Annotated in this window: 47 protein-coding genes and 1 pseudogene (2 of these 48 cut by a window edge); 29 read left to right on the top strand and 19 right to left on the bottom strand. The window is 43.6% G+C overall.

The window, feature by feature from the left end:
• Positions 1 to 2,693: the 3' portion of a VCBS domain-containing protein gene (locus NP165_RS06800; RefSeq protein WP_306439746.1), read on the top strand. Its footprint begins 367 nt before the window's first position; the window shows 2,693 of its 3,060 coding nt (coding positions 368-3,060); the start codon falls outside the window, past its left edge; the stop codon is at positions 2,691 to 2,693.
• 92 nt (positions 2,694 to 2,785) lie between these two features.
• Here NP165_RS06800 and NP165_RS06790 read toward each other — a convergent pair whose 3' ends face one another.
• Positions 2,786 to 3,979, bottom strand: a complete 1,194-nt coding sequence (locus tag NP165_RS06790; RefSeq protein WP_257083231.1) for a class I SAM-dependent methyltransferase — start codon at positions 3,977 to 3,979, stop codon at positions 2,786 to 2,788.
• A 117-nt stretch (positions 3,980 to 4,096) separates the two neighbouring features.
• The gene (locus tag NP165_RS06785; protein WP_257083230.1) at positions 4,097 to 5,500 is read right to left on the bottom strand and encodes a methyl-accepting chemotaxis protein; all 1,404 of its coding nucleotides are present in this window, start codon (positions 5,498 to 5,500) and stop codon (positions 4,097 to 4,099) included.
• An 84-nt stretch (positions 5,501 to 5,584) separates the two neighbouring features.
• On the opposite strand from NP165_RS06785, the gene yccX reads away from it, so the two are divergent.
• Positions 5,585 to 5,857, top strand: coding sequence for an acylphosphatase (yccX, locus tag NP165_RS06780; RefSeq protein ID WP_257083229.1), 273 nt, complete (start codon positions 5,585 to 5,587; stop codon positions 5,855 to 5,857).
• 8 nt (positions 5,858 to 5,865) lie between these two features.
• Here the strand turns inward: yccX and NP165_RS06775 are convergent, their stop codons facing one another.
• The 6 genes from NP165_RS06775 to NP165_RS06750 form a co-directional block, all read right to left on the bottom strand.
• Positions 5,866 to 6,195: a TusE/DsrC/DsvC family sulfur relay protein gene (locus NP165_RS06775; RefSeq protein WP_257083228.1), complete on the bottom strand. Its 330-nt coding sequence runs from the start codon at positions 6,193 to 6,195 to the stop codon at positions 5,866 to 5,868.
• A 128-nt stretch (positions 6,196 to 6,323) separates the two neighbouring features.
• The gene (locus tag NP165_RS06770; RefSeq protein WP_257083227.1) at positions 6,324 to 6,992 is read right to left on the bottom strand and encodes a Bax inhibitor-1/YccA family protein; all 669 of its coding nucleotides are present in this window, start codon (positions 6,990 to 6,992) and stop codon (positions 6,324 to 6,326) included.
• 197 nt (positions 6,993 to 7,189) lie between these two features.
• A complete protein-coding gene (locus tag NP165_RS06765) occupies positions 7,190 to 7,939 on the bottom strand; it encodes an amino acid ABC transporter ATP-binding protein (RefSeq protein WP_257083226.1) in 750 nt (249 codons plus the stop codon).
• A gap of 23 nt (positions 7,940 to 7,962) precedes the next feature.
• Positions 7,963 to 9,060, bottom strand: coding sequence for an amino acid ABC transporter permease (locus NP165_RS06760; protein WP_257083225.1), 1,098 nt, complete (start codon positions 9,058 to 9,060; stop codon positions 7,963 to 7,965).
• Positions 9,061 to 9,062: 2 nt separating this feature from the next.
• Complete coding sequence (locus NP165_RS06755; protein ID WP_257083224.1) at positions 9,063 to 10,268, bottom strand: amino acid ABC transporter permease; 1,206 nt, start codon at positions 10,266 to 10,268, stop codon at positions 9,063 to 9,065.
• 75 nt (positions 10,269 to 10,343) lie between these two features.
• Positions 10,344 to 11,372, bottom strand: a complete 1,029-nt coding sequence (locus NP165_RS06750) for an amino acid ABC transporter substrate-binding protein (RefSeq protein WP_257083223.1) — start codon at positions 11,370 to 11,372, stop codon at positions 10,344 to 10,346.
• A gap of 458 nt (positions 11,373 to 11,830) precedes the next feature.
• On the opposite strand from NP165_RS06750, the gene NP165_RS06745 reads away from it, so the two are divergent.
• Positions 11,831 to 12,766 carry a siroheme synthase gene (locus NP165_RS06745; protein ID WP_257083222.1) on the top strand — a complete coding sequence of 312 codons (936 nt, stop codon included), beginning with the start codon at positions 11,831 to 11,833 and terminating at the stop codon, positions 12,764 to 12,766.
• Between the two features lie 98 nt (positions 12,767 to 12,864).
• Here NP165_RS06745 and NP165_RS06740 read toward each other — a convergent pair whose 3' ends face one another.
• Together NP165_RS06740 and NP165_RS06735 are read right to left on the bottom strand one after the other, a co-directional pair.
• Positions 12,865 to 13,350: a YajQ family cyclic di-GMP-binding protein gene (locus NP165_RS06740; RefSeq protein ID WP_257083221.1), complete on the bottom strand. Its 486-nt coding sequence runs from the start codon at positions 13,348 to 13,350 to the stop codon at positions 12,865 to 12,867.
• A gap of 21 nt (positions 13,351 to 13,371) precedes the next feature.
• Positions 13,372 to 14,421, bottom strand: a complete 1,050-nt coding sequence (locus tag NP165_RS06735) for a 3-deoxy-7-phosphoheptulonate synthase (RefSeq protein WP_257083220.1) — start codon at positions 14,419 to 14,421, stop codon at positions 13,372 to 13,374.
• A gap of 209 nt (positions 14,422 to 14,630) precedes the next feature.
• Between NP165_RS06735 and NP165_RS06730 the strand changes: the two genes are divergently transcribed.
• Both NP165_RS06730 and NP165_RS06725 read left to right on the top strand, forming a co-directional pair.
• Positions 14,631 to 15,515, top strand: a complete 885-nt coding sequence (locus NP165_RS06730; RefSeq protein WP_257083219.1) for a putative PEP-binding protein — start codon at positions 14,631 to 14,633, stop codon at positions 15,513 to 15,515.
• Positions 15,516 to 15,627: 112 nt separating this feature from the next.
• The gene (locus NP165_RS06725; protein ID WP_257083218.1) at positions 15,628 to 16,107 is read left to right on the top strand and encodes a DUF4442 domain-containing protein; all 480 of its coding nucleotides are present in this window, start codon (positions 15,628 to 15,630) and stop codon (positions 16,105 to 16,107) included.
• On the opposite strand, the gene NP165_RS06720 is transcribed toward NP165_RS06725, so the two are convergent.
• Positions 16,076 to 17,461, bottom strand: a complete 1,386-nt coding sequence (locus NP165_RS06720) for a hypothetical protein (RefSeq protein WP_257083217.1) — start codon at positions 17,459 to 17,461, stop codon at positions 16,076 to 16,078. The genes NP165_RS06725 and NP165_RS06720 overlap by 32 nt on opposite strands.
• Before the next feature lie 90 nt (positions 17,462 to 17,551).
• Between NP165_RS06720 and NP165_RS06715 the strand changes: the two genes are divergently transcribed.
• Positions 17,552 to 18,385 carry a CvfB family protein gene (locus NP165_RS06715; RefSeq protein WP_257083216.1) on the top strand — a complete coding sequence of 278 codons (834 nt, stop codon included), beginning with the start codon at positions 17,552 to 17,554 and terminating at the stop codon, positions 18,383 to 18,385.
• 251 nt (positions 18,386 to 18,636) lie between these two features.
• Here the strand turns inward: NP165_RS06715 and rsmF are convergent, their stop codons facing one another.
• From rsmF to NP165_RS06695, 4 genes are all read right to left on the bottom strand, one after another.
• Entirely contained in the window at positions 18,637 to 20,061 is a 1,425-nt protein-coding gene (rsmF, locus tag NP165_RS06710) for a 16S rRNA (cytosine(1407)-C(5))-methyltransferase RsmF (protein ID WP_257083215.1), read from the bottom strand.
• A 109-nt stretch (positions 20,062 to 20,170) separates the two neighbouring features.
• Positions 20,171 to 22,807 (bottom strand): MlaD family protein, encoded by a 2,637-nt coding sequence (locus NP165_RS06705; RefSeq protein ID WP_257083214.1) that lies wholly within the window; start codon positions 22,805 to 22,807, stop codon positions 20,171 to 20,173.
• Positions 22,800 to 24,065: a paraquat-inducible protein A gene (locus NP165_RS06700; RefSeq protein ID WP_257083213.1), complete on the bottom strand. Its 1,266-nt coding sequence runs from the start codon at positions 24,063 to 24,065 to the stop codon at positions 22,800 to 22,802. Before NP165_RS06700 ends, NP165_RS06705 begins: the two co-directional genes overlap by 8 nt.
• A gap of 32 nt (positions 24,066 to 24,097) precedes the next feature.
• Positions 24,098 to 25,894 carry an ABC transporter ATP-binding protein gene (locus tag NP165_RS06695; RefSeq protein WP_257085555.1) on the bottom strand — a complete coding sequence of 599 codons (1,797 nt, stop codon included), beginning with the start codon at positions 25,892 to 25,894 and terminating at the stop codon, positions 24,098 to 24,100.
• 93 nt (positions 25,895 to 25,987) lie between these two features.
• Between NP165_RS06695 and msrC the strand changes: the two genes are divergently transcribed.
• The 14 genes from msrC (at position 25,988) to rmf (ending at position 46,841) form a co-directional block, all read left to right on the top strand.
• The gene (gene msrC / locus NP165_RS06690) at positions 25,988 to 26,461 is read left to right on the top strand and encodes a free L-methionine (R)-S-oxide reductase MsrC (RefSeq protein WP_257083212.1); all 474 of its coding nucleotides are present in this window, start codon (positions 25,988 to 25,990) and stop codon (positions 26,459 to 26,461) included.
• Positions 26,462 to 26,559: 98 nt separating this feature from the next.
• Positions 26,560 to 27,189, top strand: a complete 630-nt coding sequence (proQ, locus tag NP165_RS06685; protein WP_257083211.1) for an RNA chaperone ProQ — start codon at positions 26,560 to 26,562, stop codon at positions 27,187 to 27,189.
• Between the two features lie 17 nt (positions 27,190 to 27,206).
• Positions 27,207 to 29,201, top strand: coding sequence for a carboxy terminal-processing peptidase (prc, locus tag NP165_RS06680; RefSeq protein ID WP_257083210.1), 1,995 nt, complete (start codon positions 27,207 to 27,209; stop codon positions 29,199 to 29,201).
• A 135-nt stretch (positions 29,202 to 29,336) separates the two neighbouring features.
• Positions 29,337 to 29,999, top strand: a complete 663-nt coding sequence (locus tag NP165_RS06675; protein ID WP_257083209.1) for a hypothetical protein — start codon at positions 29,337 to 29,339, stop codon at positions 29,997 to 29,999.
• Positions 30,000 to 30,288: 289 nt separating this feature from the next.
• Positions 30,289 to 32,895 (top strand): aminopeptidase N, encoded by a 2,607-nt coding sequence (gene pepN, locus NP165_RS06670; RefSeq protein ID WP_257083208.1) that lies wholly within the window; start codon positions 30,289 to 30,291, stop codon positions 32,893 to 32,895.
• A 181-nt stretch (positions 32,896 to 33,076) separates the two neighbouring features.
• Positions 33,077 to 33,295: a DUF2835 domain-containing protein gene (locus NP165_RS06665; protein ID WP_257083207.1), complete on the top strand. Its 219-nt coding sequence runs from the start codon at positions 33,077 to 33,079 to the stop codon at positions 33,293 to 33,295.
• 187 nt (positions 33,296 to 33,482) lie between these two features.
• Positions 33,483 to 38,324, top strand: a complete 4,842-nt coding sequence (locus NP165_RS06660; protein ID WP_257083206.1) for an NAD-glutamate dehydrogenase — start codon at positions 33,483 to 33,485, stop codon at positions 38,322 to 38,324.
• 87 nt (positions 38,325 to 38,411) lie between these two features.
• Positions 38,412 to 39,422, top strand: coding sequence for a quinone-dependent dihydroorotate dehydrogenase (gene pyrD / locus NP165_RS06655; RefSeq protein ID WP_257083205.1), 1,011 nt, complete (start codon positions 38,412 to 38,414; stop codon positions 39,420 to 39,422).
• 195 nt (positions 39,423 to 39,617) lie between these two features.
• A complete protein-coding gene (locus tag NP165_RS06650) occupies positions 39,618 to 40,163 on the top strand; it encodes a cell division protein ZapC (protein ID WP_257083204.1) in 546 nt (181 codons plus the stop codon).
• 471 nt (positions 40,164 to 40,634) lie between these two features.
• Positions 40,635 to 42,758 carry a bifunctional 23S rRNA (guanine(2069)-N(7))-methyltransferase RlmK/23S rRNA (guanine(2445)-N(2))-methyltransferase RlmL gene (gene rlmKL / locus NP165_RS06645; protein WP_257083203.1) on the top strand — a complete coding sequence of 708 codons (2,124 nt, stop codon included), beginning with the start codon at positions 40,635 to 40,637 and terminating at the stop codon, positions 42,756 to 42,758.
• Between the two features lie 10 nt (positions 42,759 to 42,768).
• Positions 42,769 to 43,011: a glutaredoxin family protein gene (locus tag NP165_RS06640; RefSeq protein WP_257083202.1), complete on the top strand. Its 243-nt coding sequence runs from the start codon at positions 42,769 to 42,771 to the stop codon at positions 43,009 to 43,011.
• On the top strand, positions 42,989 to 44,905 hold the full coding sequence (locus tag NP165_RS06635) for an ABC transporter ATP-binding protein (RefSeq protein WP_257083201.1): 1,917 nt from the start codon (positions 42,989 to 42,991) through the stop codon (positions 44,903 to 44,905). Before NP165_RS06640 ends, NP165_RS06635 begins: the two co-directional genes overlap by 23 nt.
• 6 nt (positions 44,906 to 44,911) lie before the next feature.
• Positions 44,912 to 46,501 (top strand): DUF3466 family protein, encoded by a 1,590-nt coding sequence (locus NP165_RS06630; RefSeq protein ID WP_257083200.1) that lies wholly within the window; start codon positions 44,912 to 44,914, stop codon positions 46,499 to 46,501.
• Positions 46,502 to 46,667: 166 nt separating this feature from the next.
• The gene (gene rmf / locus NP165_RS06625) at positions 46,668 to 46,841 is read left to right on the top strand and encodes a ribosome modulation factor (RefSeq protein WP_257083199.1); all 174 of its coding nucleotides are present in this window, start codon (positions 46,668 to 46,670) and stop codon (positions 46,839 to 46,841) included.
• A 129-nt stretch (positions 46,842 to 46,970) separates the two neighbouring features.
• Here rmf and fabA read toward each other — a convergent pair whose 3' ends face one another.
• Both fabA and NP165_RS06615 read right to left on the bottom strand, forming a co-directional pair.
• Positions 46,971 to 47,489, bottom strand: coding sequence for a bifunctional 3-hydroxydecanoyl-ACP dehydratase/trans-2-decenoyl-ACP isomerase (gene fabA, locus NP165_RS06620; protein WP_257083198.1), 519 nt, complete (start codon positions 47,487 to 47,489; stop codon positions 46,971 to 46,973).
• A gap of 92 nt (positions 47,490 to 47,581) precedes the next feature.
• Complete coding sequence (locus NP165_RS06615) at positions 47,582 to 49,228, bottom strand: AAA family ATPase (protein WP_257083197.1); 1,647 nt, start codon at positions 49,226 to 49,228, stop codon at positions 47,582 to 47,584.
• A gap of 172 nt (positions 49,229 to 49,400) precedes the next feature.
• Here NP165_RS06615 and matP point away from each other — a divergent pair, with 172 nt between their 5' ends.
• From matP to NP165_RS06580, 7 genes are all read left to right on the top strand, one after another.
• The gene (gene matP, locus NP165_RS06610; protein ID WP_257083196.1) at positions 49,401 to 49,847 is read left to right on the top strand and encodes a macrodomain Ter protein MatP; all 447 of its coding nucleotides are present in this window, start codon (positions 49,401 to 49,403) and stop codon (positions 49,845 to 49,847) included.
• 10 nt (positions 49,848 to 49,857) lie between these two features.
• Entirely contained in the window at positions 49,858 to 50,169 is a 312-nt protein-coding gene (locus NP165_RS06605) for a DUF3634 family protein (protein WP_257085523.1), read from the top strand.
• Between the two features lie 102 nt (positions 50,170 to 50,271).
• On the top strand, positions 50,272 to 50,583 hold the full coding sequence (locus NP165_RS06600) for a hypothetical protein (protein WP_257085522.1): 312 nt from the start codon (positions 50,272 to 50,274) through the stop codon (positions 50,581 to 50,583).
• Between the two features lie 193 nt (positions 50,584 to 50,776).
• Positions 50,777 to 51,250, top strand: a complete 474-nt coding sequence (locus NP165_RS06595) for a GNAT family N-acetyltransferase (RefSeq protein WP_257085521.1) — start codon at positions 50,777 to 50,779, stop codon at positions 51,248 to 51,250.
• Positions 51,251 to 51,273: 23 nt separating this feature from the next.
• The gene (locus NP165_RS06590; RefSeq protein WP_257085520.1) at positions 51,274 to 51,675 is read left to right on the top strand and encodes a GFA family protein; all 402 of its coding nucleotides are present in this window, start codon (positions 51,274 to 51,276) and stop codon (positions 51,673 to 51,675) included.
• Positions 51,676 to 51,898: 223 nt separating this feature from the next.
• Positions 51,899 to 52,594 (top strand): hypothetical protein, encoded by a 696-nt coding sequence (locus NP165_RS06585; RefSeq protein WP_257085519.1) that lies wholly within the window; start codon positions 51,899 to 51,901, stop codon positions 52,592 to 52,594.
• 463 nt (positions 52,595 to 53,057) lie between these two features.
• The gene (locus NP165_RS06580; RefSeq protein WP_257085518.1) at positions 53,058 to 53,969 is read left to right on the top strand and encodes a hypothetical protein; all 912 of its coding nucleotides are present in this window, start codon (positions 53,058 to 53,060) and stop codon (positions 53,967 to 53,969) included.
• Here the strand turns inward: NP165_RS06580 and NP165_RS06575 are convergent.
• Both NP165_RS06575 and NP165_RS06570 read right to left on the bottom strand, forming a co-directional pair.
• Positions 53,961 to 54,215 (bottom strand): annotated as a pseudogene (locus tag NP165_RS06575) (phage protein); the annotation flags it as partial. The gene NP165_RS06580 and the pseudogene NP165_RS06575 sit on opposite strands and share 9 nt — an antisense overlap.
• A 494-nt stretch (positions 54,216 to 54,709) precedes the next feature.
• On the bottom strand, positions 54,710 to 55,570 hold the full coding sequence (locus tag NP165_RS06570) for a LysR family transcriptional regulator (protein ID WP_257085517.1): 861 nt from the start codon (positions 55,568 to 55,570) through the stop codon (positions 54,710 to 54,712).
• Between the two features lie 99 nt (positions 55,571 to 55,669).
• Here NP165_RS06570 and NP165_RS06565 point away from each other — a divergent pair, with 99 nt between their 5' ends.
• A complete protein-coding gene (locus tag NP165_RS06565; RefSeq protein ID WP_257085516.1) occupies positions 55,670 to 56,734 on the top strand; it encodes an HlyD family secretion protein in 1,065 nt (354 codons plus the stop codon).
• 14 nt (positions 56,735 to 56,748) lie between these two features.
• Positions 56,749 to 57,671, top strand: the 5' portion of a protein-coding gene (locus tag NP165_RS06560; protein WP_257085515.1) for a DUF2955 domain-containing protein. Its footprint extends 88 nt past the window's final position; only the first 923 of its 1,011 coding nucleotides appear in the window; the start codon lies at positions 56,749 to 56,751; its stop codon lies beyond the right edge, outside the window.

The raw sequence follows: 57,671 nt of genomic DNA, 5'->3' as shown, positions 1-57,671 counted from the left end.
ATAAATCACAGTTTGATTCTTGTCAGGTCCGTTTCACTCCTGATGAAGATGAGTCAGGCTATGATGGCCATTTGACTGAAGGTACTGGTGATCAGAAACAAGATTATGCCGAAATCGGTTTTAAACCAACTGATGGTATAAATGAAGGTAAAGAATCGACTGTTGCGATAAATGTCAATCCAGTGGCAGATAAGCCGTCAGTATCAATTACGTTGACCGGAAATGGCCAGCCTGTCTACTCAGACAAATTTTTGACTTGGGGGATAACTACAGAGCAGTTCCAATCGGGTGATTTCAATAAGCTACGGTTTAAAATAGGAAATGAACAAATAGATCAGAGCGCTAACGGTGATAACTTATACGGAATCTCTACTAGCAATAACTATCTGGTCAGCCAACATGGTGGTCAAGATGGCCTGTACTCTCAGGTTCACTATGACTTACACGAAACCGATGATGTTTTGGTTGGTGCAGATGGTGTCCAAGGGCAGTCTCTGTATGCTGGTGCTGGTGATGATGTACTTGTTTCTGGTACAGGAAACGATGGGGTATATGGCGGCGCTGGTAGCGATATCTTAGTGGTAAAAGGTAGCCGAGTTGATTACGAGATTGATAACAGCAAGTGGTCGGAACATGACAAATGGTTGAGGTTGACTACTACTGAGCATGGTGAGTTAACAACTAAACACGTTCATAACGTAGAATACATTCAGTTTGATGACGGTATTTATCAGATTGATAATGAAACTGGGCAAGTGACAAGTGTTCAGCCATTGTATGTTGGATACCCTGTTGATATTAATGCAGCAGTGAGTGATACCGACGGTAGTGAATATCTTTCATCCATGGTGCTGAGTGGGTTGCCTCAGGGGTCGAGTCTTCTAAACTCGTCAGGAGATGTACTTGGTACTGCTAACGAAAACGGTGAGATACATTTAATTGTATCGGAGTTGTCGAGTGACAATCAAAATCTTACATTGACAGATTTAGTTGTACGAATTCCTAGCGCAGAAGCAGGGAATGTTGTTTTGAAAGTTGAAGTAGAGGCAACAGAAAAAACAACGGGAGAAACGAACAAAGCCACTGGAGAGGATGACGTCCAGCTTTCAGACTTCGTTGGGAATACAGAATCGGCTGATGGTCAGGAAGTCTCTTATGGAAATGAGCATAATATTTCTGTTGCAGATCTATCCGGGGACATTGTCACTCAAGGCCAGGATTACAACATTGCTTTTATGCTTGATACCTCCCTTAGTGTTAGCAATAGTTCATTAAATTCAATGAAACTTCAGCTAAAAGAGGTTTTTGAATCGCTGCTTGAAAGTGCCACAACGGGGAACAGTGGCAATGTTAACGTGTTCGTAACAGACTTTAATACTTATGCGATGAACTCGATATCTGTGAATTTGAACTCGTTGAGTGAGTATGATGATTCAGATCTTGCGAACCTAGTTAATGCACTCGTACCAAGTGGTTCCACTAACTATGAAGATGCATTTAATACCACAGCTAACTGGTTTACTAGTACCATGAAAAGTAATCCCGATGCAGTGAACAAGGCATACTTTATAACTGATGGAAAGCCAAACACCTTTAATGAGGAAACAGAAAACCCACGTTTGATTAATTACTCCGGTAATGAGCATGACGTATACCTGAATGATGTGACAGGTGGGAATTATGAATATGGCACACAATATAGCTTTGGCAACAGGGTAACAATTGATGAGAGTGGCGTTGTTGTAAAATACAGTGTCCTATTTGGAATAGCCTTTGAAACGGTCTTGGGGTTCATGCGCCCGGATGGGAACGGTGGTTATGGCTATGTTAGTGCTCTTGATGAAAATGAGAATGATTGGGAGCGCATATTAGACGAATCTCGTTTAGCGTATAAAAACCTTGTTGCGGAGGGCGTGGAAGTCGAAGCAATTGGTATTGGTAATAATATCAAGGAGGACGTACTTACTCTGTTTGATTCTGATGGTAAAGTTGCTGTTAATGTCGATGCGGATAAACTGGCGGACGCGATTCTCGGAGATACTGATCAACGGCTACCAGGAAAAGATACGATAGATGGTGGTGCTGGTGATGACATATTGTTTGGTGATGCACTGCACTTTAGTGGTATATCGGAGCAAGGTTATACTGGTCTTGAGCAGTACGTAGCTTCTAATTTGGGCGCTTCAGAAGTAACAACCGCACAGGTTCACAACTATATAAGGAATCACATTGACGAGTTCTCTCAAGCAGGCGCTAATGATCAAGGTGATACTCTTCAAGGCGGTCTAGGTGATGACATTTTGTTTGGCCAAGGTGGTGGCGACACGCTAGATGGTGGAATTGGCGATGACATCCTTATTGGGGGAATCGGAAATGACACCCTCACTGGCGGGGCAGATGCAGATATCTTCACGTGGTTAGATGGTGACTTGGACGGCAGCACAGATACCATCAAAGATTTCGATGTTGACGAAGGTGATAAGATCGATCTGAGCGACTTGTTTGGTGATATTACTGACGATGACGTGAGCACGATTCTGAGCAGTATTGAGCAGTCCGCTAAGGATACAGACGGAAGCGTGACTATTGAAGTTCAAAACAACGCGAATGAGCATGTAACGATCGAGTTAGAAGGTTTGTCTGCTGCGGATATTACCAACAACCTAGATAGTATGTTTATTATCAAGGACTAAACTCTAGCTAACAAAAAACCGGGATTTTACATCCCGGTTTTTTTATTGTGTTAACTCTAAGAAGGTAGCTAAAAATGTAATAGCAGGATTTCTTATAGTACCTTACAAGCAAACCCTTTCAGGTAGAAACCCTCAGGGTACGCGCTGTCTGTTGGGTGGTCGGCAGCTTGTTCGAATCGTTCGATGAATTTCACTTGGCGGCCAGAGTCGACAGCGGCATCGGCAATCACTTTTTGGAATAGGTCTGCACTCATTAGGCCAGAGCAAGAGTAGGTCAGTAGTGTACCGCCCGGTTTAAGGATCTGCATCGCTAACATGTTGATATCTTTGTAGCCATTTGCACCTGAAGTAAGATTGTTTTTGCTTGAGACAAACTTCGGTGGGTCCATGATCACAACGTCAAATTTTGTACCCTGATCGCGGTATTCACGAAGCAGCTTAAATACATCCGCGTTCAAAAAGACGGCACGTTTCTTTGAAATATCGAACTCATTTAATTCGGCGTTGAACTTGGCTGTGTCCAAGGCTGGCTGAGATACATCCGCGTTAATTACACGTTTAGCACCACCTTTTAATGCGTAAAGACCGAATCCACCTGTGTACGAGAAACAGTTTAGAACGTCTTTGTCTTTTACGTATTTCATTGATTGAAGGCGGCTGTCACGTTGGTCTAGGTAAAAACCTGTTTTATGTCCACCGACAATATCGACACTAATTTTTACGCCGTTTTCTTCAATCACCACGGATTTAGGTGGCTCTTCACCGTGAAGAACCCCCATGGTTTCTTCCAGGCCTTCTTTTTTACGAACTGCTACATCAGAACGCTCGTAGATATTGCACTCTGGGAACACCTCTAATAATGCTTCAACTAAGGTCTGTTTATGGAATTCAGCACCTGCGCTCAAAAGCTGACATACCAAAAAGTCTTGGTATTTATCAATTGTAATGCCTGGTAGACCATCTGACTCTGCTGCAATCAGGCGATAACCCGTTAAGCCATCACGTTCGATGATGTCTTCACGGAGCAACTGTGCATCTTGAATACGTTTTACAAAAAACGCTTTGTTGATGTCTTCTTTATTAAATGACCAAACGCGAGCTCGGATTTGAGAGTTAGGAGAGTAGGCCGCTTTAGCAAGCCATTTTCCATCATGAGTAAATACATCTACTGTTTCACCAAGAGCCGGCTCTCCTTCAACTTTATTAATGCCACGAGAGAATACCCATGGGTGTTTACGGCGAAGAGACTTTTCACGGCCTTTTACAAGATAGATAGCTGGAGTCATTGATTTACTCGATTGATAGTTTGGAAAGGGTGGGTATTGTCGGGGATGTTGTTTTGAAAATCAAATAAAAGAGCCGCTTGAAAGCGGCTCTTTGTAGTTAACTTCAGCTCGGGATAATTAGGCTTTTAACCCTGTGAGTAACTGTTCCATCGAGTTACTCTGATTCCTCAGTTGCGTGATGTTGCTGTTGGTTGCATCAATCATTTCACAAACTTGGTTGGATTGAACTCTTATTTCTTCGACACTTGCCGCGATATTGTCCGCAACCACTCCTTGTTCTTCTGCGGCTGTCGCGATTTGCACGCTACTGTCTGAAATGGTTTGATTCTTGTCTGCCAGAGAGATGATTTCTGAATTAACTTCAGACATTAAAGATCTGCCTTGATTCGCATTAGCTACGGTTGTTTCCATCAACTTAGTCAGTGATTGGCTGTTACGTTGTAATGCCTCAATCATAGTCTGGATCTCAATCGTTGCCTTCTGCGTTCTGCCCGCGAGTGTACGTACTTCGTCGGCTACGACAGCAAACCCTCGGCCTTGTTCACCAGCTCGTGCGGCTTCAATAGCGGCATTCAGTGCCAATAGATTTGTTTGCTCTGAAATAGCATTAATCGTTGCGACCACTTCATCAATTTGAGCTGCGTTCGCGTCAAGTTCTGCAACCGCTTCTGACGCCGATTGAATTTCGCTAGAAAGTTGTGAGATAGAGCTGAGTGTATGTCCAACCTTATGCTGGCCTTGTTGTGCAACTTCTCTCGCATCTTCCGTTTGAGTACTAGAATCATGAGCCAGGTTCGCAACCTCACGGATGGTCGATGCCATTTCTTCTGTCGCACTGGCTAGCGAACTTAAATGCTCTTGCTGAGTGTTAGAAGTAGACGCCGTTTGCTGATTCGTTTGGTTTAGGTCAGAACTGATCTGCTGCATCAGAGCGATGGACTCTTGAATCGATAAAACCATTTGTTGCTCACGTTCAGCAACGCGGTCGATAGTAATTGCTATTTCACTAAACTCATCACGCACTTTAAAAAAGTTCATTCTGTTGGTTAAATCGCCTTCCGCTAACGTCGATAGCGCTTTGTTCATGGTAAACATAGCACCACCAATAAAGGTCATGATGTAGTAAACCCCCATAGCTATTAAAAATAATGTAACTGCTATGATTGTAATGTGGGTAGCAGAAAGCGCAGTCCACAAGTCTTGGTTATGTGTGGCGATAAGACTGAATTGACCATTATTCACAAGGACAGATCCTGCGCCTGTTCCGAAAGCGATTGTCTCTGAATGTTTGATCATCTCCGACACTTGCTCTTTACCAAGATTGCCAGCTTCAATGAGATTACGCATGAGCAGAAGCTCATCTTGGTATAGATGGTTTAGCATTGCGTCAGCTGCGTTGTCTAAGACTACTGTGAGGACACATAAAGCGATGAATGGTAATAAGAAGAGAAGATAGAACTTTTCTTGAATTTTTAAGTGTATGAGATATTTATCAATCCAGCGAAACGGTATTTCTTTCATAATGCTTTGTATCCAAAAGTGTTTAATAAAGTTTCTTGGTTAAACAGGCGGAATATATCACCAATGTCGAGTGAGGTATCAGAAATGTTGCAAAAATGCGAGAAGTTTACAGTATTTGGGATGGTGCAAGGGGTTGGGTTTCGATATCACACTTCTCATCAAGGGCTTAAGCTTGGATTAACCGGCTATGCCAAAAACCTAATGACGGGTGAGGTAGAGGTTGTTGTGTGTGGTAGCGAAGATAAAATCAAAGAGATGGCAGCATGGTTGGAAGAAGGCCCTAAAACAGCAACCGTAGATTCGGTCGTTTCAGAGCCAATGTCGTTTAAACCGTTTAAAGGATTTAAAATTCTATAGCGAGTAGACTAAAGACACTTCACCGGTTTTGGTAATCCCGCGAGTTTTGTCGCTTGTTTTGCTGGCCCCTGTTTAAACAGCTTAAATAGGTACTTACTGTTTCCTTTTTCTGGGCCGTGTGCTTTTTCCATCGCTTTAACCAGCATTCTTACTGCCGGAGAAGTATTAAACTCTTCATAAAAATCACGCACAAAATGGACAACTTCTAAGTGCGCATCGGTCAATTCAATGCCTTCTTGTTCGGCAAGCACTGCGATCATCCCTTCGTCCCATTGCTTGTGGTCCAGTAGGTAACCTTGAGCATCAGTTTCAATCTGTTTGCCGTTATATTCGAACATCTTTACTACCTTAAAATCACTGATATTGAATAGGGTAGCGCAGCTATCAGTGAAATCACAATAAGCAAGAAAAGAAAAAGCCCGAAAGCGTTAACTTTCGGGCTCTGGTAAGACAGTTTATGAACAGATTAGTCGTCGTTCATAATGCCTAGGATGCTTAGTAGGCTAGTGAACAGGTTAAGAATGTTCAGGTACATAGAGACAGTAGCGCTAACATAGTTTGTCTCTTCACCACGCACAATGCGGCTTGTGTCGTATAGGATGAAACCAGAGAACACAAGTGCAGAGATGCTGCTGATCGCTAACTGAGCAACAGTTGAACCAACAAAGATGTTGATGATTGCCGCTACGATAACAATGATCAGGCCTGCAATTAGGAAGTTACGCATGAAAGAAAAATCTTTCTTGCTGCTGATTGTGTAAGCAGATAAGCCTAGGAATACCATACCTGTTAAACCAAGTGCTTGCGCGATAATTGACGGGCCGCTTGGGATAGACGCGTAGTAGTTCAGCATTGGACCTAACGCACCACCCATCAGAGTAGTGAAGACAAATGTCCAAACAATACCCATTGAAGAGTTAATGCTGCGAGGCAAAGCAAAAAACAGAATGCCGATAGCCGCTAGCTGCATAACCAGCGCCATGATTGAAGAAATGCCCATTGCCATGGTAGCAACTGCAGCGATAGCACTGGTTACTAGTGTCATAGACAATAGGAAATACGTATTTTTAAGCGTTTTGTTTATCTCAAGTACATTATGTGCACTTGTTGAGCGGGTAAACATAGGACTATTCATGATCTTCCTCGTAAGGGTTTTATGTTTATGAATACATTTATGAGGTTGAATGATCAAAAGATCAAGCCCCCTAACGTTTTTCAGTTCTTAAAATAATAATAGAATTAGAATGTTAAGTATGTTGAAAGATGTAACACAATATAACACAAATAAATGAGGCGACCTAAGCCGCCTCCGAATACTTAACTGAGCATACCTTAGTGGCTGAGAATTTGAGACAAGAAGTTCTGCGTGCGGTCTGATTGTGGGTTTTCAAAGAAGTCGACAGGGTTGTTCTCTTCAATGATTTCACCAGCATCCATAAAGATAACTCTGTCTGCTACTTCTTTTGCAAAACCCATTTCGTGAGTAACACAAAGCATGGTCATCCCTTCTTCGGCTAGCTCAACCATAACGTCAAGCACTTCGCGCACCATTTCTGGGTCGAGTGCGGAGGTTGGTTCATCAAACAACATGACTTGTGGGTTCATACAAAGTGAGCGGGCGATCGCTACACGCTGTTGCTGGCCACCAGAAAGCTGCCCTGGGTACTTGTTCGCCTGATCTGGAATTTTAACGCGTTCTAGATACTTCATCGCGACTTCTTCCGCCTTGTCTTTTGGCATCTTCTTTACCCAAATAGGTGCCAACGTGCAGTTTTCTAACACCGTTAGGTGAGGGAACAGGTTAAAGTGTTGGAAGCACATGCCAACTTCTCGGCGCACGGCTTCGATGTTCTTTAAGTCTTCCGTCAATTCATTACCGGAAACGAAAATATGTCCTTTTTGATGCTCTTCCAAACGGTTGATGCAGCGAATCATTGTCGATTTACCTGAACCTGATGGGCCACAAATAACAATCTTTTCGCCTTTCTTAACGTTTAAATTGATGTTCTTTAATACGTGGAACTGACCGTACCACTTATTCATATCCTGAATTTGGATCATGTAATCTTGTTGTTGCGTCATAATACGTCCTTGAGTTCTCTAATTTATCGTTTGTGACCGGTATTCAGTTTGTTTTCTAGCCAAATGGAATATCTGGACATACCAAAACAAAATACCCAGAACACTAACGCGACAAAAACATAGCTTTCCGTTGCAAATCCAAGCCATTCAGGGTCGGTATTTGCAGCTTGACCAATACCCAGTACGTCAAACATACCGATGATAAGGACCAAGCTGGTGTCTTTGAACAGGCCAATAAAGGTGTTCACAATGGATGGAATCGTTATCTTCAATGCTTGAGGTAAGATGATAAGCCCCATCTTTTTCCAATAACTTAGGCCGAGAGCATCCGCAGCCTCGTACTGGCCTTTTGGAATCGCTTGCAGACCACCGCGCACTACCTCCGCCATGTAGGCTGAACTGAACATCACGACACCGATAAGGGCGCGGATAAGCTTGTCAGTTTCAGAACCTTCTGACAGGAATAGAGGTAGCATGACTGATGCCATAAACAGCACGGTAATCAGTGGCACACCGCGCCATACTTCTATGTAGATGGTACAGATACTTCGGATGATTGGCATATCTGAACGTCGACCCAGTGACAGCGCGACACCAATGGGAAGAGAGACCACAATACCGACTAACGCGATGATTAAAGTAACGAGTAAGCCGCCCCATTTGTGCGTTTCGACCACTTCCAATCCGAATATACCACCGTATAAAAGACCAGCAATGATGAACGGATAGATGTTGACGAAAAACAGCCAAATCCATGTGCGCTTCGGCGTTTTTTCGTACGCGAGTAGTATGGTGAAAATCGCTAATGTGATATAGAACAAGCGAGGACGCCACAGTTCGGCTTGAGGGTAAAACCCATACATGAACTGCTCCCAGCGAACGCTGATAAATACCCAGCATGCCCCTTCACGAGAACAGGCGTCGCGAGTCGTACCGATCCAGTCAGCATTGATAATCGCCCAATCTAGCACATTCCAAATTAAAGAAATGGCAAAGTAGGCGATGATGACCGTCAGAACAGAGTTTACCGGGCCATTAAATAGGTTTTTACGTAGCCAACCTACCGGACCGACCGTATTGGATGGCGGTGGTAGATCGGGCTGAAATTGATGTACTTTCATGCTTATCTCTCCACCAGTGCAACTTTGCTATTGTAAAGGTTCATTAACGCAGACGTGACCAAACTCAGAGTTAAGTAAACAGCCATTGTCATGGCAATGATTTCGATTGCTTGACCGGTTTGGTTGAGTGTCGTTCCTGCAAACACAGACACCAAATCCGGATAACCGATCGCCATGGCTAGCGAAGAGTTTTTAGTCAGGTTGAGATACTGGCTCGTTAACGGTGGAATGATAATGCGCAGAGCCTGAGGAATAATGACGAGTTTCAGGGTTCTGTTGCGTGGCAAGCCCAACGACATCGCGGCTTCCGTTTGGCCATAGCTCACCGCGTTAATACCGGAACGTACGATTTCAGCAATGAACGAAGCAGTATAGATACTCAATGCCAAAAGAAGTGCCGCAAGTTCAGGAATAATGCTGACACCCCCACGGAAGTTAAAGCCTTTTAATTCAGGGTATTCTGCACTGATTGGTGATCCCATTATGAAGTACACCACTACAGGAAGCACAACAACCAAACCGAAAATAATACGCCCCATCGGCGTTTGTTGTCCGGTCAAGCGTTGTTTGTTGTTAGCCCAGATGTTGATCAGAAGAGAAGCAACGATGCCGATAAGGAGAGTTGCAATGACAACAGATGAGCCTTCTTCAAAAACAGGCGCGGGGAAGTACAAACCACGTACGTTGAGGAAGATGGCTTCGCCTAAACTTAAACTTTGTCTTGCTGATGGTAGCGCTTGAAGGACTGCGAAATACCAAAAGAATATTTGCAGAAGCAGAGGAATATTACGAAACGTTTCAATATAAACGGCAGCAAATCGACTCACTAACCAGTTAGAAGAAAGTCGCGCAATACCGATAACAAAGCCGATCACAGTCGCTAAAATAATGCCGAGAAAAGAAACTAACGCAGTATTTAATAGACCAATAATAAATGTTCGACCGTAGGAGTAGGTTTCATCGTACTCAATCAGTGTAAGGCCAATCCCAAAACCAGCTTCTTGATTGAGGAAGCCAAACCCCGTCGCGATACCACGCGCTTCCAGGTTGGTGAGTGCATTGTTGACAATCGTATAAAAGAAAAAGGCCAGCGCTAATATCGCAATAATCTGAAATACGGCTGAACGAAAAGTGGGATTGTAAATTAGGCTCGCGTTTGAAGATGGTCTGTTGTCCGTCTTCGACGCAGCGGTACTAGTAGGTTTCATACAGCTACAACCTCAAATCCATTTGTGTAAATAGGGCGGAAAAACCCGCCCATTTATTTTGTAGTTATGTATTTCTTAGCGGATAGGTGGGGCGTACATAAAGCCACCCGCATTCCACAGTGCGTTAACGCCACGTGAGATTTCTAGTGGAGAGCCTGCACCAACCGTACGCTCGAAGCTTTCACCGTAGTTACCGACTTGCTTGACAACTTGGTAGCCCCAATCGTCACGGATACCTAAGCCCTTACCTTTAGGACCATCAACACCCAGTATACGCTTGATGTTTGGATCGGTTGATTTCAGCATATCGTCTGCATTTTTCGACGTGATACCGTATTCTTCTGCATTGATCATCGCATTGAGTGTCCATTTAGCAATGTTCAACCACTGATCATCACCTTGACGTACAGCAGGGCCCAGAGGCTCTTTAGAAATGATTTCAGGAAGAACTTGCGCAGATTTCGGATCTTCAAGATTCAAACGTAGGGCATATAGACCAGATTGGTCAGTAGTAAGCACGTCACAGCGACCGGCATCGAAACCTTTTGACGTTTGTGCAGCAGTATCGAAAACCACTGGTTTGTACGACATACCGCTGTTGCGGAAGTAATCAGCCAGGTTTAGCTCCGTTGTTGTTCCCGATTGAACACAAACAGACGCGCCATCAAGCTCTTTTGCGCTTTTCAGGCCAAGATCCTTCTTAACCATAAAGCCTTGGCCGTCGTAGTAGTTAACACCAACAAAGTTCAAACCTAGTGCGGTATCACGGTGTAGTGTCCATGTTGTGTTACGAGAGAGAATATCGATCTCACCTGATTGAAGCGCAGTGAAACGTTCTTTAGCGGTTAGAGGTACATATTTAACTTTCGTTTTATCCCCAAGTACTGCAGCTGCAAGCGCTTGACAGTACTCAACGTCGATGCCTTCCCACTCACCTTTAGAGTTAGGGTTTGAGAAACCAGGTAGACCAGTACTGACCCCACAAGTGACGAAACCTTGTTTAGTGACCTTATCAAGCGTGCTGTCTGCAGCGGACGCGTTGGTAGTCATAAATGCAGTAGATGCCGCTACAACTGACGCAAGGAGTGTTAGTTTATTTGCCATTTGAATCCTTCCTGAATAATCCTTTGTTAAACCAGGCCACACCTGATACAACGAGTGAAAAATGTTGTGCTTATTCCATTTTTGACCAAATTTGCAGATTTACAGCTTCATGCAAATCAACCACTTATAAGCCTAGGAAAAGAATTGTGAATTCTCAAACTTATAATTTAAAAAGAATTTTGAGTGCAATCACAAACTCTTGTTAACTAGAATGAACAAATGTTACGCAAATGTAAATAGAGCAACAGCTCACGTTATTGGTGCAACAGGAGAGAGTGATCGGATGATAGGAACTAATCGGATATTGTGTTTGGAAGGGCAATACTTCTTAGTATTTAATTCTATCAGTAACATTAAATTTGGTTATAAATTATATTATTTACTCGGTCGCATTTAAGTTATTGCCCTAAGTTTGTTAGTATCTAACTAACAGCCTGTTCAATTATTCAAGGAAAGAAATGCAGTATTTTCCACTGTTTTTAAATCTTAAGAGTAAGCCGGTTCTTGTCGTCGGTGGTGGTGAAGTCGCATGCCGAAAAGTGGATAGTTTAGTGCGTGCAGGGGCGTTGGTAACCATTGTATCCCCACAAATCGCACCGTACTTGCAAGAACTTGTCGATTCACAAGAATGTGTATGGATTCAGAATTTCTATTCAAAAGAACAGCTCGTCCAAAAGTTCATCCAAGTATGGGCAACCACGGATAATCCAGCTTTGAATCATCAGGTTTATCATGACGCGAAGAAACTGGGCATTTTAGTCAATGTCGTGGATGACCAGCCTTATTGTGACTTTATAACTCCCTCTATGGTGAATCGAGGGCGTATTCAGCTCGCGATATCGAGTGGAGGAGCGTCGCCTGTTCTTGTTAGGAATATTCGAGAAAAGTTAGAGGCAACGTTGCCGCATAATTTGTCGTTGTTGGCTGACTTTGGTGCGTCAAAGCGTGCAGATATCAAAGAAGCGCTCCGAAGTGTTGATTCACGACGTAAGTTTTGGGAAAGCTTTTTTGCCGATCCAAGAGTAGACAAAGCCAAAAGCAGAGCAGAACTTGAAGACCTCTACCAAAGCGCACTGAGAGCGGGTGTGGTGGAGCTTGGAAGCGTCACATGGATTGATTTTGGTGACGATGTTGAGCTATTGCCAATGAAAGCGCTAAGGCTGATGCAAGAAGCGGAGCGAGTTCTTTATCCTAAAGCGTGCCCATATTCGTTTGTTGATTTAGTGAGACGAGACGCAGAGCGCGAGTGTTACGGCAGTGACAGTGAGCTTGCTGAGAAGTTGAGCAACGCAAGGCAAGAGCAGTCTCGTGTTGTGGTTTTTGTTGCGCCGAACACTTCTCAATTCAGCTTACTCAAGAACAGCGATCTACATATTCGATTAGGCGCGGTCTAACAAAGAAATTTACTCATTACTCTCTTTATTAAAGCGAGAGCATCAATAAAGCAAAAAAACCGCCAAATGGCGGTTTTTCATATACTGCGAATAAGTCATTAGTCGCGGAAGTTTTCGTACTGGAACGGCTGGCCTAGCTCGGCTTCACGGAGTAGTGCAATGGTTGCTTGCAGATCATCGCGTTTCTTACCTGTCACACGTACTTTTTCACCTTGGATAGACGCTTGAACTTTTAGCTTCGCATCTTTAATCGCTTTAACGACTTTTTTCGCCATTGGCGTATCAATGCCTTGCTTGAAGGTGACAATCTGGTGCCACTTTTTACCTGTCGCTTCCTCAGGTTTTGCTTCCATTGCATTAGCGTCAACGCCGCGTTTTGCAAGGTGAGAGCGCAAAATGTCACGCATTTGCTTTAGCTGGAAGTCTCCTTCAGCGTTCAGTTTCACAGATTCATCTTTTTGCATCTCAAACGACGCGTCAACACCACGAAAATCAAAACGAGTAGACAGCTCACGAGAAGCATTGTCTACCGCATTACGCAGCTCTACAGTATCGATTTCAGATACGATATCAAAAGATGGCATGATTAAGTCCTCTGATTGTAATTATCGTGCTTTAACAGCATTGGCCAACATATCCAGCATTGTCGCTGTATCTTCCCAGCTTAAGCATGGGTCAGTAATGGATTGGCCATAAGTTAAGTTGTGAATGTCATCCATTGGCTGGTTTCCTTCAATGATGAAACTTTCCGCCATGACACCGGCAATCTGATTTTTGCCTGACTTGATTTGTTCACAAATATCGGCCGCAACATCTAACTGCTTTCGATGTTGCTTCTGGCAGTTTGCGTGGCTAAAGTCGACAACCAAACGTTCCGGCAAACCAAATTCAGCCAGTTGTTTGCATGCAGCGTCAACAGATGCTGAATCAAAGTTAGGGCCTTTGTCTCCACCACGAAGAATCACATGGCCATATGGGTTTCCGCTGGTACGGTAAACCGTCATTCGACCATTTTTGTCTGGAGAATAGAAGTAGTGCGACGCTTTAGAGGCACGGATCGCATCGATAGCGATTTTGATATTGCCATTGGTGCCGTTCTTGAAGCCTACTGGGCAAGAAAGAGCAGACGCCATTTCACGGTGAATTTGGGATTCGGTTGTACGCGCGCCGATAGCGCCCCATGAAATTAAATCCGCAATGTATTGGCCAGTGATCATATCCAAAAACTCAGTTGCTGTCGCAAGGCCAAGTTTATTGATATCTAATAAAAGTTTGCGCGCTTTGTGAAGACCAGCTTCGAGAGCGTAAGAGCCGTCAAGGTTAGGGTCGGTGATTAAGCCTTTCCAACCTACAACCGTACGTGGCTTTTCAAAATAGGTGCGCATAACAACGAACAATTCGTCTTTATATTGCTCTTGGATTTTGGCAAGACGATTTGCGTAATCAAGCGCCGCGTCTGTATCGTGTACAGAGCAAGGGCCAACGATGACGATAAGACGATCGTCTTCACCAGTAAGAATTTTTTCAATCTGACGACGAGACTCAGCTATGCGTTCCGCAACATCGTCCGTAATTGGGTGAGCGCTTCCAAGCTCTGCCGGGGTGGGCATAGGACCCAAAGGTTGGGTTCTTAATTCATCGGTTTTGAGTGGCATACTGCAGCCTGTTCTTTTTATTGCGAAGCGATAAAGATAACGGAAACAAACAAAGGAATAAACCACTTATCGCTAAACTTCATTCAGTGTAAACATAAAGTGACAAAGTATTCATATTTACTTACTAAAAATGTAATTGGCTCTTGTGCCTAAGAATATCAATGGGTATGTTTCGTACAAAGCAGAATAATATTATGCACGGAGCAGTTATGAGTATAGAAACATCAAGCGGTTTACACCCAGCCTTAGCATTGGGAGATGTGTTGCCTGAGACAGAATGTTTGACCAGCCATACACATCTGTATGTTTCATTGTCTGATTTAATTATGGAACACATTTTTTACCATCCAAATATTGAATGTGACTCGCAAAAACTGGATGAAGTTGAGTCATCTTCTATTCGAGCGATTTTGGGAGAGGTTTCTCTAGAGGATCACTTTGTTGCGACCCTGACACAACAGATTCACAATGCGATAAAACCGGAACACCAAGCTATTCGCGTCTGCTTGAGCAATGCAGATAGCTATTCGTTTAACTCTCTCATTGGTGGCGGTTTAGAAGAGCATGAAGTCAACCCAGCATTGGGTGTAAGAGGTGTGTCTCGTTACGCCAAAGAGCGCTTTAGAACGGCGTTTATTCTGGAGTGTAAGGTGATTAAGGCGCTGCAAGAGCAGGGCATCGACGTTCAGATTGTGGTTCCGTTTGTTCGTACCATGTCTGACGCGGCAAAAGTGATTGACCTGTTAGCCGAGCAAGGTTTACCACGTGGCCTAAATGGCTTAAAAGTGCATTATTCTGCTGATGTGCCATCGTCCGCTTTGTTAGCAGAAAAGTTATTGCATTATTTTGATGGCATGGTGATTAACTTAGAAAATTTAGCGCAGTTTACTTTGGGTATCGATCGATTCAATGAGCACTTAGAGTATCTCTATGATCCGCAAAACGAAACGATTGTTGAGCTGATTGATATGGCCTCAACGGCGGCCGCGTCAGTCAATAAACCTGTGGTTATCACAAGCAGTCGCTTAATCGAATACCCGAAGATTCAAGAATACATCGTTGAGCATAAACTTGACGCAGTTGTGACAATGTAACGGGAATTTGTTGCCGTATCACTATTGAGAATGCTGATGTTAATAAAATGTTGACATGAATTGGTGTTCATTATGAACTGGGTCTGATAATAATGACTAATCGGACCTGTTTATGTTCTCTCCAATTACCAAAGCCAATCTCTACTTGAAGACGTTTGGCTTTTTAAAAGTACCACTGATCTGGATATGCCGCCCTAAGATTTTGAACCTTGATAGCAAAGGTGTAGAGGTGAAAATTCCACTGAGGCGCACGACGAAAAATCACCTGAACAGCATGTATTTTGGTGTGCTTGCTGTTGGGGCTGATGTTGCCGGTGGGTTTATGGCAATGAGTAAAGCCCAGAGCCGAGGCGAGAAGATATCGTTAGCCTTTAAAGCGGTAGAAGGGCGTTTTCTGAAGCGTCCAGAGGCAGATGTTCACTTTATTTGTAATGATGGTGAACTGATAGATCGCATGCTTGATGAGGTGATTGAGACAGGAGAGCGAGTGAACCAATCGGTTAAAATTACCGCCATCTGCCCTTCATTACATGGGGACGAGCCAATGGCGGAATTTGAGCTTACTCTGTCACTGAAGAAAATGGGTGGCTGATGTCATCCACTTCAATCTCTTCTACGGCGACAATTTTGCTTCTGTTTAAGACAATCTTCCAACGGTAGTATTTTACTTCTCCGTTGTGAGCGTCTTCTTTAGCGATTAAGTTAATTAGGTGCCGCTTTTCAACCGATTCGCGGCTCACTTGCCCGTTGCTCAAGGTGTAAACCTTATTAGATCCTTTGTCCATAAGTCGCATTAGTGGTCGCATACTAATCAGTAGCGACTCGCGCGTCTCTTCATAACCACTCATGAATTTCGATGTCGCCATTTCGACTTCTGAGCGATAGTGGAGAATCGTTTCTTCTCTCTGTACAACGCGTTTTTTACGGATGAGCTTGATTCTGTCGGGCAGTTTTTCGAGCAGTTTGTAGTCGAGCCACTCGAGCTTTTGTCCTACTGCTTTTTGGGTGGTTGGATCTAGGTAGAGCTTACGCCACTTGGGTCTGCCTTTGCGAAGCCAACGCCACATGACATCACGCAAATCGTCTTTAAAAATCTCGCGAAGCGCATAGACAAATGACATCAACACGATGAATGACACGGTAATTTCGCCCCAGTAATCGCGCGCTAAAATAGCCGTAATGGTAACAAACACCATCACAAATCCCGTCGCGCTGCCTTTCACCACTCGCTTCATGTTACTTCCGAGTGATTGTGTTTTCTCTTTCAGAACAACGGGGTGTTCTATCAGACGGCGGAGCAATCGCATTTTGTTGCTCAATCGCGTGACGTCGTCACGTACTCGTTCAGAATTGTAGTTATTTAGCTTTCTGTGGGCAGTTTCCTTCTCAACAATGGCCAATAAACTTTCTTTAATTGACTTGTACTCACCATCGCGAGGCATATGTGCCACCAGCGACATTAGCCTTTGTCCGGTATACCAAGAAAGATAGTTATCAATGTTCGCGTAGTAACGCTTTAAATTTTCTTCGTAGGGGATACCACGACGCAGTTTCTTTAGAATATCTAAAGCCAGGTCAATCACTTCATCCACTTCATCAACGGTGACGGATTCTTTATTGTGCTTGTTTAGCTGGCTAACTGCCTTATCTAGTGCTATTACGTACTGATACGCGAACAAGCTCAAGCTGACACGATATTGAGTAGAGGAGAGTCGACCGCGTTTCGCTAAGCGGCTGTGTACTAGGGGGAGAAGGGTTTTATCACTGTAGTAAGCGCGTTTTTGGACAATGGACTCATAATAAAACTCACTTTCTTTTTGCACATCGGCAGTCAGTCCCAGTTCGCCAGGTACAAAAAAGTAAAGGTCTACGGTCGCTTTCTTCGTTGAAGCCATTGCATGAGAGATTTTGAGAGTGATGCCGTCCTGCTTATCAACGGTGATCAATGAAAAGCTCCTAAAAAAACTACCAATAACTGGCGAAAGCATATCAGAGATTCGTTATAATCACCGCAAATTTAATAAGAGACAGTTTAAATGATTAAAGTTGGTCAGATTAACCACTTAGAAGTAGTACGGAAGGCAGATTTTGGCGTATTTCTCGATGCCGGTGACTACGGTACGACATTGCTGCCTAATCGCTTTGTTCCAGAAGGCGTTGAAGTAGGAGATACGGTTGACGCTTTCTTGTACTTCGACTCTGACAGCCAGATCGTGGCAACAACTGAAACGCCTATCGCGCAAGTAGGCGAATGGGGATTGATGCAAATTGAAGGCGTGAATAGTACTGGTGCTTTTGCAAACTGGGGGATTAAAGGTAAAGACTTATTGATTCCTTTCAGTGAACAACGCGCGCGTTTTACTGCGGGTCAAAATGTACTTGTTTATGTCTATACCGATAAAGCGTCTGGTCGAATTGTAGGAACCACCAAATTCAATAAGCTTTTAGATAAGACAACACCCCAATATGCGCGTAATCAGCAAGTGGATTTGATCATTGCTGAGCGTAGTGACCTTGGTTACAAAGCGATTGTCGAAGGTGAACACTGGGGAATGATTTTTAAATCCGATGTTTTTGGCAAGCTGTTTATCGGCAAAAAGCTGAAAGGCTACATTAAAAACATACGTGAAGACGGCAAAATTGACCTTGCATTGCAAAAAGTCGGCGTGGCCAAAATGGATGACTTAAGCGAGCGAATCCTAGACTTGCTGGAGAAAAAAGGTGGCTTTTTACCACTGAATGATAAATCTAGCCCTGAAGCTATTTTTGCTGCGTTTCGTACCAGTAAAGGGACCTTTAAAAAGTCCATCGGTGGATTGTACAAATTAGGCAAGATCGTGATTGAAAAAGAAGGCATTCGCTTAGTATAAGCGTTACTTTTTGCCCTTAGCCCAGCGCTAGGGGCAAAAAAAGCCCAAAGCTGGGGGCCTTGGGCACAGGGGAAAGGGCTCTCATGAGCCTGCGCTAATCGGCCATATTACCTAATGACTCGATACTTTAAAGTCTAGTGTATTGTGTATATTTCGCTAGGCGAAGTAACAAATTCATACTTTACTCAATTTGTTAAGAACGCTGTCATACTTTTACTCAACCTAATTTAAGTAGCGAGCATAGATTGGGTCTAAAATAAGTTCTTATCACGTACGAGTTCACGTGGTAGTCCGTTTTTCACTCTATTCCCAACCCACTTACCTAAACCGATCACATCATCACCCAATTTGACGATGACTTCTCCTTTACCAGATTGGTTGTTTGGTCGAACATCTCTACCCATAAACCATTCTCGAGCATCCTCTACGGAAAGCTCAACGCTATGCGCTTCTTTTCCTGTTGCTAGAGCGGTTGCGACTTGGTGCTGCCAGCGGTAGCCATTTTTATGGGTTTCAGCAATTTTGATGCCCATACGAGAAAAACGGAACTCACCAAGCATTGGCTCTAAAGCGTTCGGGAATAACCAAACATCTTTTTCACGCAGCCAAACAGAACTGTCATTAGGCAACGCGATTTCCAGTGCTTTATGCAGTTGCTTTTCCACTTCATCTTGAACTTTCTGAGAGGCTTTCTCAAAAGGGAACCTGCCCAAGCGCTTTTTCACTTGTGGCGCGTCGGTAGCGGCAAGTTTACGGATTCGCGCGACAAAGAAGCCTTCGCAGTCATACACTTGTGGGAAGATGTGTAAAAAGCCTTCTTCCGTCACGGCTTTGTCAGCATCGGTGAAAAGCTCGGCTAAGTTATCGAATTCGACAGCATCGCCAAATTTCTCTTTTAGATGGTGGCAGACTTGCTGGTTTTCTTCGACGCTGAGCGTACACGTTGAATAGACCAAAACGCCGCCCACTTTCAAGGCATGAAATGCGCTTTCAATCAGATCTTTTTGTGTGTCCGAGATAGAAATGACTGATTCTTTGTTCCAGTTTTTCATCGCATCGGCATCTTTACGCACTGTGCCTTCACCCGAGCAAGGAGCATCAATCAGGACGGCTTCAAATTGCTCGGGTAGCCAACCACCAAATACTCGGCCGTCGAAGTTGCTAAGTGCCGCATTGCGTACACCGCAACGTTCGATATTCGCGTGTAAGACTTTTACTCGGCTGGCTGAAAATTCATTGGCAACCAATACGCCTTCATTGCTCATATTGGCCGCGATTTGTGTCGTTTTTGAGCCTGGTGCTGCGGCCATATCTAACACACTTTCAAAACGGTCTTCGTCACTTTTAAACAGCGCAGACACGGGCATCATCGAGCTTGCTTCTTGAATGTAGAACAGCCCAGACATATGCTCTGCCGTATTCCCAAGAGGAACCACACTTTCGTCAGCTTCAATCCAGAACCCTTCATGACACCAAGGCACTTGAGTGAGCTCCCAGCCTTTTTCTGCTGCTCTTTTTACGAACTCTTCAACGGTGATCTTGAGGGTATTCACACGAATACTTTTTCTCAAAGGGCGTTGGCAAGCAGAAATGAAATCTTCCATGTTGAGTGAAGCGGGAAGGATGGCCTCCATTTCGTCAAGAAATGCTTGGGGCAAATATACGTTTGAATGCAAGGTTGTTTCTCTGAACGCGATAAAATGGGCACGAATTATAGCGGATTAAAGCAAAAAACGCAGCGTGGAGGCTGCGTTTTTATTATCAGTTTATCTATTCAGATGGTTTTTATTGTGGCTTGGGTATCGCTGTTCGCCATTTTGTCCAGCCTTCTTGGCCTTGTGGGTGAAGGTAAAATGCCTGTCCCGGTTTGGCGATAGGTTCTAGTTGTTTGTCTTCAGGCGTGGCGAAAGTAATTCCTCCCCTGATCAAGCTATCAACCGTACCTGCGCGGATTTCTGCCCCCGAAATTCCTATTGATACATCAACGCCAGATGTATTCCAAAAGACGCTGTTTTGTCTGATAAGGTAGGCAAATTTGGGTTGGATACTGACGGTGGTGACGACTCGGTCAGCAAACTCACCCAGTTCCACGTTGGTGACTCTGCCCACTTCGATCTGACGATAAAGAACAGGCGTATCTTTAGCCACAGATCCTCGTTGTTCACTTTGCAAAATAAATTGCACACCATTTGAGCCAACAGCATTACTGTTGAGCGTAAAACTCTGTTTTGGTTCCCCATTTCCGGGCGTAACGTAAATAGACTGACTCAGCAAATTGCCGATGTTTTTCACACCGCCTAATCCAATCTCAGGTTTTGCTATCCAAAAATAAGAACCTGTTCTTGCAATAGAGGCAGCGAATTCAGGCAAAATATGCGCATCGATCTCCATTTTCTCTTGGGAGAAGTTGGGGTAAACCAACGTTACTTCACCAACTGTGATGCCGTTGTATTTTATAGGCGTACCTTTTACAACGGAGTTTTCGCCTTCAAAAATCAGGGAGATTTTTTGCCCGAGCTTTCTGGCACTTTTAAAGTTGTCATACAGAAGCCATTTTTCGTTCTGTTTGTTAATGACGCCGGGTAGAGAGTCAAATGCGATTCCACCTTGAACTAACGACTTAAGCGGGGACGCCGTCACGTTAACGCCAGATAAACTTGCTTCGACTTCTATTCCTGAACGATTCCAGAATACAGTTTGATTTGTGACTAAGTATTTGTATTGATTTTCGATACTGGCAGTGATGAAAACACCGCCGTCCACTAACTTAAAATCAGAAACGTTCCCGACTTGTAAGTTGCGGTAGAGGAGAGGGCTGCCTTTGCTGATGGGAGGCAGTTCAGTGGCATACAGCGTCAGCTTACTCGAACCGGAAAGGTTATATTTGGCTAATTCCGCTAAGGATTTGCTCTGATACAGTTGGTACGTTTTCTTCGCTTTGCCTGTCCCTTCACTGACAAAACTGATAGAGCCAGTCAATAACTGCTTTGCTGGTGGCACGTTCACATTCAAGCCTGACTCCGTGAGTTCAGCGCTCGCGCTGCCCGTCACAAAAAAACGGTTATTCGATTTGATGAGGTGGGCATATCTCACATCGATTAGCGTGTCGATGCTGACTTGATCGTCGATAAGTTGAACGCCAGCGATCGAGCCGACAGTGATGCCTTTATAAAGGATATGAGCACCGACATCCAAACCAAATGAATTGTCAGACGTTAGCTGAACCGAGATAGAGCGCGCTTGTTGGCGGTCATAGTCATTTTGTCGAATGGCAGTAAACGTACGTGCGCGTTCGCCCTCGCCGGGAACAATCGTTAAAAAGTTACCTTTGATGATATTGGGTAAATTTCTTACTTCCGAAAAGGAGACTTCCGCTTCTTCAAGAATAAAGCGAGTGCCGCTGTTTAGCATATCGCTAAATGCCGGTTGAATAGCTGCAGAGGCAACGATTTTCTGTCGTTCGTCTCTAAGCTGCAAATCCGTAATTTGGCCGACTTCTATCCCTCGGTACATGATTGGCGCACCGGAAGCACTGATGTTGTTGTTGTCCGGGAGCTCAACTTTGATCGCGATACCACGACCAGCGGTTTTGAGGTCAGGGTAGAGCTTGAATTTGCTGTTATCACCAATGGGTTCGCCGCCATCCGGTGAATCAACGGCTATGGCACCACCAATGAGTGCGCTCAAGCTATCAAAGCGTACATCAACGCCAGAAAAACCGATTGTCGCGCCAACACCGCTCACATTCCAGAAGCGGCTATCGTCTGTGATGATATGTCGGTATTCGTCTCGTATTGACGCCTGAATGAGCACATTTTTCGCTTCTTCATCCAATTGGTAGTTGTAGACTTCACCAATCGGGATCTTTCGGTAAACAATTTGAGAACCGATTGATACTCCGCCTAGATCCCTTGCGCTGAGAGTAATGTTTAGCCCTTCTTTCGCCAGAAGATCAGAGGGTGCTCGTTCGAGTGCTGTGAACTCTGTTTCGAAATCAGAGCCTTCTGCTCCAGGTGAAATTGCAATGTAGTTACCTGACACTAGGGCATCCAAACCGGAAACACCGGATAAACTTGCGGTCGGTTTTACCATCCAAAAACGCGTGTTTTGTCCGAGTAGTTTGGTGGCTTCTGGGTAGATATCCGCTTCCACATAAATGCTTTGTAAATCGTCCGTGAGTTTTACATCTCTAACCATCCCGACTTCCAAGCCTTGATATTGAATGGTTGTTCGCCCAACAATGAGGCCTTGTGCATCAGAAAAGTAGATCTGAATCCGCTGGCCTGCATCTTGGATAGCTTTGTACACTAAAAAGCCAGCAAGGATGACTGTTAGAAAAGGCAATAACCATAAAGGCGATATGCCACCACCGCGCTTTACCTCTGGTGAATACGATTTTTGTGAGGGAGTTGGATTACTCATCTAAAGACTCTCTACTGTTTTTGTCGGGCGTATAGTTGTCCCAAATTAAGCGTGGATCTAAGCTTTCGGTTGCCAACATGGTCAGTACAACGACCAAACCAAAAGCGACGGCACCAAGGCCTGGTGTGAAGTCTAAAATCTGGCCACGGTCAAGTAATGTCATCATGATGGAAATAACGAACAGATCCATCATCGACCAACGACCAATCCATTTGATCAAAAAGAAGATGTACATTCGTTGCTTGTGGAGAATGGTTCGCTTGAACTTGATTGCCAAGAGTATGTAAGACAAGCCCAAGATTTTGCAGACGGGAACGACAATACTCGCGACGAATATAATGAGAGCGATCCCACTCATACCACTCTTTACTAAAGAAGCGACCCCAGAAAAAATGGTATCTTCCAATCGTTGCCCGTTGGTTAATAAAATAGAGATCGGCATTAGGTTAGCCGGAAAAATAGCGACACTTGCTGCAAGTAAATACGCCCAAGTTTTCTGTATAGAGTGGGGCTTTCTGTGATGAATTGGACTGTTGCAGCGTGAGCAGTGTTCACCTTCAGGCTGTGAAAGGTGGCAAGTATGGCAGTGGAGCTGCTTTTTACCTAAGTTGAGGCTGCTTTCCGGCAGATACTCTTCCCAATATTGATAGACTCTTACGCGAGTGACCAGCAATACGGTGGCGAGCTGGAGCAGTACTAATCCATATAAGCCTGTGCCGACAAAAATGTCTGAGTAGTCTTGGAGTTTAAAACAAGAAATGGCAACACTGACCAGAAACACATCGATCATTGCCCATGATTTAATATGTTGAACGACACTCAGTGATAGCTTTAGTGCTTTGAAAGCACGTTGTTTTAACGAGACGTGTGCGGATATCACTGCAACAGCCAGAATCAGCGGGGCAATTGAGCTACAGAAAAAGATCAGAACAGCAAGTAAGGGAAACCCTTCTTGAATGAGTGCCCATATCCCATTGGGGAGTGTAGCAGGAATCATCACCCCAAATAGACGAATGCTGATAAAGTCGAAAAAGTGGGAGGGGATGAAGAGCAGTAAGCAGGTAACCGCGATGGCGAGGTTTCCTGATAAAGATGGCATCCCACCTTTGTAAAGCGGTGTACCACAACGTGGGCACGAAGCACTCAGACCTTTTTCAAGTGGAACATTGTCTATCGGTAGCTCACACCCTTGGCATAAACGGACACTGTTTGGCGGGGTGCAGTGAGAGTGGGGATTGTTACATGGAGGGTGAGTCATAATCACCCTCCGAAAAAATGGCACAACGAGGCTTAGCTGTGTGATTGCACACTGCCATATAGGGTTTGATATAAACCTTCTTGTTCAACCAACTCTCCATGAGTTCCCGCTTGTGTCACTTGTCCATCTTCTAATACATAGATGATGTCTGCTTGTTTTACCGCCGAAAGTCGGTGAGCAACAATAAGTGTTGTACGCCCTTTCAGAAATTCGGTGAGTGCTTTATGTAGCGCAGCCTCAGTAGCGGTATCTAACGCAGAGGTCGCTTCATCAAGTATGACAAATTGAGGATCGTTCAATATCATTCTAGCGATAGCTAGGCGTTGTCGTTGACCGCCGGATAGCCGAATCCCATTGCGACCAATCTGTGTGTCGAGTCCATCGCTCAACTGATTGATCACATCTTGCAGCTGAGCAACCTCGAGCGCATGCCATAGCTTTAAATCATCATAGTGCGCACCAAGCGTGAGATTATGCCTCAAAGTGTCATTAAATAGTATAGGTTGTTGTAATACAACGGCTATCTGGTCACGGATTACATCAAAACTGATGTCATCGACTGTCTCGCCATTAAAGCGGATGGTTCCTGAATTGGCGCGATACACACCGATAAGTAATTGAATTAAAGTTGATTTGCCGCCACCACTTGCACCAACCAGCGCCACTTTTTTCCCTGCGGGGATGTGGAGGTTCAAGTTGTTGAAAATCTGATGCTCTTCGTTGTACGAGAAACAGACGTTGTCAATGTCGACATCGACTTCACGTCCTTCTTTAAATGGGTTCACTTTACTTGGTGGCCTACGTTCTTCTTCCAGATCGAGCAGCAGATTAATTCTGCCCATCGCAGCTTTTGCGCTGTACCAAGCAAACTGAATGCCTAAGAGTTCCTGAACTGGAGTGAGCATGAACCAAAGGTAGCCAAAGACGGCAAAAATTTGGCCAATAGTCAGATCGCTAAAGAGCACCATAAGCATGGCAACCGCGCGAAATAGCTCAAAACCGAGCAAGAAGAGCAAAAAAGAGATGCGACCAGCGGCTTCTGTTTGCCAAGCGTATTTATCTGCATCGACTCGGATATCATCCGCCTGCTTTTTCAGTTGCTCTAGGAACTCTTTTTCTCTGTTAGCGGCACGAAGCTGATAAATACCATCTAATGTTTCGACTAAACGATTTTGGAATTTTTCAAACGATTGGTTTTCTTTCTTTTTCAGGTGCTTTACTTTGCTGCCTAGCATGCGGGAAAAGTAAATGACTATTGGGTTTACTAATAGAATGAAGAGTCCTAAGCGCCAATCTAACCAGAGCAATACCGCAGCCGTCCCCGCAACGGTGAGAAATCCGATGATGAATTTACTTAATGTGGAACCAATAAATTGGTCGATCGTTTCAATGTCAGTCACAAGGTGAGAGTTAATACTGCCACTACCGCGCGTTTCATACTGACGAATGCTAATACGACCTAACTTATCAATCATTTTGCTACGCATCTGATAAGTGATGGTCTTGGAGACAAGGGTAAACTGCCTGTTTTGTAGAATGTTCAGCGCCTGGCTGACGCTACGCATGAGTATGACGAGGAAAAGTGTTAAAAAGATATATCCAGTCGGAGTCTGTAGAGACTCAGGTAACACTAAGTTCATGGCCGCCAGCCCCTGACCAGGTTGATCGAGAAGTATTTCATCAACCATCAAAGGCATTAAAAGAGGAATGGGCACGCTAATCAACGTCGCGATGACGGCAATAATGTTAGCCCCAATCAGTTTGGCTTTATGTTTTTTTGCTTGTGTTATCAACCAAGAACGGCTAATAGTGTTCGGACTATTATTTATCACTATGAGAATGATTCCTATTTATGAATAAGGTCGATTTTACGTAAATTGACTAAGGATGTCTCGAAATTTAAACATGGAACAGCAGTAACAATGACATTTGAACAATACCAGCGTTTAACCAAACAAGCGATTGCACTTTTGGAAGACGAAACCGATCTGATTGCTAACCTTTCTAACCTTAGCGCGTTACTCAATATGGAGTTAGAACAACTCAATTGGGTGGGCTTTTACTTGATGAAAGAGGACGAATTGGTGTTAGGTCCATTTCAGGGAAAGCCAGCGTGCGTAAGAATTCCTGTAGGTCGTGGCGTATGCGGTACGGCGGTTGCACAAAATAGTGTTCAGCGTGTTTACGATGTTCATGAGTTCGAAGGGCACATCGCGTGTGATGCTGCGAGTAACTCTGAGATTGTTGTTCCATTTTCTATCAATGGAAAGATTGCTGGTGTATTAGATATTGACAGCCCAAATATAGGCAGATTTAGCGAGATTGATGAGCAAGGTTTAACATTTTTAATGAGCGAAGTGGAAAAGCTGCTTAATTCACACGCTATCAAGGCATAAATTGCCTCTTCACAGTGGTTTTTCGTATACAGGTCACTATAATACCTGAAATATTTATCTTAATGCTCGCGGGCAGGCCGCAATAACCAGGAATCCTCATGGAAAACACTGAAAAGTTAAAAAACAGCAAAGAAGTTATCACATACATTGCTGAATGTTTCCCTAAGTGCTTTACTTTAGAAGGTGAAGCAAAACCACTTAAAATTGGTATCTTTCAAGATCTTGCGGAACGTCTAAGTGATGATCCTAAAGTAAGTAAAACTCAACTTCGTGCAGCGTTAAGACAGTACACATCATCATGGCGCTACCTACACGGTGTTAAACCAGGCGCAACACGTGTAGACCTAGATGGTAATCCAGCTGGTGAACTAGAAGAAGAACACGTAGAGCACGCAAAGGTTGCACTAGCAGAAAGCAAGGCGAAAGTGCAGGCTCGTCGTAAAGAGCAAGCTCAGAAAGCTCGCGAAGAAGGTAAACAAAAGGCTAAGCCAGCGGCTAAAAAGCCACAAGGCCGTCGCCCGCAACAAAATAAAGCGCAAAAAGCCGCAGCACCAGTAGAGACGCGCGCACTAAATGCTGACGAAATGACAGTTGGCAAACAAGTGAACGTGAACATGGGCAAAGGAAATATGGCTGCAACTATCGTTGAAATTAACAAGGAAGACGTGCGTGTTCAACTGACTAACGGCCTGCAAATGGTTGTAAAAGCGGAGCACTTACGCGCTTAAAGGAGATACTCCTACGCATGAAATGCCGTTCAAAATTGTCGCTGATCGCTGCTAGCTTATCGCTAGCAGCTTTTTCAGCCCATGCTATTGAAGCAAACATCGGTCTAAAAGACTTACCTTCACTTTCTCCTGAAGTTCAGCACGAGACAGCCAGTAAACGTGTCACGTCTTTTTTTAGAACTTCTCACTACAAGCATTTCTCTCTTGATGACCAGTTATCGAAAGCCACATTCGATCGATATATAGAGTTGCTTGATTTCAGTCGAAATGTGTTCACTCAGCAAGATATCGATTCTTTCGCTATGTGGTCAACAAGACTGGATGACCAGCTGAAAACTGGCAAAAACCAGATTGCCTTTGATATCTACAATCTCTCTATAAAGAGACGCTATGAGCGTTTCCGATATGCTTTATCTCTTTTAGACAAAGAGATGCATTTTGATATCGACGAGACCATCGAATTAGATCGTAGTAAAGCGCCTTGGCCAAAAGATACGGCAGAGTTAGATGAGCTTTGGCGAAAACGCGTCAAATATGATGCGCTTAACCTTAAGATGACGGGTAAGAACTGGGATGAGATTAAAGACGTCTTGGGCAAGCGTTACAACAATGCGCTTAAACGTCTGAGCCAAGCTCGTGATGAAGACGCGTTCCAGCTCTATATGAACGCCTTTTCTCGCGAAATCGATCCTCATACCAGTTATTTATCACCAAGAAGTGCGGATCAATTCCAAACTGAAATGAACCTGTCTCTTGAAGGGATTGGTGCTGTTTTGCAGATGACAGAAGACTATACCGTCATTCGTTCACTCGTCGCTGGTGGCCCTGCTTCCAAGAGTAAACGGTTGTCGGAAGGTGATCGCATCATCGGTGTCGGCCAAGACGGCGAGGATATTGTCGATGTTATCGGTTGGCGATTGGATGACGTTGTTCAATTGATCAAAGGTCCAAAAGGCACGAAGGTGTATCTGCAAATCTTGCCAGAAGGTAATGATACGAAAGCAGAGGTGGTTACCATTGTTCGTGACAAGATCCGTCTCGAAGACCGAGCTGTTAAGTCTGAAGTAATAGAAAAGGGCGGCAAAAAGATTGGTGTTCTTGAGGTACCAAGCTTTTACGTTGGACTTTCAAACGACACAGACAAGTTGATTACTGACCTTAAACAGCAAGGTGTAGACGGCATTATTGTTGATCTGCGCAACAATGGTGGTGGCGCGTTAACAGAAGCGACGGCACTTTCCGGTTTGTTTATAACGAGTGGTCCTATTGTTCAAGTTCGGGATAGCTATGGCCGTGTGAAAGTGAACTCGGATGTTGATGGCAAGATCAGTTATGAAGGGCCGCTAGCGGTTTTGATTAACCGATATAGCGCATCGGCGTCAGAAATTTTCGCGGCAGCGATGCAAGACTACGGTCGCGGTGTAGTGCTTGGCGAGAACTCTTTCGGTAAAGGGACGGTTCAGCAGCATCGAACTCTGAGCAAAATTTACGATCTCTTTGAACAGCCGCTAGGGTATGTTCAATACACGATTCAAAAGTTCTATCGAATTAACGGTGGGAGTACGCAGAATAAAGGGGTAGCCCCAGATATTGCGTTCCCTACACCGATTGATGCGAGTGAAACGGGTGAAAGTGTTGAAGATAATGCACTGCCTTGGGATAGTATCGACCGCGCAAAATACAAAGAGTTACAGCGTAACGATAAACTTATTGCGAAGTTAGATGCAAAACACAGAGCGCGCATTGCGAACGATCTTGAGTTTCGTTTAATTGCTGAAGATATCGAAAGATATAAAGCAGAAAAAGACGATAACGAGCTGTCTTTGAATGAAAAGACTCGCAAAGCTGAAAATGACAAATCTGATCAAGAGCGTTTGGCTCGTATCAATCAACGTCAAAAAGCGCAAGGTGGAAAGGCCTACAAGTCTCTGGATGACGTGCCAAAAGACTATGAAGCGCCAGACGCCTATCTGGATGAATCTGTAGAGATCATGCTTGACATGATTAAGTAGAAAAATCAGAAAGTTAAAAAGCGAGCTGTAATAGCTCGCTTTTTTTATGTTCATTATTATTGTGATTAAGGTCAATTATTTCGCAAAATGCAAAGGCACTGCCTATGCTTATAGGAAAAAGTGCGAGGGCGAAGTATGCGATGGATAGGAATTATTTGTATTTTGTTTAGTGTGTCGGTCTGGGCAAGCCCGGCTAGGGACAACGCAGACTTATCCCAGTTTGATCAACCTTTTCTATTGGGTGATTGGTATCTCATCAACCCAAATCCTGGAGAGAGTAAAGAGAACTTTTTGGCGATCAAGCTTTCGCTCGATTCAAGTTATGGCTTTATGATTGATATTCAGAAGCGAGACTACACCGTTGATCATTGGGAAGGAATGTACAGTGCGGATGACGACACAATAGTACTTGGCCTAAATACGAGCGAGCCTCAAACTTATCAATACATGGCCAATCATAATTTATTGATACTCAACGGCGTCACCTTTACCAAAGCACTGTCAAACTCATTAGCTGGATTGTGGTCAAGTGCTCGTTTAGGTGGAGATGACCTTTTAGCGAGTAAAGTGCATCGCATGGACTTACTTCTTCAGCCGGATTTCGTATTTACTTTTAGAGTGAGCAATGCACGCGGTGAGGAGTCCATTCATCAAGGTGTTTACTATACAGAAGGGGATCATCTTGTCTTACTTTATGAGAATGGTGAGCATGATACACGTTATGTTCTCAATCGCGATACACTTACTTTAGGTGAAGAGAAAGGCTCAATGTATGCTGTCCTAAACCGTATCAGGTGAGTGAAAGTTAACAAAGGTCGTTTGTTTGTAGCATGGCGTACTAGTAGACAAATGATTCATTTTTTCATTTTATGTTAGCGAAAATGCGAGGTATTTAATGATAATACCTCGTTTTTTTCTGTTCAGAGAGGTAAGCTAACAACCAATTTGTGAGTGAAGTTTTAACTTTACTTTTTACACTTATGCCGTTTCTCAATGGATGAGTGGGTTGAGGGCGTCCTCAAACAGTGCCTATTCATCTGTATTCGCATAAGTGTGCTCTCCACTATACAGTCAGAAGGATTTAGACATGGCTCAGACTCCACAAGCCAAATATCGTAAAGATTATCAATCACCGTCTCACACTATTACTGATTTGGATTTGACCTTTGACCTGTTTGACAACAACACGGTCGTGACAGCGATCTCTCAGGTAAAACAACTAAAAGATGACACCACGCTAACGCTTGATGGCGAAAACCTAAAGCTGGTTAACGTTGAAGTCAACGGCGAAGCCTGGAATCAGTACCAAGAATCTGAAGGGGCGTTAGAGCTACGTAATCTGCCAGCGCAGTTCGAACTGACTATCGTTACAGAAATTGATCCAGAAGCGAACACGGCACTGGAAGGTCTATACAAATCAGGTGGTGCTTTCTGTACTCAGTGTGAAGCGGAAGGTTTCCGTCGTATCACTTATTACCTGGATCGCCCAGATGTTCTTGCTAAATACACGACAAAAGTGATCGCAGATAAAGGTGAATATCCATACTTGCTGAGTAATGGTAACCGCGTTGCTCAAGGCGATCTAGAAGGTGGCCGTCACTTTGTTCAGTGGCAAGACCCGCATCCAAAACCTGCTTACCTGTTTGCGCTGGTGGCGGGTGATTTCGATGTGTTACGTGACAACTATGTTACCCAGTCTGGCCGCAATGTAGAGCTAGAAATCTTTGTTGATAAAGGCAACTTAGATCGTGCTCCTCACGCGATGACTTCGCTTATCAATTCGATGAAGTGGGACGAAGAACGTTTTGGTCTTGAGTATGACTTAGACATCTACATGATCGTTGCGGTCGACTTTTTCAATATGGGAGCGATGGAGAATAAAGGTCTTAACATCTTTAACTCTAAATTCGTATTGGCTAACGACCAGACGGCAACTGATACAGATTACCTAGGCATTGAAGCTGTTATTGGACACGAATACTTCCATAACTGGACTGGTAACCGCGTAACGTGTCGTGATTGGTTCCAGCTTAGCCTTAAAGAAGGTTTGACGGTATTCCGAGATCAAGAGTTCTCATCGGATCTGGGCTCACGTGCCGTTAACCGAATTAACAATGTTCGTATTATCCGTGGCCCTCAGTTTGCGGAAGATGCAAGCCCGATGTCTCACCCAATTCGCCCTGAAAAAGTAATAGAAATGAATAACTTCTATACTTTAACGGTATACGAAAAGGGCAGTGAAGTGATCCGCATGATGCATACATTGCTGGGTGAAGAAGGCTTCCAAAAAGGCATGAAGCTGTACTTTGAGCGCCATGACGGTACAGCCGCAACGTGTGAAGATTTCGTCGCAGCAATGGAAGACGCCTCTGGTGTTGATTTGACTCAATTCCGCCTATGGTACAGTCAATCAGGTACGCCAACGGTTAAGGTGACAAGCGAATACAATGCAGAGAATAAGACGTATGCATTGACTGTTGCTCAATCAACAGAACCAACACACGAGCAAACTGAGAAGAAACCGCTTCATATTCCATTCGATGTTGAACTCTACACAGCAAATGGCGATGTGATTGAGTTACGCCGTAACGGTGAAAAAGTTCACAATGTCTTGGATGTGACGGAAGCGACTCAAACGTTTGTGTTTGAAAATGTTGATGAAAAACCAATCCCTTCACTGCTTCGTGAGTTTTCTGCACCAGTTATTCTAGAATACAACTACAGTGATGAAGAGCTAGTGTTCTTGATGGTGAACGCTCGCAACGAATTCGCGCGTTGGGATGCAGGGCAGATGTTACTGGCTAAATACATCCGTAGTAATGTTGCTAGCGTTCAAAATGGCGGTTCAGTCGAGCTTCCTGAATCTGTCGTTGATGCATTCCGTGGTGTGTTGCTTTCTCAAGAGCTGGAACCAGCCTTTATTGCAGAGATGATGGCACTACCAAGCCATAACGAAGTGTCTGGTTGGTACAAGCAAGTAGATGTGGATGCAGTAGCTACCGTATTAAAAGCGATCAAAGTTCAGCTTGCGAATGCACTAGTGGATGAGTTCAGTGCACTTTACCACAGCCTGAATCAAGCAGAATACACGGTAGAGCACGCTGCGATTGGTAAGCGTTCATTGCGCAATACGGCGCTAGCTTACTTGGCTCACACAGAGCTTGGTAACGGCCTAGCAGAGAAGCAATACGCAGATGCTAACAATATGACTGACACAGTTGCAGCAATGAGCGCGGCAAACAGTGCACAGTTACCTTGTCGCGAAGCATTGATGGCGGATTACAGTGATAAGTGGAAACACGATGGCCTTGTGATGGATAAGTGGTTTGCTCTGCAAGGGACGAATCCAGCAGAGAATGCACTCGATGTTATCAAGCAGACAATGAACCACGAGGCATTCAGCCTGAAAAACCCAAACCGCACGCGTAGTTTGATTGGTTCGTTCTTGAACATGAACCCAGTCCGATTCCACAATAAGTCGGGAGAAGGCTACAAGTTTGCTGGTGAGATTTTGTGTGAACTCAATACGAGTAACCCTCAAGTTGCATCACGTCTGATTGATCCGCTACTCAAGTTCCGTAAATACGACGAAGAGCGTCAAGCATTAATCAAAGCTGAGTTAGAGGCATTGAAGTCAATGGACAATCTAGCGAAAGACCTCTTTGAAAAAGTAACGAAAGCACTAGAAGCTTAAGTACATCAAAACTCTAAACTAAATAGCACCTTCGGGTGCTATTTTTTTACCCGAAACCTATGGTGAGGAGGTGCCTAGAATTGATATAAATAGCTATCCAGAACGGAAAATCAAAAATGCTGTATGTATAAACAGTATTTTGGGTTGTTCGATAAAAACGCTACATTTTTGAGCAAATACGATGAACTACTACTATTTTTCACTCAATATTTCTTACAACACGTTTCTTTCTCACTATGGGGGCGTGGCCAGTAACGTCGTTGTTAATACAGAGAGCGGCTTGCGTCTTCAGTTACCAGCATCGAGATTCAGGCCATTCTTAAGCCAGCTTGGTGTCAAAGGGCGTTTTCGGTTAATAACTGACCAAAGTAACAAATTTGTTAAGTTAGAAGTTCTGTGATAAAGCCGTTTTCTAGAAGTTTAAACAGAACCTTAATCACATTCTCAAACATTTCACCTCCAGCCTTGTCAAAAGCATTAACGATTTACCAATAAAGCTTTTACAATAGCCCTGCATTACATCAGTTAAGCACTATGCTTACCTAAACCCCTACAAATACATAATATTCTAATAGTGGAGTGTGAATATGACCGCGCGTGAAACACTAATGCCGGTTCTTCTTGAAAAAGTTTACCAGCTTATTCAAGACAAACTCGAGCTTGCTCACCAACCTTTAGTCACTCAACTTGCTCAGCATTTATTCAGCAATATCTCTCAAGACGACTTAATCGAACGTAATGAATCTGACCTTTATGGCGCTGTTGTGAGTCTTTGGCACCATATCAGCGAGAAAAGTGCAGATGACGTTTCTGTTCGCGTCTTTAACCCAACTGTTAGCCGTCAAGGTTGGCAATCCACACACACTATCGTTGAGATAGTCATTCCAGATAGCCCTTTTCTGGTTGACTCAATCAAGATGGCACTAAGTCGTTTAGACCTTGCGTCTCACTTAATGCTTCATGGTCCAACTCAAATTGCGCGTAGCAATTCAGGTGAAATCACTGCGATTAATCAAGGTGAAGGCGCACTTCAGTCTTTGTTCCATATTGAAGTCGACCGCTTAAGCGACAAAGCAGAAATGAACTCTCTGAAAGAGGAGTTGCTTAGTATTCTGAAAGACACCAGCCTAGTTGTGAAAGATTGGCAACCTATGGTGAAAAAGCTGAAAGAAGTCACGAATCAAGTAGAGTCATTGCAGGGTAAAATTCAAATCGAACGTGATCGTTTTGACGAAGCCATTAACTTCCTACGTTGGTTAGGTGACCATAACTTTACGTTCATGGGTTACAAAGAGTATGACTTAGTCTCTATCGAAGGCGACACAGAGCTAAAGCCAACTGACGAAGAAGGTTTGGGCTTGTTTGCTGAGCCATCGCGTGTACGTACTGTTAAGTTATCTGACTTTCCTGATTCCGCACGTTTAGAAGCGAAAAAGCCATTCTTACTGAATATGACCAAAGGTAACGTACCTTCGCGTATTCACCGCCCAGCTTACACGGACTACATTGGCATCAAGAAGTTTGATGACAAAGGTAAAGTTATCGGTGAGCACCGCTTTACGGGTTTATACACTTCAGCGGTATACAACCAAAGTGTTGCAGGTATCCCACTGATCCGTGAAAAGGTTGAACGTATTCTTAAAGCGAGTGGTTACCGTCAGGGATCATACTCGTACAAAGCGCTACACAATATCCTAGAAAACTACCCTCGTGACGAGCTACTTCAAGCGAAAGAAGAAGAGCTGCTTGAAGTGGGTATGGGTGTAGTACAAATGCAAGATCGTGATTTGTTACGCTTGTTCGTGCGCCGCGATCCATATGGTCGTTTCTTCAGCTGCATGGTGTACGTAACTAAAGATCGTTACAACACCGAATTACGTCGTCAGACTCAACGCATCTTAAAGCAGTACTTTGGCTGCGATAAAGAAGTGGAATTTACAACGTATTTCTCTGAAAGCCCACTAGCTAGAACACATTACATTGTTCGTGTTGATAACGACAATATTGACGTAGACGTAAAAACGATTGAGCAAAACTTAATGGAAGCATCTTCAACTTGGGACGATCGCCTGTCTGATGCGATTGTAGCGAACTTTGGTGAAAGTAAAGGTCTGCCTTTATCAAAAGTATACATGCGCGCGTTCCCTCGCTCATACAAAGAAGATGTCATGCCTGGCTCTGCGGTTGATGACATTCAACGCCTAGAAGCATTGAGTGACGATAACAAACTCGGCATGCTTTTCTACCGACCTCAGGAGCTTGCTGCGGATTCAAAAGCGGTGCGATTAAAACTGTACCATCGCGATGAACCTATCCACCTATCGGACGTTATGCCGATGTTGGAGAACCTTGGTCTACGCGTTATCGGTGAGTCACCATACGAAGTACGTAAAGCGAACGGTCAAGTATTCTGGATCCTTGATTTCTCAATGCTTCATAAGAGCGACAAGACCGTTGATCTACGTGAAGCTCGTGATCGTTTCCAACAAGCGTTTGCTGCAATTTGGGCGGGTGAGCTAGAAAGCGATGGATTCAACCGTTTGCTACTAGGTGCTTCTCTATCAGGTCGAGAAATCTCTATCTTGCGTGCTTATGCTCGTTACATGCGTCAGGTTGGCTTCCCATTCAGTCAACAGTACATTGAAGATACATTGAGCCATTATCCAGACCTAGCTAAAGGGTTAGTTGGTCTGTTTGCTAAACGCTTTGATCCTAAATTCAAGGGCAGCGAAAAAGGGCAAAATGATCTCATCAAGAAGATGACAGAGCAGCTTGATCATGTAGAGAGCCTAGATGACGACCGTATCATTCGTCGTTACATGGAGATGATCACTGCGACACTTCGTACTAACTACTACCAGTTGGATGAAAATAATCAGCCAAAACCTTGGTTGTCTCTAAAACTCAAACCAAGTGAGATCCCAGAGATTCCACAACCAGTACCAGCGTTTGAGATTTTCGTCTACGCGCCAGACATTGAAGGTGTACACCTTCGTGGCGGTAAAGTGGCACGTGGTGGTTTACGTTGGTCTGATCGCCAAGAAGATTTCCGTACAGAAGTACTTGGCCTTGTAAAAGCGCAACAAGTTAAAAACACTGTAATCGTTCCTGTGGGTGCGAAAGGTGGTTTCGTTTGTAAACGTCAGCACACATTAAGTGGTCGTGATGAGATCTTCGCGGAAGGTCAACGTTGCTACAAGCGCTTCATTCGTGCGCTACTTGATGTCTCAGACAATATTATCGAAGGTGAAGTTGTTCCACCTAAGAGCGTTGTTCGCCATGATGAAGATGACCCATACCTCGTTGTTGCAGCGGATAAGGGTACGGCAACGTTCTCTGATTTGGCTAACTCTGTATCGGAAGAGTACAACTTCTGGTTAGGTGATGCGTTTGCATCTGGTGGTTCAAATGGTTACGACCACAAAGCGATGGGTATCACAGCGAAAGGTGGTTGGGAATCAGTGAAGCGCCACTTCCGTGAGATGGGCATTAACTGTCAGACGACAGACTTTACTGCCATCGGTGTCGGTGACATGGCGGGTGACGTATTTGGTAACGGTATGCTGCTGTCGAAACACATTCGTCTGCAAGCTGCATTTAACCACATGCATATCTTTATCGATCCAAACCCAGAGTCAGCAACAAGTTGGGAAGAGCGTAATCGCTTATTCAATCTTCCACGTTCAAGCTGGGAAGACTACAACGCAGAATTGATTTCTCAGGGTGGTGGTATCTTCTCTCGTCGTGCTAAGTCGATTGAATTAACGCCAGAAATTCAAAAAATGCTGGGTACGAAGAAAGCATCACTCGCTCCTAATGAACTGATTAAGATGATCCTGAAAATGAAAGTGGATCTTCTGTGGAACGGTGGTATCGGTACCTACGTTAAGTCTTCAAGCGAAACTCACACAGATGTTGGCGATCGCGCGAATGATGTTCTGCGTATTGACGGTCGTGACCTACGTGCAAAAGTTGTCGGTGAAGGTGGTAACTTAGGTATGACTCAGCTTGGTCGTATCGAATACGCTTTGACTGGTGGCCGCGTAAACACGGACTTTGTTGATAACGTGGGTGGCGTGGACTGCTCGGATAACGAAGTGAACATCAAGATCTTCCTGAATGGACTGGTAGCAAATGGTGATCTAACGATCAAACAGCGTAATCAGATCCTAGAATCTATGGAAGATGAAGTTGGTGAGATTGTTCTTGAAGATGCTTACTGTCAGTCTGAATCTATCTCAGTGACAGAGCAGCAGGGCACTTCTTTAGTTAAAGAGAACATTCGCTTTATCCATGCAATGGAGAAATCTGGCTATCTTGATCGTGCGCTTGAGTACATCCCTGATGATGAAACCTTGCTAGAGCGTGAAAAACAGGGCTTAGCTTTAACGCGTCCTGAGCTTGCGGTGTTAGTTGCGTATGCGAAAATGGTTCTGAAGGAAGATCTGGCACAACCAGAAATCGCGAATGATGAGTTCCATGCTGAACAGCTTGTTCGTTACTTCCCGACAGAGTTACGCCGTAACTACAAAGAGCAGATGATTAACCACCCACTGCGTGTCGAAATTATTGCGACAGCTCTTGCGAACCAGATGGTTAACGAGATGGGTTGTAACTTTGTCACTCGTCTGCAAGAAGAAACTGGTGCAACCGTTGTTGACATTGCGAACGCCTATACTGCAGCGCGTGAAGTTTACGGATTGGGACAAGTATTTGAGCAGGTGCGTGAACTTGACAATGATGCATCAACACAAGCTCAGTACGACATGATGTTCCATGTACGTCGCACGCTACGTCGTTTGTCACGCTGGCTTCTACGTAACCGCACGGGTAAACAAACAGTGAATCAGCTGATTGATTTGTACCAAGCGGATGTTGAGACAATCAAAGCTGATCTAGACAACATGCTTGTACCTTCAGAGGTGAAAGAGCACGATGACATGGCTGCGGCGTGGATTGAGCAGGGTATTGCTGCTGAACTAGCCAACTATGTTGCTCGTTTGTCTAGCCTATACTCAGTACTGGATATTTCCACAGTGTCTCGTGAGAAAGGCAAATCAGTTGAGAAAAGTGCGAAGCTGTACTTCAATCTAGGCGATCGTTTGTCACTACACTGGTTCTTAAAACAGATTAACAACCAAGCGGTAGACAACAACTGGCAAGCGTTAGCACGAGCAGCGTTCCGTGAAGATCTTGATTGGCAACAACGTCAACTTACAGGCCAAGTGCTAAGTTGTGGCTGCGCATCAGACGACCTAGACGTAATGAAAGCACTAGAGGACTGGGTTGAAGCGAATGAAACGTCTCTTCAACGCTGGGATAATATCCTCAACGAGTTCAAAGTGGGTTCTGTTCACGAGTTCGCTAAGTTCTCAGTGGCATTGCGCGAATTGATGTTACTGAATCTGAATTGTTCAGCTATAGAGTAGTCTTAACTCATAATTAATTGAAATATTCAGTAAAACATCTGATAATACAGCCCCGTTTATAACGGGGTTTTTTCTTTCGGAGGCACGATGCTTTACCGTCTAGCCAGAACTGGCTTTTTCCAACTTGATGCCGAAAAGGCACACGATCTTGCAATTAAGAATTTCAAACGCTTCACTGGTACTCCTCTCGATCTTTTCTATCGTCAACAACTTCCAAATCGTCCTGTCGACTGTATGGGCCTGACATTTCGTAACCCAGTAGGTTTGGCAGCGGGTTTAGATAAAAACGGGGAATGTATTGAGGCATTTGATGCGATGGGCTTTGGTTTTGTTGAAGTGGGTACGGTAACACCACGTCCTCAACCTGGTAATGATAAACCACGTCTTTTCCGTTTGGTTGAAGCGGAAGGGATCATCAATCGCATGGGCTTTAACAACTTAGGTGTCGATAACCTTGTAGAGAATGTTAAGAAAGCGAAATACGATTGCGTGCTTGGTATCAACATCGGCAAAAACAAAGATACACCTATCGAGAAAGGCGCAGAAGACTATCTGATCTGTATGGAGAAGGTATACCAATACGCAGACTACATTGCTGTGAATATTTCTTCGCCAAACACACCAGGACTTCGTTCACTCCAATACGGTGAAGCTTTGGATGAACTGCTTGCAGAGTTAAAGCAGAAGCAAGCTGAGCTGAAAGAGAAACACGATAAGTACGTCCCACTTGCGTTAAAGATCGCGCCAGATCTTAGCGATGACGAAATCACGCAAATCTGCGAGTCTCTGATCAAGAATAATATTGATGGTGTGATTGCAACAAACACCACACTAGACCGTTCTATGGTTGAAGGAATGAAACACGCCAATGAAGCGGGTGGCTTAAGTGGGCGTCCGGTTCAATCTCGCAGCACAGAAGTCGTGCGCAAACTACACGAAGAGCTAGGAGATAAGATTCCTGTTATCGGAGTAGGTGGTATTGATTCTTACGTTGCTGCAAAAGAGAAACTTATGGCAGGCGCTAAACTAGTGCAGGTGTATTCGGGTTTCATTTACCATGGACCCGCATTAGTAGGTAATATCGTCAAGAATCTGTAGTGATTCCATTTAAGCTGTTGATTGGAGTGACATTGTCACTCTATAAATAATCAACGAAAAACGATTTTCGGAAAGAGGAGATGAAATTTCATTTCCTCTTTTTTTTCATTGCGGAGCTTATAGTATTTGCAATATGGCTTAGAAAGGTAATTAAGCGTTTAACCTGGATTCACAATAAAATCAGAGATTGGAACTATGCTTAAACCCAGTGATAATTGGACTTGGTACTATGACGAAAAGGAAGAGCATCTGATGCTAGACCTTGGCGATAGCATGGTATTCAAAACCAACCTTTCTCGCAAATTGATTGTAGATTGTGCTATTGGCACAAATGAGTTCTCTGTTGATGATGCATCTGCTTTTCAGACATATAAAGAGCAAATCGCTTATTTAGAGCTTTCAGAGCCTCGCCAGGCTGAGCTAGCATTGTACTGTGCTGCGGCAAAACGCTTCCATAAGCCAGTGCAACCCAAGAGTTGGTTTTTCGATTCGTTATCAAACGGCGATAGTGCACTACAGGAAGGGGACTTTGTACACTTGTCCACCGCCAATAGTAGTGGCACCTTTATTATCCTAGAAGTCGGGGAGTGCGCGAGTTTGTGTGCGTCTGTATCGCTTGATGAATTCTATTTGACAGGTTCTAAATCGCTTGAATTCGGTCAAGCGATAAAAGTGATGCATGATCGAATGCTACCAATTAACCACCAAATTCATACCCGTCTGGTTGCGATGGCGGGCTAAGATTTCGTTCCTTTTTTCATTTCCCATCGGCCGAAAGGCCGATTTTTTTTGCCTATCTCTAAAGCATCTTTACCTTACTTTCTTAAAATCTATGAATCAGCACTGTGATATGTGTTTAGTTTTTATTCTTCTAGTCTATTAATTTTTTCCTTATTTCCGCTACTTGAGCTGGCGATATCCCTCAATTATTCCCCATTTAACGCTATTTTGTAATAAAATTACTCATTAAATTGATGTTGGTATAGTCCAGTTTCGTAGTAAATAAGTATTCACTCTTTGTTTTTGCCAATAAAACTGGTCGGAAATTTTTCACTACGAAATACCATGCTGTAATTGAAGAACAGAGGTTCTTTCGATTAATAAATGGTCAATTAGCTAATGGATATGGGGATAGAGCGCTATTGGATTAACGGATTTGTCTTGATGTCAGGTATAATGAGAGGTCATTTTCTAAAGAATATAAAGTTCACTATGCATCAATATCTTGCGGTTACTTCCAATGGCCTGGAGAACCTGTTAGTTGAAGAGCTAACAAAGCTAGGGATCAGCAATGCCAAGCCTGTGCAAGCAGGGGTTCGATTCAAAGCCTCAAACGAACAAATCTACCGTTGCTGTTTGTGGAGTCGACTAGCTTCGCGATTCGTTCGTGTTCTCTCAGAATTTACCTGTAACGACGATATGGATCTTTATCTTGCGACTTCTTCGGTTAACTGGGTAAACCAATTCCATAGTTCTAAGAAGTTTGTCGTGGATTTCAAAGGCACAAACCGAGAAATTCGTAATAGCCAATACGGTGCGATGAAGGTAAAAGATGCAGTAGTGGACAGCTTCAATAAGAAGAATCTTCCACGTCCATCGATCAGTAAAGATCAGGCCGATCTTAGAATTCATGTCCGCTTACATAAAGACAAAGCTATTCTTGGCGTGGACATGGTGGGTGGCGGCTTGCACCAACGTGGCTATCGTCCTGAATCGGGTAAAGCACCTCTACGTGAGACACTAGCAGCTGCGATTATTCTGCGCAGTGGCTGGGATGAGACTAAGCCACTACTAGACCCTATGTGTGGTTCGGGTACATTGCTGATTGAAGCTGCAATGATGGCCGCAAACATGGCTCCAGGTGTGAATCGCAAGCAGTGGGGTTTTGAGTCCCTTGAAGATTTCGAGCCAGAGCTTTGGGCAGAGATTAAATCTGAAGCCGCAGTACAAGCAAGACGTGGTGTCAGAAAAGTTGTCGCTAAGTTTTATGGCTTTGATAACGATGCTCGTGTACTACAAACAGCGAAAGACAATGCTCGCCGAGCTGGTGTAGAAGATCTGATTGAATTTAATCTAGGTGATGCAGCGCAAGTGGTTCGTCCTGCAGAGTTTGAAAACGGTGTCATCATCTGTAACCCACCATACGGTGAGCGTTTGGGTACTCACCCTGGTCTGATCGCACTGTACACCGCATTTGGCGCACAAATCAAAGCTCAGTTTGGTGGATGTCAGGCGTCTATTTTCTCTAGCTCGGATGAACTGCTTAGTTGTTTACGCATGCGAGCAGATAAGCAATTCAAGCTGAATAACGGCGCTTTGCTATGTCACCAAAAGAATTACTCCATTTCTGAACGTGCAGTGCAAACATCAGGTGACACTGTCACTGAGTCGGTTATCGCTCCAGACTTTTCGAACCGCCTTAAGAAGAACATGGCGAAAATCGGCAAGTGGGCTCGCAAAGAGAAGCTAGATTGTTACCGAATTTACGATGCAGACTTGCCTGAATACAACGTTGCTATTGATATTTACTTAGACCATCTTGTGATTCAGGAATACGCTGCGCCGAAGAACATTCCAGAAGAAAAAGCAAAACGCAGGCTTACAGACATCATTCGTGTGGCTATCCAAGTAACAGGCACGGATGCGAACAAAGTGGTTCTGAAAGTTCGTGAGAAGCAAAAAGGGCGTTCTCAATATCAGAAGCTGTCTCAAGAATCAGAAACCATGGTTGTTAACGAGTACGGCGTGAAGTTAATCGTAAACTTGCACGATTATCTGGATACGGGATTGTTCCTCGATCATAAGATCACTCGTCGTAAACTTGGTGAAATGGCGCGTGGTAAAGATTTCTTGAATTTATTTGCTTACACAGGCTCAGCAACTGTGCATGCTGCGTGCGGCGGTGCTAAGTCCACAACAACGGTAGACATGTCGAAAACTTACCTAGACTGGGCTAAAGAGAACATGAAGCTCAATGGTCAGGTAGGGCGTCAGCATCGTTTCGAGCAAGCGGATTGTCTGCAGTGGCTTGAGAGCTCAACAGCTCAGTTTGACCTTATCTTCATCGATCCGCCGACATTCTCAAACTCTAAACGTATGGAGCAGAGCTTTGATGTTCAGCGTGACCACATTCAGCTAATGACCAACCTGAAACGTCTATTACGCGCTGGTGGTACGATTGTGTTCTCGAACAATAAGCGTCACTTTAAGATGGATGACGAGAAAATGGCCGAGCTTGGTTTAGAGGCGAAGAACATCTCGCATCTCACATTGCCAATGGACTTCTCACGCAATAAGCACATCCACAACTGTTGGATTGTGACCCACAAGGATTAAGTAGGTTTACGTGATCACACTTTATAGTACAGAAGGATGCCATCTCTGTGAGATGGCTTTTGAACTTTGCCAGCAAGCAGGAATTGCCGAAGCAGTAGATATTGTTGATATCGCATTTGATGATGCACTGTTTTCTCGTTACGGCGTCACTATTCCTGTGCTCAGTTTCCAAGGAAATGAAATCAACTGGCCTTTCGATTTACAAGAATTACAACATTGGTTAGATAACAATGGCATTACTTACCATCAATAATGGATTGCTGGCATACGGTGATCACCCTTTACTGGATCATGCAGACTTCGCTCTTCAAGAAAATGAGCGAGTGTGTCTTGTCGGACGCAATGGTGCCGGTAAATCAACGTTAATGAAAGTCCTTGCAGAAGAAGTGCAACTGGACGATGGGAAACTCACGATTACGCAAGATGTGGTTGTTTCTCGTTTAGAACAAGATCCGCCGCGTAACCAAGAAGGCACGGTGTTTGACTATGTCGCTGGTGGTTTGGCGGAAGTAGGACAACAACTGAAGATCTATCAAGATCAGCTTGATCTTATTGCCGTTGACCCATCTGAGAAAAACATCAACAAATTGGCTCGTATCCAAGAACAGCTCGAACATTCAGGTGCTTGGCGTTTTGAAGATAGAATTCAAAACGTACTCGCTGCACTCAAACTAGATGGCCATACAAAGCTGACAGAGCTCTCTGGTGGCTGGCAGCGTAAAGCCGCACTAGCGCGTGCATTGGTTCGTGACCCAGATGTTCTTCTTCTTGATGAACCAACTAACCATTTAGATGTTACGACGATTGAGTGGTTAGAAACCTTCCTGAAAGATTTTCGAGGTTCTATCATCTTTATTTCTCACGACCGTGCGTTCATTAAATCGATGGCGACGCGTATTGTTGATCTTGATCGAGGAAAGCTGGCTTCGTTCCCGGGAGATTACGAGAACTATCTGGTAGAGAAAGAAGAGATGCTTCGCGTTGAAGACATGCAGAATGCAGAATTCGACAAAAAGCTTGCACAAGAAGAAGTTTGGATTCGTCAAGGCATCAAAGCTCGACGTACAAGAAACGAAGGTCGCGTTCGTGCACTTAAAAAGCTTCGTGAAGAACGACAAAGTCGACGCGAAGTGCAGGGCAAAGCCAATATCCAAATTGATGATGCATCCCGTTCAGGAAAGATCGTATTTGAGGCCAAAGAGATTAATTACAGCATCGATAGTAAGTCGATTGTTAAAGATTTTTCTTTCAATATCATGCGCGGCGATCGTATTGCTCTAATCGGGCCAAATGGATGCGGTAAAAGTACCTTGCTAAAGTTGTTACTCAACGAACTGCAACCTGATAGCGGCAAGCTACATTGCGGCACAAAATTAGAGGTTGCGTATTTCGATCAGTATCGCGAAATATTGGATCCAGAAAAGTCGGTGATCGATAACCTTGCAGATGGTAAACAAGAAGTGATGGTTGGCGGTAGACAGCGTCACGCACTTAGTTATTTGCAAGATTTCCTTTTCGCACCAAAACGAGCTCGTACTCCGGTAAAAGCCTTATCTGGTGGTGAGAAAAACCGTCTGCTTCTGGCTCGAATTTTCCTTAAGCCAAACAATCTGTTGGTGTTGGATGAACCAACCAACGATTTAGATATCGAAACTTTGGAACTTTTGGAAGATTTGCTTGCCAATTACCAAGGTACGCTGTTACTGGTGAGTCACGATCGTGAGTTTGTGGACAATACGGTGACGACTAGCTGGATATTTGAAGGTGACGGTGTTATTGAAGAGTTCGTGGGTGGTTATCATGATGCTCAGCATCAACGTCTTCAAGCGCACCAGTCTAGAGCGGTGGAACAACCAGTAAAACCAAACGTTAAGGTTGAAGAAACTCCCAAAACAGCTCCGGCAAAAAATAAGTCTAAGAAGCTATCTTATAAGCTACTGCGAGAGTTAGAAGCGTTACCAGCGAAGTTAGAAGAACTTGAATCTGAGATCGAGAGTTTACAGGAGCAAGTCAATAACCCTGAGTTTTTCTCTAAACCCGTAGAACAGACACAACCCATTTTAGATAAGCTCACTGCAACCGAGCAGGAGCTAGAAATTGCTTTCGAGCGCTGGGAAGAGCTAGAAGCAATGCAACAGGAAAGTTAACGTTCAATGAGTAGTAAAATTTTTAAAATGTCAGTGGTAGCAGTAACAGTTGCTGCGTCATTTAACGCAAGTGCAGCGTTATACAATGTTTATATGTACGGCCCTGTAAATAGTGATAGCAACACATTTGGAACGGCTGTATCACCTGTAGTTAGAGCTACTGTGGATGAGTTTCCAAACGCTCAAAGTTGTTTTGAGAATGCGTGTAGCGAAACCGATTACAAGATCGCTTATGAAGAAAAGCTAAACCCAGAAGGCTTTAACTACCGCCATGAAGCGCCATTCCTTATGGAGTATGGATACAACTATCTTGAAGATGGTCGTAGTGGATTTGAAAGCTATTGTGATCGCTACCTAGGGTACTCAAACACGCTATGTGAGAAGTGGGCTACTCATCAATATGATGGTGGTTATTCTACAGAAGGTAGCGTGAACAACTCTGTGGCTTTTGTTGAAGGAACAGGGGTTCAAAGTGCTAAGGACAATGTCATCATCAATCAAATTGATGAAAACGGAGTAGCACTGGGTTCCTACTATAACGGAAGCTTGAAGAACCGCTCAGAAGCGTTTGTAGGTGATACTGTTCTAGATAAGGGTTCTTCATCTTCAGTTGTACAGAGTAAAGTATTTGCCAAACTAGATGACCTGTACGTAGGGAGCGTTTCTTTTAGTACCAGTAACAGCTCTGATTACCGTTCTCAAGCTGCAGTGTGGAATGGGTCTGCGGCAGAACCTGTTCTTATTAAAACGGACGGTGTTGTCAGTGATCGTTCGATTCCGCAAGGCAGCGCACGCGATATCGCTGATGTAAACGGCACTGTTTATGCGGTGGGATATAACGCAAGTAGTAACGAAACACCAGTCGCTGCAGTTTGGAAAATTGATCCGACCAACGTGAGCACTGATGCGATTACCGTAAAATTGCTTAACGTATACAACGACGAAGAAAAGTACCTCAACTCGGTACTAACATCCGTCAATGAATCCGGCATCGCAATCGGTACGGTTAAGTATAAAGTGCCAAATGGTAGTGCGTACTCTAATAGCCTGTTTTACGTACCTAACGTGGCATCGCCAAGCACTAAGAGTTTTTCTGGAGATATTTTCTTTTCAAGTGCAAACGGAAAAGCTGGCGCAATCAATAACAATAATGTAGTTGTTGGCCAGATCGATTATGAAAAACATGCAGAAAGCAACGGTGGCAAACCAAGATCAAAACGTGCTTTTGTTGCTCCTATTGAAGGCTCGGAAAATGCGTCAATCTTCAATAATCGCGCGTGGTATCTTGATGACTTAACATACGGTATCGAAGCTAATAACGCATATCGTATCATTGATGCAACAGATATTAATGACGCGGGCGTGATTGTAGGTACGGCTTACTACTGTGCTGGTGGCTTTGATAGCGCATCGATTGGCGCGAGCTGCTCTTCGGGTGCTTCACAAGTTGCAGTTAAGCTTGTACCAGTGAATGGTGCTACAGCTGGTGATATTTCACAGCGTCCTGCGACAGAAGTGAGCATTGAACGGGCAGGTTCTTCTTTTGGGATATGGGCTTTGACACTACTAGCGCTTGTCGGGTTCCGTAGAAAATAGAATAAATTTTAATCAAGAGCACAGACTCACAATTTTGAGTCTGTGCTTTTTTTATATCTTGAGATCGGCGCAATTTTGATCAATTCTTAATTGTGGAGTAACAAAAGCTCCACATTAGTTTAATAGTAGTACGTTAGAAACACCTTTCTTGTATGAGGACGACACTATGAAGAGACAAAAGCGTGACCGCCTAGAAAGAGCGCAATCTCAAGGATATAAGGCTGGTTTAAACGGCCGTTCTATGGACGAATGTCCTTACCAACAGATGGAGGTTCGCTCCCAATGGCTTGGTGGTTGGCGCGATGCCAGGGAAGACAAGCACTCTGGTCTCTATAAATAAAGACTCAATCCACATACAGCAGGAACTAAGCCCCGAAAGGGGCTTTTTAGTTAAACCTTAATGCACTATAACTAAATATATTGAACCTAAAAAAGCGACTCAAACGAGTCGCTTTAGAATTTCTATAACTTAAAATGCAGAAGTATCTTGGAAAAGGCCAACTTTTAGGTCTTTTGCCACATAGATTTCTTTGCCATCTACGAGTACACGGCCATCTGCAAGGCCCATTACCAGTTTACGGTTCACAACGCGTTTCATATGAATTTCATATGTCACTTTTTTCGCAGTAGGAAGAATTTGACCAGTAAATTTAACTTCACCTACACCTAGTGCGCGGCCTTTACCTTTACCGCCAACCCAGCCTAGGAAGAAGCCAACAAGCTGCCACATAGCATCAAGACCAAGACAGCCAGGCATTACAGGGTCACCTGGGAAATGGCAATCGAAGAACCATAGATCCGGAGTAATGTCGAGTTCAGCCAGAATCAGACCTTTGCCAAAATCGCCTTCAGTCTCAGACATCTTAGTGATGCGATCCATCATAAGCATGTTCGGAGCTGGTAGTTGAGGGTAGCCAGCACCAAATAGCTCACCTTGGCTTGAAGCTAGAAGATCTTCGCGGTTATAAGATTCACGTTTGTTTTGCATTATCAATTACTCCAATTTTTGATAGCTGCATGTTAGTGAACACGTGTACGCTAAACAACTCCAACCAGTAACATTCTTCACATTTTGTCGCGTTAAGAAAACCAGTTTTTGATGAGTTCCACAATTCCTTGCGGGTGTTCATGTCTTTCAAAGTTTTCAATACGTTGAGCAATTTTGCATATAACGCTATCTTCATCATCACCACGGAAAGGCTTACCCATAATGAGAGGGATAGCTTCATCAACGGTGGAAACAGACCAGATATGAAATTCGTTATTTTTGATACTCTCAACAACATCTTGGTTTAAAGCAAGATGCTTCAAATTGGTTTTAGGTAGTATAACACCTTGCTTTCCAGTTAACCCTTGGTGTTGGCAGACGTGATAAAAGCTTTCAATTTTTTCGTTTAGGCCACCAACAGCTTGCACTCGACCAAACTGGTCTACCGCGCCCGTGACAGCAATTTGTTGGTCTATAGGGTATTCAGACAGGGCGCTCACGAATGAACAAAGTTCGGCTAACGTTGCGCTGTCACCATCCACTTCACAATACGACTGTTCGAACACAACAGAGGCTGAGTAGGGTAATGGTTCATCTAGTTGTAAAGCACTGCTGACAAACGCTTGCATGATCATCATACCTTTAGCATGAAGGTTACCACCAAGTTCGGCTTTTCGCTCAACATCTGAGATATCGCCGTCTCCAAAGTGAATAACACATGATATACGCGCTGGTTCACCATAAGACATAGGGTGTCCTGGGACATCGATAACGGTAAGTCCGTTAACCTGACCAACACATTCCCCATGGGTTTCAATGATAACTTGGCCTTCTGTGATATCAGCAATTGCTCGTTCTGGTAAGTAAGACTCACGTGAATATTTGTTTGTTAATGCGGTGTCGATGTTGTCTGCATTTAGCACCTTACCGTCACTATCTAAGCTGGCCTCGTTGAAAAGGGATAAATACCAAAGAATTTCAATTGGCATATAATCCTGATCTTCAGTGTAACGGGCGCCTGCCACCATAACGCGGTGTAAGGCATCAAACGTCAATTGCGGGATAGAATAGCAATCTTGGATCCAAGCGAGATAGCCAAAGTAATTCTCAACGCTATCTTCATTTAGAGCGAGCTCGTTTTCCACCTCAGTATATACAGCGAGGCCGTTGTAAAGCTCTGGTTCAATACTCTCAAGATCTGCAATTTGTTCGCGGTCACCAGCAATTATAACTTTGACATCAAAGGACTGGCTCGGCTCTCGTTTTGCAATTCGCTTAGGGTTGACATTGATCGGGCTGCATTCTTGACCCAGCAACACGGTTTTTAACGCTTGCCAACAGATAGGGTTAACTAAAATAAGGTTAGCAGGGATGATCAAGTAACCGTTATCGGCTTTATGAAGTAGCCCTTCATTGAACGTTGTAATGTCGCCATTTTCATTACAAACGTATGAACCTAGCAAAGATTGAGACGAAAGAGACTCCGTAACGTATATGCATTTATGTGAGTCAGCTTGCTCAAGTGATTGCTTAATTAAGCTACGATAGAAAGCATTATCTATCGAATTTATAACGAGCGCTCTAGTAAACCCTTTAAGGGCGGAGAATGTTTCCAAGGATTGCTTTAATCGAGGCTGGATGCCGAGAAAATCAACGTGTTCTAGCGATGAGAATCGTTTCATCACTTCATCATATTTTGAATATTGTGGCGTAACTGAGCACCAGCTTTCTTGATTCATTTACTTGGTTCATAGATAACAAATTAGATGAAAGTATATAGAAAAAGCCAAACACGAGATACCGATAATTTGTTGAAATGATTTGTCTCGAGTTTCGGTTAAATTGGGGATTGTAACTACCTCGAGTTCGGGTTACGCTGTCACTGAGAACGTTAACGGAAATTGTCAATTAATGAAATATCAACAGCTTGAAAACTTAGAGTGTGGTTGGAAGTGGAACTACCTTATCAATAAATGGAAGGCAGGTGAGTCTATCACACGCCATATTGATTCAAGTGAAGCTGACGCAGCAGTTAATGAGCTACGCCAGATCGAGCATCAACCAACGCAAGTTCTGGAATGGATCGAAAACCACATGTCACTTGAGCTTGATAATAAGCTTAAGCAAGCCATTCGAGCAAAACGTAAACGTCATTTTAACGCTGAGCAAATTCACACGAAAAAGAAGTCTATCGACTTAGATTACCGTGTTTGGGAAAAGCTATCATACCGGGCTAACGAACTTGGTTGTACATTGTCTGATGCCATCGAGTACTTATTAACAGAAGCGTCACGTAGTGAAAAAGCGAGTAAGGCAGTAAGTAGTTTAAAGGAAGATCTATCTAAGTTACTGGATTAAGGAGAGGGATATGCTTTATGTTATTTTAATCGCTGCAATAATTATCTTCTGGCTAGTTGCTGTTGATAGGCCAGTACTTAAAGTGAAGTTTGAAGATGGTAAGATCATAAGAGAAAAAGGGCATTTTCCTCCTGCATTTCGCCATAATGTTCTAGACATTGCTGAGCATAATCCATTTACGGGTGAGCTTAAGGTCTACCAACAACGAACAGGCACTAAACTTAGCTTTTCTAAAAATGTGCCAAAGAAAGTACAGCAACGAATTCGTAACGTATTTCCCCATCAAGGTTTTAGAAGCCGAGGCGCGAAAAAATCTGGGTGATAAACATATCAATTACTAAGTAATCCATAATCCCTCGATCTGTTTTGGCTTTGTTATTTGTCTCTTCCATACCTTTGGTATTCTGTTTAGGGAGGGCAAAATATGAAGCCACATTTTATTATCTTGTTATCAATCATTTCAGTTTCAGTATTCGCTACTGACGATGCCGCACATAATCCAATCGCCAAGAAACTCAAAAAGAGAGTCGTTAAGGAACTGTCTAAGCATGAAGTGGCAGGCTATTGCGATATCTTTATTGAGCTTGTCCATGATAAGCAATACGCAAAAGTCAAAAAGGTTAGGGGGACGGGTGACCATCAAGTGTGTAAGGTCGGTAAGAGAGTCATTAAGCGAGGGGAACGATTTAAATACAAGCACCCTGAAAAATTCATCAGGGTCCACGTTTCAAGTTAGTCTAAATCCGGTTAATCCATATTAGAGAATACTTCATGAAGCACTATAACTAAATTTATAATAGATAAAATTAAACTTTGAGAACAATCTCTTAAATACAAAGTAGAATATATTCAATATGTTGGTGGCCATTACAGCGTAACGTGAAGTTATCTATCTTCTGACTTAAGAAATCTAACAAAAGGAAATAGCCGTGCTAACCATAGAAAAACTAACTAGAGCTGATATTGAGAGAGTGAAGTCCTTATCCGTCGATGACTCTCAGCTAAAATACGTCGGCACAACAGAAGAGATTCTCAATAATCTTAACGGTTCGTGCATTCCACACATTATTAAACAAGACTGCGCCATCGTTGGTTTCTTTCTATTAGACTTTAATTATTCTGAATCGTACGAATTTGTGAAGGAGAATAGCAGTATCGGGCTTCGCGCTTATTTGATTGACGCCAAACAGCAAGGCAATGGTTATGGCGTCAAAGCGGTAATGTTATTGCCTGATTATGTTAAATCTCACTTCCCAGATGTATCCAAGATTTACTTAACCGTAAACTGTAAGAACCCGATAGCGCAGAATTGCTATGTTAAAGCTGGGTTTATTGATAATGGGGATTTGTACTTGGGTGGTGCAGCTGGGCCACAACATATTATGTTTTTGAATCTAAGATAAAACTGAAAATTAAGGAACAAACTATGAAAGGTAAATGCTTATGCGGCTCCGTAACTGTCGAGGCGGAGCCAGTAAACGAAGTTGCGCTTTGTCATTGTAGTATGTGCCGTAAGTGGTCGAGCGGCCCGCTGCATGCAGTGCATGTGAAAGAAGGTGTCTTGTTCAATGGCGCTGAAAACATTACACGGTTTAAATCTTCCGACTGGGCTGAACGTGGCTTTTGTTCAAAGTGTGGGACGCATTTGTTCTATCACTTAATTCCGGCTGATGAGTATGTGCTTTCCGCAGGTTTATTCCCAGATGAGAAATTTAAACTCACCAGTGAAATTTTTGTTGATGAGAAGCCAGAGTATTACGAGCTAAATCCAAGCTCTCATAAAATGACGGGCCAAGAAGTTTTTGAACAGTACGCACCAAAAGAATAGTTGTGTTATAGCATGAGATAGAGAACAAAATAAATTCGTTACAATGTAACTTTTTCTAATAACTCCGAGTCAAAGACGAAGATCCAGTTCGCCAATGTAAGGCATTTGTTTTATATGCCTTATCTCTATATATGCCATGTGAATCATTGAATATAATTGCTTATTTGCTACTATTAATTTGCTCAGTAGAGCCATTACGTGATGAATATAGAAGGGATATCCAATGAAACACAAGCTAATCCTATTAGCAATGGCATCGGCTTTGACCGGATGTGGCGGTGGAGGCGGCTCAGTTAGCAGCTCACCAGCCGCAACAAGCAACCACCTTGATGGGCTGTATGTCAATGATACGGACTTAACCATCATGCTTATCGACACCGACTTGGCCAAGAATGCGGTTCTTGTGGGTGACTACGTAAACAGTGAAATTCTTGTCAGCAACACACACACGATCAGCGGCAGTTCAATAACGACAAAAGGCCTCATATATGCGGGCTCCAGCGCTTACCTGTACGACCCTACGATAGAAGCCACCATTACCGCGACAAACGAAGGGGCCAACATCACGAGCGTTATAAACAATACTAATATAACGTACTCATTTGATCGCACTAAAGACAGTGCATCGCTCGCAGAGATGGCCGGCACCCACATCAATCCAGACGATGGTTCATTGTGGACAGTAAATACTGACGGTACGTTTACCGTTAACGGTATCTGTATTGTCACTGGTACGCTGAAGCGTGTGAAAGGTTATTACTCGGCTGAGAACGTCCAAGCGACAAATTGTAGTGACCCTAGCTATAACGCGACCGATTACACCGCACGTGTCGTGACCGTAGAGCATTCTGGTACTACGTATTTACTGGCTGCCATGGCTAACGATTCCAGCGCCATGTGGGGAAGCGCTCCTTTATAATGGTTTATTTCAAAAATCTCACAGTTAGAGGTTTGAAACTTTAACTGTGAGATTTTCATCGTAGTGATTGTCGATTTGCCGAGCGCGTTTGCGAACATCTTGCAGCATTTTAAAACGACTAATGTCTCGGTTACTCATTGGAATCAGTATCGGTTGAGGTCCTCAAAACTCAGTGTGTTCATTAAACCATAAAAGGACATTACTAAATTGCCCTAGAAAGTGGTTTTATTAATGCTTCTCGCAAATATAGATAAACTAATACCATAGGCGCGTCGATGAATGTCGACAGGCTTTTATCCTTCAAATCAAAAAAGCCAAAACAAAGTAAGGCCGAACCCTAGTTTTAGGGTTCGGCCTTGTCTTTTTTTGCAATCACACTTGTTGCATACACAATAGACAGCATATTCTTGGCAAGAACCAACTGTTATGTTAGTTCCAAATTTACCAACCAATAAGGTGAAATATGTTTGTAAAAGCCAATTCAATTAGAAAAGCAACAAAGGTGATTAATGCAGCAAAAGGTGCTGAGACAATAAAGTTAGTGCAAAGGTTAGACTCTAGTCACGCCGAAATATTGTCCCTCATTGGGTTTGATGATTATCTACAAGATGGATTGCAATTAGTTCCAGCGCAAATTGGAAAGTACACGTCTTTCAATGCAGATGGTAAAGAGGTGGTCAGAAAAGATTTACCGCTTCAACCTGAACCTGTGTCTTTTCATACATCATGGAAAGACGGGCATGGAAATGAACACAGCGGAACTTGTACTAGGATGGTAGATAAATATCCGCGTGATTATATAGATGCCCCAATGGAAAAATTGACTCTAGTCGAGTCTGGAGACTCATTTTATGTAACAACTAGAGAAATTGGTTTAGCTTCCATAAAGCAAGAGGACTTAGTTCATTTATCAAATGTTATGCTTGAGATTTTTGGGCAATTCCAAGTAGTAGATGCGAAGAAGAATGACTATACCACTTTAACAATCAAGGAGATTGGCTGGGATATTTTACCTAAAGGTGCGTACCCTTGGAGTAAACTAAAACCTCTGATTGGTGAGGTGATAGAGAAAAAGGCAAAATCTACCCAGCAACCTGTTGTTGAAGACAGGATGAAAACAATCACCAACTTTAATCCAGACTTCGTTGCTGTTGGACGAGCAGGGTTTAGTGGTTACTTTGTTTATGGCTTTGAAAATAAGGGCATTTATATCCTTGAAAGCATTTACTTGGACAATGCCACTTATGTCTTTGGTGATGACTGGGAAAAACTATCTAAACTGACAAAAAACGAAATTATAAATGGTGCCGAAGAGCATGAACGTATTATTCACGATAAACGTTGGGGGCAATATATTCGACAAATACTAGGATGACTTGTTTTTTGATGGAATCCATTCGGCGGCTTTCATTCGACGGTCGCCACGAAATGGCAATAGATTTTCCTTAGCGGGATAGACCTTAGGCTGGTCAAAGTGGCCGTACATTTCAACAAACTGGCGATGTTCATCGTGCCAGAACACAAAACTTTCCAATTCTTTCGGGCTGAATTCACGCTCAGACGGTGTGATAAGTACCGCGCGTTTTTCACAAACCCGAAAGCCAGACCAGCGCGTATCGTTATAATGTGGCGGTCGGGTTTTTCGGCGGTTTTGGTTAAGTACTGAAAATGAACGTTAGGAATAGTACAAGTAACTTGTGGTATGGAAATCAACAGAATAAAAAATTACGGCTTGGTTATCAGACACTTATGAAACGCTTAATCAAAGAGTTAGCCTTTGTTAACAGATTAAACCTAAATGCGCATTATGTATATTATGTTAAATAAGGTGTGCCGAGCTATAGATTCCATCTAGTTAACTCTCCTGCTCTTTTCAATTTCTAACTTTAAATTAAACATAATCGTATTTACCATAAAATACCTAATAATCAGTTGGTTAATCAGAGATTAACAAGTCTGATTATTAGATCTATAACTGAATTGTTTTTTAGTAAGTGTTTCTCTTCGCCATGCAAAAGTTGCTCAATCAACTTAATCACTCAATTGGTTTCAATAAAACTATTCGTACGCTGTAAGTTCGCGAGCCTCTTTGTCATCTTCAGAAGCTCGTCCTGGTTATTTAAATTTCTCTCGGAAAAGCTCAATAAGCGCTTTCACTTTGTTAGGCAAAAATAACGACGACGGATAAATCAGCGTTAAATGCTGCTTTGGGTGTGTAAACTCAGGTAGCACTTCTGTCAGCAAACCATCTGCCAAATCTGGTTTGGAATGTGCTTGTGGGATGAACGCTATTCCATTCCCTGCAATAGCCATTGAGCGCAGAAGATGAAGATCGTCTGACTTTAGAGCTATATGCAGTTCAGGTTCGAGTAAGTTCGCATTGTATCGATTGGTTAACAAACGATGTTGCTTTAGATCTGTTATGTCTCGTATGGGCGCATAACGACCTAAGTATGCTTTGGATGCCACGAAATGGCTTCGATATGGCAACAAACTAAACTGTACATAACTGTCATCTGTTACTTTAACTACGCTAGGTAATAGCTGTAGGTCAAAAGCTTGACGTTTTAAGTCAACACTTTCTTGGTGGTTTTCGATTTCAACAGAGATGTCAGGATAACGAGTTGTGTATGCAGTGATAATTGAGTTAAATGCAGCAGAACTCATTAACGCAGACGGAATGGCTAGACGAACTTTCCCGCTCAGTTCACGCTGATACTCGTTCATAACATTTAAACCTTCTTGGACATGCTCTATTGACTGCCCTACTAATTCAAATAAGCGCGTGCCATGCTCCGTTAGCTCTATGGTACGAGTTGTTCGTATAAGTAATTGAAACCCTAAATTTTTTTCTAGTTCTTGTAATCTTCGGCTCACTTTAGATCGCTGCATGTTATTCGCATCAGCGGCGGCACTTATCCCACCGTGAACCACGGTTTGAGTAAACAAATATAGATCATCGAGACTTGCGTTCATTGTCCTACTTTTAGGTCGCTTGTGTGCTTATTGTCATTCTACTTAATTGTGATTGAGTTCTCTATAATCCTTTAATCTATTTGTTAAATGGTATTTGTAATGACCGCAGACCAAAAATTCAGGCATTGGATGAAAACGTTGATTGTCCTATTCATCGTTCTATTTTTATACATCATCATCGCTGATCGCCATGTTCCACTGACTACCGAAGGACGTGTACAAGGCTATGTGGTGCAAATCGCACCTGAAGTTTCCGGTAAAGTTACAGATGTCCGTATTGGTAATAACCAGATGGTTAAAAAAGGCGATGTTCTATTTACTGTTGATCAACGCAAATACAGCATAGCGCTCGAACAGGCGAACTTATCGTTGCAGTCTGCCTATGAAAAAGAAGCAACTCTTTACTCTCAACGCGAAGCGGCAATTGCCAATATCGCTCGCGCGCAAGCAACGTTCGACAATGCGAACCGCGAGTATAGTCGTTTACTGAAACTGTCAAAGCAGAAGGTCATCTCTCAATCTTCTGTTGATAACGCCTACGCTCAAAATCAAGTCGCGCGAGCGACACTTAAAGCGGAACAACAAAACTTAAAAGTAATAGACGCTCAACTTGGAGAAAAGAAAGGACAAAGTACCGCTGTTCGCATTGCAAATAATGGGATTGAAAAAGCGCAGCTGGATTTAACAAACACCGCAGTACTTGCTCCAAGTGATGGTGTGGTAACTAACTTGCAGCTAGAGGTGGGCACAATGGCAAAAACCAATATGCCACTTCTAACCTTTGTTCCAACTGGCTCGATGTGGGTCGCTGCAGATTTCCGTGAAAAGTCCGTTGCCAATGCCGATGATACTTTTCACGCCCTCGTCGCGTTCGATGCTAATCCAGGTTCAGTGTATGACTTTGATCTATCCAGCCGAGACTATGGGGTTGCGGCAGCGCAACAAACACCAGATGGTGCTTTGACTAAAGTTGAAGTGAATAATCGCTGGGTTCGAGATGCACAACGAACACGCGTAAACCTTAAAAGTGAAGAAACGTTACCCCAGTCACTTTTCGTTGGATCACGGGCAACCATCGTGTTGTATCCGGGAGATAGTCCATTTTGGGAGTTCATGGCTAAAACGCAAATTCACCTTGCGAGCTGGTTCCACTTCATTTACTAGGTTGGATGGTATCGATGAAAACCACACGAATTTGGTTTGGTTGCTCAGCGGGTCTGGCTCTCAGTATGCTATTTGGCTGGTCTTATGGCTTTTTTGCGGTCATGTTTCCGTTGTTTGTATTGGGAACCATGAACCAGTTTAGTCTTTCCGGCGTAGCTGGCATATTTTTCGCGACTGTTTGGACAACACTTCAGGCGACACTGTTGTTGGAGTATTTACAGTTTCACCCTACTCTTATGACGGTTGCTGTCGGTGTCCTACTTCTTTCCAAATGTATTGCTATGATGAAACCAAAAACTTACTTGTTTGGTTACATTGGTTTGCTGGTTGGTTCTATTGTTTTGAACTTTGCGAGTTATAACTCCTATGATGTTGAAGAGTTTAACGTTAACTTATGGGTGATTGCATTTTGCAATATATTAATATGTGCTTTCGCTTTTTGGCTGTTTCCTGAGCCGGAGTCACCTCAGAAACCGGCAGCAGTAGAGACTCCCGTAAAAAGCGATATTGATTACATTAGCCAGGTGGCGATGGGTTGGCTAGTGGCGATGGCGGCATTCCTCGTGTTCCAAATCGCAGACTTAAATGACTCGCTTTCTGCACAGGCGTCGATTTTGATCATTTTAACCCCGATGACCCTAGCTGGTTCTCTGGGAATGGCAAAGATTCGAATCATCGGCACTGCGTTGGGATGCTTAGCGGGCATGGCAGTACAGTTAATCTTGGGAAGTTGGTATGGGGATGGCCTACTCTTCTGGTTAGCTTTTACAATAGCTATGGGCCCTTTCTGTCATTGGTTAACTAAGGGGCAAATCAAAGGAGCCATTGCTTTTTCAGCCATGTCGGCGCTCTCAGTGCCACTTACCACTGCATTGGTACCCGAAGAGAAAGACGCTTTCTTTTCAATTTTGTACCGTTTTAGTTCTATCTTTGTCGC

Origin of the sequence: Vibrio japonicus, assembly GCF_024582835.1 — a bacterium.
Taxonomy (GTDB): domain Bacteria; phylum Pseudomonadota; class Gammaproteobacteria; order Enterobacterales; family Vibrionaceae; genus Vibrio; species Vibrio japonicus.
The sequence above is the reverse complement of the archived record's forward strand: the minus strand, read 5'-3'. Positions and strand labels throughout refer to the sequence as shown.

Coding starts and splice junctions, on each gene's coding strand:
- NP165_RS06790 (WP_257083231.1), bottom strand. CDS start 3,979: ATGACTCCAGCTATCTATCTTGTAAAAGGCCGTGAAAAGTCTCTTCGC.
- NP165_RS06785 (WP_257083230.1), bottom strand. CDS start 5,500: ATGAAAGAAATACCGTTTCGCTGGATTGATAAATATCTCATACACTTA.
- yccX (WP_257083229.1), top strand. CDS start 5,585: ATGTTGCAAAAATGCGAGAAGTTTACAGTATTTGGGATGGTGCAAGGG.
- NP165_RS06775 (WP_257083228.1), bottom strand. CDS start 6,195: ATGTTCGAATATAACGGCAAACAGATTGAAACTGATGCTCAAGGTTAC.
- NP165_RS06770 (WP_257083227.1), bottom strand. CDS start 6,992: ATGAATAGTCCTATGTTTACCCGCTCAACAAGTGCACATAATGTACTT.
- NP165_RS06765 (WP_257083226.1), bottom strand. CDS start 7,939: ATGACGCAACAACAAGATTACATGATCCAAATTCAGGATATGAATAAG.
- NP165_RS06760 (WP_257083225.1), bottom strand. CDS start 9,060: ATGAAAGTACATCAATTTCAGCCCGATCTACCACCGCCATCCAATACG.
- NP165_RS06755 (WP_257083224.1), bottom strand. CDS start 10,268: ATGAAACCTACTAGTACCGCTGCGTCGAAGACGGACAACAGACCATCT.
- NP165_RS06750 (WP_257083223.1), bottom strand. CDS start 11,372: ATGGCAAATAAACTAACACTCCTTGCGTCAGTTGTAGCGGCATCTACT.
- NP165_RS06745 (WP_257083222.1), top strand. CDS start 11,831: ATGCAGTATTTTCCACTGTTTTTAAATCTTAAGAGTAAGCCGGTTCTT.
- NP165_RS06740 (WP_257083221.1), bottom strand. CDS start 13,350: ATGCCATCTTTTGATATCGTATCTGAAATCGATACTGTAGAGCTGCGT.
- NP165_RS06735 (WP_257083220.1), bottom strand. CDS start 14,421: ATGCCACTCAAAACCGATGAATTAAGAACCCAACCTTTGGGTCCTATG.
- NP165_RS06730 (WP_257083219.1), top strand. CDS start 14,631: ATGAGTATAGAAACATCAAGCGGTTTACACCCAGCCTTAGCATTGGGA.
- NP165_RS06725 (WP_257083218.1), top strand. CDS start 15,628: ATGTTCTCTCCAATTACCAAAGCCAATCTCTACTTGAAGACGTTTGGC.
- NP165_RS06715 (WP_257083216.1), top strand. CDS start 17,552: ATGATTAAAGTTGGTCAGATTAACCACTTAGAAGTAGTACGGAAGGCA.
- NP165_RS06705 (WP_257083214.1), bottom strand. CDS start 22,807: ATGAGTAATCCAACTCCCTCACAAAAATCGTATTCACCAGAGGTAAAG.
- NP165_RS06700 (WP_257083213.1), bottom strand. CDS start 24,065: ATGACTCACCCTCCATGTAACAATCCCCACTCTCACTGCACCCCGCCA.
- msrC (WP_257083212.1), top strand. CDS start 25,988: ATGACATTTGAACAATACCAGCGTTTAACCAAACAAGCGATTGCACTT.
- proQ (WP_257083211.1), top strand. CDS start 26,560: ATGGAAAACACTGAAAAGTTAAAAAACAGCAAAGAAGTTATCACATAC.
- prc (WP_257083210.1), top strand. CDS start 27,207: ATGAAATGCCGTTCAAAATTGTCGCTGATCGCTGCTAGCTTATCGCTA.
- NP165_RS06675 (WP_257083209.1), top strand. CDS start 29,337: ATGCGATGGATAGGAATTATTTGTATTTTGTTTAGTGTGTCGGTCTGG.
- pepN (WP_257083208.1), top strand. CDS start 30,289: ATGGCTCAGACTCCACAAGCCAAATATCGTAAAGATTATCAATCACCG.
- NP165_RS06665 (WP_257083207.1), top strand. CDS start 33,077: ATGAACTACTACTATTTTTCACTCAATATTTCTTACAACACGTTTCTT.
- NP165_RS06660 (WP_257083206.1), top strand. CDS start 33,483: ATGACCGCGCGTGAAACACTAATGCCGGTTCTTCTTGAAAAAGTTTAC.
- pyrD (WP_257083205.1), top strand. CDS start 38,412: ATGCTTTACCGTCTAGCCAGAACTGGCTTTTTCCAACTTGATGCCGAA.
- NP165_RS06650 (WP_257083204.1), top strand. CDS start 39,618: ATGCTTAAACCCAGTGATAATTGGACTTGGTACTATGACGAAAAGGAA.
- rlmKL (WP_257083203.1), top strand. CDS start 40,635: ATGCATCAATATCTTGCGGTTACTTCCAATGGCCTGGAGAACCTGTTA.
- NP165_RS06635 (WP_257083201.1), top strand. CDS start 42,989: ATGGCATTACTTACCATCAATAATGGATTGCTGGCATACGGTGATCAC.
- NP165_RS06630 (WP_257083200.1), top strand. CDS start 44,912: ATGAGTAGTAAAATTTTTAAAATGTCAGTGGTAGCAGTAACAGTTGCT.
- rmf (WP_257083199.1), top strand. CDS start 46,668: ATGAAGAGACAAAAGCGTGACCGCCTAGAAAGAGCGCAATCTCAAGGA.
- fabA (WP_257083198.1), bottom strand. CDS start 47,489: ATGCAAAACAAACGTGAATCTTATAACCGCGAAGATCTTCTAGCTTCA.
- NP165_RS06615 (WP_257083197.1), bottom strand. CDS start 49,228: ATGAATCAAGAAAGCTGGTGCTCAGTTACGCCACAATATTCAAAATAT.
- matP (WP_257083196.1), top strand. CDS start 49,401: ATGAAATATCAACAGCTTGAAAACTTAGAGTGTGGTTGGAAGTGGAAC.
- NP165_RS06605 (WP_257085523.1), top strand. CDS start 49,858: ATGCTTTATGTTATTTTAATCGCTGCAATAATTATCTTCTGGCTAGTT.
- NP165_RS06600 (WP_257085522.1), top strand. CDS start 50,272: ATGAAGCCACATTTTATTATCTTGTTATCAATCATTTCAGTTTCAGTA.
- NP165_RS06590 (WP_257085520.1), top strand. CDS start 51,274: ATGAAAGGTAAATGCTTATGCGGCTCCGTAACTGTCGAGGCGGAGCCA.
- NP165_RS06585 (WP_257085519.1), top strand. CDS start 51,899: ATGAAACACAAGCTAATCCTATTAGCAATGGCATCGGCTTTGACCGGA.
- NP165_RS06580 (WP_257085518.1), top strand. CDS start 53,058: ATGTTTGTAAAAGCCAATTCAATTAGAAAAGCAACAAAGGTGATTAAT.
- NP165_RS06570 (WP_257085517.1), bottom strand. CDS start 55,570: ATGAACGCAAGTCTCGATGATCTATATTTGTTTACTCAAACCGTGGTT.
- NP165_RS06565 (WP_257085516.1), top strand. CDS start 55,670: ATGACCGCAGACCAAAAATTCAGGCATTGGATGAAAACGTTGATTGTC.